General features: G+C 74.9%; 60 protein-coding genes, 2 tRNA genes, 1 pseudogene and 1 riboswitch (1 of these 64 running past the window's edge). Of the genes and pseudogenes, 34 read left to right on the plus strand and 29 right to left on the minus strand.

Annotated elements, in window-relative coordinates:
* Window positions 1–513 (plus strand): annotated as a pseudogene (locus tag E4P43_RS04720) (precorrin-3B synthase); the annotation flags it as partial.
* Window positions 514–517: 4 nt separating this feature from the next.
* On the opposite strand, the gene E4P43_RS04725 reads toward E4P43_RS04720, so the two are convergent.
* Window positions 518–1,162 (minus strand): dihydrofolate reductase family protein, encoded by a 645-nt coding sequence (locus E4P43_RS04725; protein WP_135144268.1) that lies wholly within the window; start codon window positions 1,160–1,162, stop codon window positions 518–520.
* Window positions 1,163–1,253: 91 nt separating this feature from the next.
* On the opposite strand from E4P43_RS04725, the gene E4P43_RS04730 reads away from it, so the two are divergent.
* Together E4P43_RS04730 and E4P43_RS04735 are read left to right on the plus strand one after the other, a co-directional pair.
* Window positions 1,254–1,886 carry a precorrin-8X methylmutase gene (locus E4P43_RS04730; RefSeq protein ID WP_135144269.1) on the plus strand — a complete coding sequence of 211 codons (633 nt, stop codon included), beginning with the start codon at window positions 1,254–1,256 and terminating at the stop codon, window positions 1,884–1,886.
* Entirely contained in the window at window positions 1,883–3,418 is a 1,536-nt protein-coding gene (locus E4P43_RS04735; RefSeq protein ID WP_280790928.1) for a precorrin-2 C(20)-methyltransferase, read from the plus strand. The genes E4P43_RS04730 and E4P43_RS04735 overlap by 4 nt, the downstream gene beginning before the upstream one ends.
* Before the next feature lie 9 nt (window positions 3,419–3,427).
* On the opposite strand, the gene E4P43_RS04740 is transcribed toward E4P43_RS04735, so the two are convergent.
* Complete coding sequence (locus E4P43_RS04740; protein WP_135144270.1) at window positions 3,428–4,045, minus strand: NAD(P)H-dependent oxidoreductase; 618 nt, start codon at window positions 4,043–4,045, stop codon at window positions 3,428–3,430.
* A 30-nt stretch (window positions 4,046–4,075) separates the two neighbouring features.
* Window positions 4,076–4,816 (minus strand): cobalt-precorrin-6A reductase, encoded by a 741-nt coding sequence (locus E4P43_RS04745; RefSeq protein WP_245158934.1) that lies wholly within the window; start codon window positions 4,814–4,816, stop codon window positions 4,076–4,078.
* A gap of 20 nt (window positions 4,817–4,836) precedes the next feature.
* Here E4P43_RS04745 and E4P43_RS04750 point away from each other — a divergent pair, with 20 nt between their 5' ends.
* Entirely contained in the window at window positions 4,837–5,919 is a 1,083-nt protein-coding gene (locus E4P43_RS04750; protein ID WP_135144271.1) for a cobalt-precorrin-5B (C(1))-methyltransferase, read from the plus strand.
* Here E4P43_RS04750 and cobM read toward each other — a convergent pair.
* Both cobM and cbiE read right to left on the minus strand, forming a co-directional pair.
* Window positions 5,916–6,659, minus strand: coding sequence for a precorrin-4 C(11)-methyltransferase (gene cobM, locus E4P43_RS04755; protein ID WP_135144272.1), 744 nt, complete (start codon window positions 6,657–6,659; stop codon window positions 5,916–5,918). The two genes, E4P43_RS04750 and cobM, sit on opposite strands and share 4 nt — an antisense overlap.
* 4 nt (window positions 6,660–6,663) lie before the next feature.
* Entirely contained in the window at window positions 6,664–7,893 is a 1,230-nt protein-coding gene (gene cbiE, locus E4P43_RS04760) for a precorrin-6y C5,15-methyltransferase (decarboxylating) subunit CbiE (protein WP_135144273.1), read from the minus strand.
* A 53-nt stretch (window positions 7,894–7,946) separates the two neighbouring features.
* On the opposite strand from cbiE, the gene E4P43_RS04765 reads away from it, so the two are divergent.
* The 12 genes from E4P43_RS04765 to cobA all read left to right on the plus strand — a co-directional run bounded on the left by E4P43_RS04765 (window position 7,947) and on the right by cobA (window position 19,752).
* Window positions 7,947–8,885, plus strand: coding sequence for a cobalamin biosynthesis protein (locus E4P43_RS04765; RefSeq protein ID WP_135144274.1), 939 nt, complete (start codon window positions 7,947–7,949; stop codon window positions 8,883–8,885).
* Complete coding sequence (locus tag E4P43_RS04770) at window positions 8,882–10,396, plus strand: cobyric acid synthase (protein ID WP_135144275.1); 1,515 nt, start codon at window positions 8,882–8,884, stop codon at window positions 10,394–10,396. The genes E4P43_RS04765 and E4P43_RS04770 overlap by 4 nt, the downstream gene beginning before the upstream one ends.
* A gap of 24 nt (window positions 10,397–10,420) precedes the next feature.
* Window positions 10,421–10,552, plus strand: a riboswitch (cobalamin riboswitch).
* Between the two features lie 54 nt (window positions 10,553–10,606).
* A complete protein-coding gene (locus E4P43_RS04775; protein WP_135144276.1) occupies window positions 10,607–12,652 on the plus strand; it encodes a putative cobaltochelatase in 2,046 nt (681 codons plus the stop codon).
* Window positions 12,652–13,266: a cob(I)yrinic acid a,c-diamide adenosyltransferase gene (gene cobO, locus E4P43_RS04780; protein ID WP_135144277.1), complete on the plus strand. Its 615-nt coding sequence runs from the start codon at window positions 12,652–12,654 to the stop codon at window positions 13,264–13,266. Before E4P43_RS04775 ends, cobO begins: the two co-directional genes overlap by 1 nt.
* Window positions 13,263–14,651, plus strand: a complete 1,389-nt coding sequence (locus E4P43_RS04785; RefSeq protein WP_135144278.1) for a cobyrinate a,c-diamide synthase — start codon at window positions 13,263–13,265, stop codon at window positions 14,649–14,651. Before cobO ends, E4P43_RS04785 begins: the two co-directional genes overlap by 4 nt.
* Window positions 14,638–15,330, plus strand: coding sequence for an energy-coupling factor ABC transporter permease (locus tag E4P43_RS04790; protein ID WP_135144279.1), 693 nt, complete (start codon window positions 14,638–14,640; stop codon window positions 15,328–15,330). The genes E4P43_RS04785 and E4P43_RS04790 overlap by 14 nt, the downstream gene beginning before the upstream one ends.
* Window positions 15,327–15,635 carry an energy-coupling factor ABC transporter substrate-binding protein gene (locus tag E4P43_RS04795; protein ID WP_135144280.1) on the plus strand — a complete coding sequence of 103 codons (309 nt, stop codon included), beginning with the start codon at window positions 15,327–15,329 and terminating at the stop codon, window positions 15,633–15,635. Before E4P43_RS04790 ends, E4P43_RS04795 begins: the two co-directional genes overlap by 4 nt.
* Entirely contained in the window at window positions 15,632–16,369 is a 738-nt protein-coding gene (gene cbiQ, locus E4P43_RS04800; protein WP_135144281.1) for a cobalt ECF transporter T component CbiQ, read from the plus strand. Before E4P43_RS04795 ends, cbiQ begins: the two co-directional genes overlap by 4 nt.
* Window positions 16,366–17,211 carry an ATP-binding cassette domain-containing protein gene (locus E4P43_RS04805; protein WP_135144282.1) on the plus strand — a complete coding sequence of 282 codons (846 nt, stop codon included), beginning with the start codon at window positions 16,366–16,368 and terminating at the stop codon, window positions 17,209–17,211. The genes cbiQ and E4P43_RS04805 overlap by 4 nt, the downstream gene beginning before the upstream one ends.
* Window positions 17,208–17,558 (plus strand): cobalamin biosynthesis protein, encoded by a 351-nt coding sequence (locus E4P43_RS04810; RefSeq protein WP_135144283.1) that lies wholly within the window; start codon window positions 17,208–17,210, stop codon window positions 17,556–17,558. The genes E4P43_RS04805 and E4P43_RS04810 overlap by 4 nt, the downstream gene beginning before the upstream one ends.
* Entirely contained in the window at window positions 17,555–18,598 is a 1,044-nt protein-coding gene (gene cobC / locus E4P43_RS04815) for an Rv2231c family pyridoxal phosphate-dependent protein CobC (protein WP_135144284.1), read from the plus strand. Before E4P43_RS04810 ends, cobC begins: the two co-directional genes overlap by 4 nt.
* Complete coding sequence (cobA, locus tag E4P43_RS04820; protein ID WP_135144285.1) at window positions 18,595–19,752, plus strand: uroporphyrinogen-III C-methyltransferase; 1,158 nt, start codon at window positions 18,595–18,597, stop codon at window positions 19,750–19,752. Before cobC ends, cobA begins: the two co-directional genes overlap by 4 nt.
* A 24-nt stretch (window positions 19,753–19,776) precedes the next feature.
* Here cobA and E4P43_RS20415 read toward each other — a convergent pair whose 3' ends face one another.
* Window positions 19,777–19,956 carry an ANTAR domain-containing protein gene (locus E4P43_RS20415; RefSeq protein WP_245158935.1) on the minus strand — a complete coding sequence of 60 codons (180 nt, stop codon included), beginning with the start codon at window positions 19,954–19,956 and terminating at the stop codon, window positions 19,777–19,779.
* A gap of 344 nt (window positions 19,957–20,300) precedes the next feature.
* Between E4P43_RS20415 and E4P43_RS04830 the strand changes: the two genes are divergently transcribed.
* Window positions 20,301–20,489 carry a hypothetical protein gene (locus E4P43_RS04830; protein ID WP_135144287.1) on the plus strand — a complete coding sequence of 63 codons (189 nt, stop codon included), beginning with the start codon at window positions 20,301–20,303 and terminating at the stop codon, window positions 20,487–20,489.
* Between the two features lie 6 nt (window positions 20,490–20,495).
* Here the strand turns inward: E4P43_RS04830 and E4P43_RS04835 are convergent, their stop codons facing one another.
* A complete protein-coding gene (locus E4P43_RS04835; protein WP_135144288.1) occupies window positions 20,496–21,218 on the minus strand; it encodes a GAF and ANTAR domain-containing protein in 723 nt (240 codons plus the stop codon).
* A 91-nt stretch (window positions 21,219–21,309) separates the two neighbouring features.
* Between E4P43_RS04835 and E4P43_RS04840 the strand changes: the two genes are divergently transcribed.
* The 3 genes from E4P43_RS04840 to chrA are packed head-to-tail and all read left to right on the plus strand — an operon-like array spanning window position 21,310 to window position 23,621.
* A complete protein-coding gene (locus E4P43_RS04840) occupies window positions 21,310–21,798 on the plus strand; it encodes a Chromate resistance protein ChrB (protein WP_135144289.1) in 489 nt (162 codons plus the stop codon).
* Entirely contained in the window at window positions 21,795–22,226 is a 432-nt protein-coding gene (locus E4P43_RS04845; protein WP_135144290.1) for a chromate resistance protein ChrB domain-containing protein, read from the plus strand. The genes E4P43_RS04840 and E4P43_RS04845 overlap by 4 nt, the downstream gene beginning before the upstream one ends.
* Before the next feature lie 18 nt (window positions 22,227–22,244).
* Window positions 22,245–23,621, plus strand: a complete 1,377-nt coding sequence (chrA, locus tag E4P43_RS04850) for a chromate efflux transporter (RefSeq protein WP_135144291.1) — start codon at window positions 22,245–22,247, stop codon at window positions 23,619–23,621.
* Window positions 23,622–23,662: 41 nt separating this feature from the next.
* Here the strand turns inward: chrA and E4P43_RS04855 are convergent, their stop codons facing one another.
* The 6 genes from E4P43_RS04855 to E4P43_RS04880 are packed head-to-tail and all read right to left on the minus strand — an operon-like array spanning window position 23,663 to window position 31,229.
* Entirely contained in the window at window positions 23,663–24,982 is a 1,320-nt protein-coding gene (locus E4P43_RS04855; protein WP_135144292.1) for a methyl-accepting chemotaxis protein, read from the minus strand.
* A 52-nt stretch (window positions 24,983–25,034) separates the two neighbouring features.
* On the minus strand, window positions 25,035–26,753 hold the full coding sequence (locus E4P43_RS04860) for a GMC family oxidoreductase (protein WP_135144293.1): 1,719 nt from the start codon (window positions 26,751–26,753) through the stop codon (window positions 25,035–25,037).
* Window positions 26,740–28,224, minus strand: a complete 1,485-nt coding sequence (locus tag E4P43_RS04865) for an NAD(P)/FAD-dependent oxidoreductase (RefSeq protein WP_167759065.1) — start codon at window positions 28,222–28,224, stop codon at window positions 26,740–26,742. Before E4P43_RS04865 ends, E4P43_RS04860 begins: the two co-directional genes overlap by 14 nt.
* Window positions 28,225–28,267: 43 nt before the next feature.
* Window positions 28,268–29,065 (minus strand): crotonase/enoyl-CoA hydratase family protein, encoded by a 798-nt coding sequence (locus E4P43_RS04870; RefSeq protein ID WP_135144295.1) that lies wholly within the window; start codon window positions 29,063–29,065, stop codon window positions 28,268–28,270.
* The gene (locus tag E4P43_RS04875; RefSeq protein WP_135144296.1) at window positions 29,062–30,600 is read right to left on the minus strand and encodes an acetyl-CoA acetyltransferase; all 1,539 of its coding nucleotides are present in this window, start codon (window positions 30,598–30,600) and stop codon (window positions 29,062–29,064) included. The genes E4P43_RS04870 and E4P43_RS04875 overlap by 4 nt, the downstream gene beginning before the upstream one ends.
* A 17-nt stretch (window positions 30,601–30,617) precedes the next feature.
* Complete coding sequence (locus E4P43_RS04880; RefSeq protein ID WP_135144297.1) at window positions 30,618–31,229, minus strand: TetR/AcrR family transcriptional regulator; 612 nt, start codon at window positions 31,227–31,229, stop codon at window positions 30,618–30,620.
* 132 nt (window positions 31,230–31,361) lie between these two features.
* Here E4P43_RS04880 and E4P43_RS04885 point away from each other — a divergent pair, with 132 nt between their 5' ends.
* Window positions 31,362–32,501 (plus strand): acyl-CoA dehydrogenase family protein, encoded by a 1,140-nt coding sequence (locus tag E4P43_RS04885; RefSeq protein ID WP_209313733.1) that lies wholly within the window; start codon window positions 31,362–31,364, stop codon window positions 32,499–32,501.
* Window positions 32,502–32,566: 65 nt separating this feature from the next.
* Here E4P43_RS04885 and E4P43_RS19790 read toward each other — a convergent pair whose 3' ends face one another.
* From E4P43_RS19790 to E4P43_RS04905, 4 genes are read right to left on the minus strand one after another with little or no spacing between them, the layout of a single operon-like run.
* Window positions 32,567–33,193 carry a TetR family transcriptional regulator gene (locus E4P43_RS19790; protein ID WP_280790933.1) on the minus strand — a complete coding sequence of 209 codons (627 nt, stop codon included), beginning with the start codon at window positions 33,191–33,193 and terminating at the stop codon, window positions 32,567–32,569.
* On the minus strand, window positions 33,190–35,352 hold the full coding sequence (locus E4P43_RS04895) for a 3-hydroxyacyl-CoA dehydrogenase NAD-binding domain-containing protein (RefSeq protein WP_135144299.1): 2,163 nt from the start codon (window positions 35,350–35,352) through the stop codon (window positions 33,190–33,192). Before E4P43_RS04895 ends, E4P43_RS19790 begins: the two co-directional genes overlap by 4 nt.
* Before the next feature lie 10 nt (window positions 35,353–35,362).
* A complete protein-coding gene (locus tag E4P43_RS04900; RefSeq protein WP_135144300.1) occupies window positions 35,363–36,577 on the minus strand; it encodes an acetyl-CoA C-acetyltransferase in 1,215 nt (404 codons plus the stop codon).
* Between the two features lie 55 nt (window positions 36,578–36,632).
* Entirely contained in the window at window positions 36,633–37,775 is a 1,143-nt protein-coding gene (locus E4P43_RS04905) for an acyl-CoA dehydrogenase family protein (RefSeq protein ID WP_135144301.1), read from the minus strand.
* 135 nt (window positions 37,776–37,910) lie between these two features.
* Between E4P43_RS04905 and E4P43_RS04910 the strand changes: the two genes are divergently transcribed.
* The 4 genes from E4P43_RS04910 to E4P43_RS04925 all read left to right on the plus strand — a co-directional run bounded on the left by E4P43_RS04910 (window position 37,911) and on the right by E4P43_RS04925 (window position 40,855).
* Window positions 37,911–39,701: an AMP-dependent synthetase/ligase gene (locus tag E4P43_RS04910; RefSeq protein WP_135144302.1), complete on the plus strand. Its 1,791-nt coding sequence runs from the start codon at window positions 37,911–37,913 to the stop codon at window positions 39,699–39,701.
* A gap of 48 nt (window positions 39,702–39,749) precedes the next feature.
* On the plus strand, window positions 39,750–40,199 hold the full coding sequence (locus tag E4P43_RS04915) for a hypothetical protein (protein ID WP_135144303.1): 450 nt from the start codon (window positions 39,750–39,752) through the stop codon (window positions 40,197–40,199).
* Window positions 40,196–40,498: a transcriptional regulator gene (locus E4P43_RS04920; RefSeq protein WP_209313734.1), complete on the plus strand. Its 303-nt coding sequence runs from the start codon at window positions 40,196–40,198 to the stop codon at window positions 40,496–40,498. The genes E4P43_RS04915 and E4P43_RS04920 overlap by 4 nt, the downstream gene beginning before the upstream one ends.
* 114 nt (window positions 40,499–40,612) lie before the next feature.
* A complete protein-coding gene (locus E4P43_RS04925) occupies window positions 40,613–40,855 on the plus strand; it encodes a hypothetical protein (protein ID WP_135144304.1) in 243 nt (80 codons plus the stop codon).
* A gap of 1 nt (window position 40,856) precedes the next feature.
* On the opposite strand, the gene E4P43_RS04930 is transcribed toward E4P43_RS04925, so the two are convergent.
* The 4 genes from E4P43_RS04930 to E4P43_RS04945 form a co-directional block, all read right to left on the minus strand.
* The gene (locus E4P43_RS04930; RefSeq protein WP_135144305.1) at window positions 40,857–41,138 is read right to left on the minus strand and encodes a ubiquitin-like small modifier protein 1; all 282 of its coding nucleotides are present in this window, start codon (window positions 41,136–41,138) and stop codon (window positions 40,857–40,859) included.
* On the minus strand, window positions 41,135–42,214 hold the full coding sequence (locus E4P43_RS04935) for a sialidase family protein (RefSeq protein WP_135144306.1): 1,080 nt from the start codon (window positions 42,212–42,214) through the stop codon (window positions 41,135–41,137). Before E4P43_RS04935 ends, E4P43_RS04930 begins: the two co-directional genes overlap by 4 nt.
* A gap of 55 nt (window positions 42,215–42,269) precedes the next feature.
* Window positions 42,270–42,680: a hypothetical protein gene (locus E4P43_RS04940; RefSeq protein ID WP_135144307.1), complete on the minus strand. Its 411-nt coding sequence runs from the start codon at window positions 42,678–42,680 to the stop codon at window positions 42,270–42,272.
* A 75-nt stretch (window positions 42,681–42,755) separates the two neighbouring features.
* Window positions 42,756–43,970: an Ig-like domain-containing protein gene (locus tag E4P43_RS04945; RefSeq protein ID WP_245158936.1), complete on the minus strand. Its 1,215-nt coding sequence runs from the start codon at window positions 43,968–43,970 to the stop codon at window positions 42,756–42,758.
* A 182-nt stretch (window positions 43,971–44,152) separates the two neighbouring features.
* Between E4P43_RS04945 and E4P43_RS04950 the strand changes: the two genes are divergently transcribed.
* The 3 genes from E4P43_RS04950 to E4P43_RS04960 all read left to right on the plus strand — a co-directional run bounded on the left by E4P43_RS04950 (window position 44,153) and on the right by E4P43_RS04960 (window position 46,042).
* Window positions 44,153–44,228, plus strand: a tRNA-Lys gene (locus E4P43_RS04950).
* Window positions 44,229–44,879: 651 nt separating this feature from the next.
* Complete coding sequence (locus E4P43_RS19795) at window positions 44,880–45,131, plus strand: hypothetical protein (protein WP_167759068.1); 252 nt, start codon at window positions 44,880–44,882, stop codon at window positions 45,129–45,131.
* The gene (locus tag E4P43_RS04960) at window positions 45,128–46,042 is read left to right on the plus strand and encodes an AAA family ATPase (RefSeq protein ID WP_167759069.1); all 915 of its coding nucleotides are present in this window, start codon (window positions 45,128–45,130) and stop codon (window positions 46,040–46,042) included. Before E4P43_RS19795 ends, E4P43_RS04960 begins: the two co-directional genes overlap by 4 nt.
* 398 nt (window positions 46,043–46,440) lie before the next feature.
* Here E4P43_RS04960 and E4P43_RS04965 read toward each other — a convergent pair whose 3' ends face one another.
* Window positions 46,441–46,728 carry a hypothetical protein gene (locus tag E4P43_RS04965; RefSeq protein ID WP_135144309.1) on the minus strand — a complete coding sequence of 96 codons (288 nt, stop codon included), beginning with the start codon at window positions 46,726–46,728 and terminating at the stop codon, window positions 46,441–46,443.
* Between the two features lie 101 nt (window positions 46,729–46,829).
* Between E4P43_RS04965 and E4P43_RS04970 the strand changes: the two genes are divergently transcribed.
* Entirely contained in the window at window positions 46,830–47,012 is a 183-nt protein-coding gene (locus E4P43_RS04970; RefSeq protein ID WP_135144310.1) for a hypothetical protein, read from the plus strand.
* A 128-nt stretch (window positions 47,013–47,140) separates the two neighbouring features.
* On the opposite strand, the gene E4P43_RS19800 is transcribed toward E4P43_RS04970, so the two are convergent.
* Window positions 47,141–47,317 (minus strand): hypothetical protein, encoded by a 177-nt coding sequence (locus E4P43_RS19800; RefSeq protein WP_167759070.1) that lies wholly within the window; start codon window positions 47,315–47,317, stop codon window positions 47,141–47,143.
* A gap of 149 nt (window positions 47,318–47,466) precedes the next feature.
* On the opposite strand from E4P43_RS19800, the gene E4P43_RS04975 reads away from it, so the two are divergent.
* From E4P43_RS04975 to E4P43_RS04980, 3 genes are all read left to right on the plus strand, one after another.
* Window positions 47,467–48,588 (plus strand): hypothetical protein, encoded by a 1,122-nt coding sequence (locus E4P43_RS04975; RefSeq protein WP_135144311.1) that lies wholly within the window; start codon window positions 47,467–47,469, stop codon window positions 48,586–48,588.
* 65 nt (window positions 48,589–48,653) lie between these two features.
* Window positions 48,654–48,782 (plus strand): hypothetical protein, encoded by a 129-nt coding sequence (locus tag E4P43_RS20765; RefSeq protein WP_280790929.1) that lies wholly within the window; start codon window positions 48,654–48,656, stop codon window positions 48,780–48,782.
* Between the two features lie 584 nt (window positions 48,783–49,366).
* A complete protein-coding gene (locus tag E4P43_RS04980; protein ID WP_135144312.1) occupies window positions 49,367–49,783 on the plus strand; it encodes a hypothetical protein in 417 nt (138 codons plus the stop codon).
* 133 nt (window positions 49,784–49,916) lie between these two features.
* On the opposite strand, the gene E4P43_RS04985 is transcribed toward E4P43_RS04980, so the two are convergent.
* The 4 genes from E4P43_RS04985 to E4P43_RS05000 form a co-directional block, all read right to left on the minus strand.
* Window positions 49,917–50,180: a hypothetical protein gene (locus E4P43_RS04985; RefSeq protein ID WP_135144313.1), complete on the minus strand. Its 264-nt coding sequence runs from the start codon at window positions 50,178–50,180 to the stop codon at window positions 49,917–49,919.
* 70 nt (window positions 50,181–50,250) lie between these two features.
* A complete protein-coding gene (locus E4P43_RS04990; RefSeq protein ID WP_135144314.1) occupies window positions 50,251–50,517 on the minus strand; it encodes a helix-turn-helix domain-containing protein in 267 nt (88 codons plus the stop codon).
* Between the two features lie 36 nt (window positions 50,518–50,553).
* Entirely contained in the window at window positions 50,554–51,003 is a 450-nt protein-coding gene (locus E4P43_RS04995) for a hypothetical protein (RefSeq protein WP_135144315.1), read from the minus strand.
* 72 nt (window positions 51,004–51,075) lie between these two features.
* Window positions 51,076–51,354 carry a hypothetical protein gene (locus E4P43_RS05000; protein WP_135144316.1) on the minus strand — a complete coding sequence of 93 codons (279 nt, stop codon included), beginning with the start codon at window positions 51,352–51,354 and terminating at the stop codon, window positions 51,076–51,078.
* Between the two features lie 115 nt (window positions 51,355–51,469).
* On the opposite strand from E4P43_RS05000, the gene E4P43_RS19805 reads away from it, so the two are divergent.
* Window positions 51,470–51,554, plus strand: a tRNA-Ser gene (locus E4P43_RS19805).
* A gap of 457 nt (window positions 51,555–52,011) precedes the next feature.
* Here the strand turns inward: E4P43_RS19805 and E4P43_RS05005 are convergent.
* Window positions 52,012–52,509 carry a DUF4396 domain-containing protein gene (locus E4P43_RS05005; protein ID WP_135144317.1) on the minus strand — a complete coding sequence of 166 codons (498 nt, stop codon included), beginning with the start codon at window positions 52,507–52,509 and terminating at the stop codon, window positions 52,012–52,014.
* Window positions 52,510–52,569: 60 nt separating this feature from the next.
* Complete coding sequence (locus E4P43_RS05010; protein ID WP_135144318.1) at window positions 52,570–53,823, minus strand: ATP-grasp domain-containing protein; 1,254 nt, start codon at window positions 53,821–53,823, stop codon at window positions 52,570–52,572.
* A 220-nt stretch (window positions 53,824–54,043) separates the two neighbouring features.
* On the opposite strand from E4P43_RS05010, the gene E4P43_RS05015 reads away from it, so the two are divergent.
* On the plus strand, window positions 54,044–54,152 hold the 5' end (the start) of the coding sequence (locus E4P43_RS05015) for an NAD(P)-binding domain-containing protein (protein ID WP_209313735.1). 1,001 nt of this gene lie beyond the right edge of the window; the window shows 109 of its 1,110 coding nt (coding positions 1–109); the start codon lies at window positions 54,044–54,046; its stop codon lies off the right edge, out of view.

Raw genomic sequence — 54,152 nt, forward strand, 5'->3', positions numbered from 1 at the left:
GATCTCCGGTCCGGCGACCCGGTCGTGGCGGGGACGACCGCCGTCGTCCCCGCGCCGGACGGCGCCGGACCCCCGCCCGCCGGGCCGGCCGGCGCGGTCGCCCAGGACGACGGCCGCACCGCGCTGGTCGCCGTCGTCCCGCTCGGCCGGCTGACCGCCGGGCAGGCCGAGCTGCTGGCCGGCACCGCGGCCCGGGACCTGCAGCTGACCCCGTGGCGCAGCGTCGTCGTCCCGGACCTGCCGGACGCGTCCGCGGCGGAGGGGCTCTCGGCTGCCGGGCTCGTGCTCGACCCCGGCAGCGCCTGGCTCCGCGTCACCGCGTGCGCGGGCCTCCCCGGCTGCCGGAAGTCGCTGGCCGACGTGCGGGCCGACGCCACCGCCGCGGTGCGCGCCGGAACGCTCCCGGCCGACGGGGCGAGGCAGCACTGGGTCGGCTGCGAGCGCCGGTGCGGCCGGCCGTCCGGGGACGTCGTGGACGTGGTCGCGACGCCGAGCGGCTACCGGGTCGGCTGAGCGCTCACCTCCGCCAGAACAGGTGGTGGGTCACGCCGCTCGGGCTGGGGACGACGTCGCAGTGGAAGCGGTCGCGCAGCTCGTCGGGTGACTCCCACAGCCGGGTACCGGACCCGAGCTCCAGCGGTGCGACGGCCACGTGCAGCGTGTCGACGAGGTCGGCGTCGAGGAACTGGCGGATCACCGTCGCCCCACCACCGAGCCGGACGTCCTTCCGCCCGGCCGCCTCCCGTGCCCGGTCCAGCACCGTGGCCGGGTCGCCGCCGACGAAGTGGAAGGTGGTGTCCGACAGCGTGAACGACGGCCGCTCGTGGTGGGTCATGACGAACACCGGGGTGTGGAACGGCGGCTCGTCGCCCCACCAGCCCTGCCACTGGTGGTCCTCCCACGGGCCGCGCTGGGGGCCGAACTTGTTGCGGCCCATGATCTCGGCGCCGATGCCGTGGCCGAAGTCCCGCGTGAAGCAGTCGTCGAGGCCGCGGCTGCCCCCGGGGGCCGTGCGGTTGGGGAAGCTCGCGGTGGCGACGGCCCAGGACATCAGGGCCATCGGGTCGGCGTGGCCGAACGGCCGTTCCAGGCTCTGGCCCTCGCCGGCGCCGAAGCCGTCTCTCGACACGGTGAAGTTCTGGACTCTGAGCAGCTGTTCCACGGGCTGGCCTCCGGTGGCGGGTGGTCGACGAGGGGTGGACCGCCGCGGGCAGCCGAAGTCATCGGCGGTGCGGGACGTAGCCTCCTCGCCGATGTCCGAGCAGAGGTACGAGTACGAGAAGGACGGCGCCGAGATCTACCGGCAGTCGTTCGCGACCATCCGCGCCGAGGCCGACCTCGGCGGCATGCCCGAGGACGTCGCCCGGGTGGCGGTGCGCATGATCCACGCCTGCGGGCAGGTGGACCTGGTCGAGGACGTGGCGTACTCCCCCGCCGTGGTCCGGCGCGCCCGGGCGGCCCTCGACGCCGGTGCGCCCGTGCTCTGCGACGTGCAGATGGTGGCCTCCGGGGTCACCCGGCGCCGGCTGCCGAAGGACAACGACGTCGTCTGCACGCTGAACGACCCGCGCACCCCCGCGCTCGCCGTGGAGCTCGGCACCACCCGCACCGCGGCCGCGCTGGAGCTGTGGCGGGACCGGCTCGAGGGCGCCGTGGTGGCCATCGGCAACGCCCCCACCGCGCTGTTCCACCTGCTGGAGATGGTGGCCGCGGGCGGGCCCCGGCCGGCGGCCGTCCTGGGCATCCCGGTCGGCTTCATCGGGGCCGCCGAGTCCAAGGACGCCCTCGCCGCCTCCGACCTGGACTTCCTCGTGGTCCGCGGTCGCCGGGGCGGCAGCGCCATCACCGCGGCCGCGGTCAACGCGATCGCGAGCGACGTCGAATGAGGGGCCGGAATGGCTGTTCCGGCCCTGGGGAGGGGCGCCTGACCGGGCGGCTGTACGGGGTGGGGCTGGGCCCCGGCGACCCGGAGCTGGTGTCGGTGAAGGCCGCCCGGCTGATCGGCGCGGCCGACGTCGTGGCCTTCCACGCCGCCCGGCACGGCCGGTCGGTCGCCCGCGGTATCGCCGCGCCCTACCTGCGCGAGGGGCAGGTCGAGGAGCTGCTGGTCTACCCCGTCACCACCGAGACCACCGACCACCCGGGTGGCTACCAGGGCGCGATCGACGAGTTCTACGAGGCCGCCGCGGCGCGCCTGGCCGCCCACCTCGACGCGGGGCGCGACGTCGTCGTGCTCGCCGAGGGCGACCCGTTCTTCTACGGCTCGTACATGCACATGCACAAGCGCCTCGCGCACCGGTACCCGACCGAGGTCGTGCCGGGCGTGACCAGCGTCGCCGGTGCCGCCGCGGCGGTCGGCCGGCCGCTCGTGGAGCGGGACGAGGTGCTCACCGTGCTGCCCGGCACCCTGCCGGCCGAGGAGCTGGCCGAGTGGCTGGCGACCACCGACTCGGCCGCGGTGATGAAGCTCGGCCGCACGTTCCCGCAGGTCCGCGAGGCTTTCGACCGCGCCGGCGTCCTGGACCGGGCGCTCTACGTCGAGCGGGCGACCTCCGAGGGGCAGCGCACGCTGCCACTGGCCGACGTCGACCCGGCGAGCGTCCCGTACTTCTCCCTCGCCCTCCTGCCCAGCCCGCTGACCGGCGAGCTGCCGGTGGCGGAACGGGCCGCCGAGGACGGAGCGCCCGCCGGCGAGGTGGTCGTCGTGGGCCTCGGCCCCGGCGCGCGCTACTGGACGACGCCCGAGGCGGCCGACGCGCTGGCCACCGCCGAGGTGCTCATCGGCTACGGCCCGTACCTGGACCGCGTGCCGGCCAACCCGCGCCAGGAGCGGTTCCCGACCGACAACCGGGTGGAGGCCGAGCGGGCCGCCCACGCGCTGGAGCTGGCCCGGTCCGGACGGCGGGTCGCGGTGGTGTCCAGCGGTGACCCCGGCGTCTTCGCCATGGCCGCCGCGGTGCTCGAGGTCGCCGGCCGGCCGGAGTTCGAGGGCGTCCCGGTGCGGGTCGTCCCGGGGCTGACCGCTGCGCAGGCGGTGGCCTCACGGGCCGGCGCCCCGCTGGGGCACGACTTCTGCGTGCTCTCGCTCTCCGACGTCCTCAAGCCGTGGGAGGTCGTGCTCGACCGCCTCCGGCACGCCGCGGCAGCGGACCTGGTGATCGCCCTCTACAACCCCCGGTCCAAGCACCGCCCGCACCAGCTGGGCGAAGCTCGGGCGGCGCTCCTGGAGGTCCGGTCGCCGGACACCGTGGTCGTGGTCGGCCGCGACGTCGGCGGCCCGGAGGAGCGGCTCACCGTGAGCACCCTCGGCGAGCTCGACCCGGAGACCGTCGACATGCGCTGCCTGCTGATCATCGGCTCGTCGCGCACCCGGACCACCCCGTCCGGTGCCGTCCTCACACCGCGGACCTACCCCTAGGGCAGGCGCTCACCGCCCCGGGTACGGGGCGGCCCTGAGCGCCCGGGCGAGGTGGGCGGCGTTCTCGGCCATGGTCGCGGTCGTGGAGGCCACCGCCTCGGGCGTCTCGTCCAGCTCCAGGTAGTCGGTGCCGCCCATGGCCTGGTCGTTCCAGTAGGTCGAGCCCTGGGCCGGGATGGTGAAGCCGATGTCGCCCAGCCCCTGGAACGCGTCGGCGATGATCTTGTGCGCGCCGTCCTCGTTGCCGACGACGGCGACGACGGCGACCTTCCCGGTCACGAGCGGGCGCCCGCTGTCGTCGGTCTCGCTGAGCTCGCCGTCGAGCCGCTCGAGCACCCGCTGGGCCACGCTGCTCATGTGCCCGACCCAGGTCGGGGTCGCGAGGACCAGGATGTCGGCGGCCATCATCCGCTCGCGGATCGCCGGCCACGCGTCGCCCTCGCCCATGTCCACCTCGACGCCCGGCTTGACGTCGTGGTCGACCACGCGGACGACGTCGCCGGTGACGCCGTGCTTCCCCAGCTCGTCGAGGACCTGGCGGGCCATCAGGTCGCTGCTGGAGGGCGCGGGGGTGGGCTTGAGGCTGCACACGAGGGCAAGGGCGCGCAGGGGCGCGGACTCGGTCATGCCGGGCACCTGCCCATCCGACCTGGGCGTTCACACATGTCCGGCGACCCAGGCCAGCGCCTCCTCGACCGTCGCCGCGGTCGCCACCCCCGGAGGGAGCGGCGGGCGGCGGACGAGCACGACCGGGATCTCGAGCTGCCGGGCAGCGGTCAGCTTGGCCTCGGTCAGGTGGCCGCCGGAGTCCTTGGTGACGACGACCTCGACGGCGTGCTCCCGCATGAGCGCCAGCTCCGCCCCCACGGTGAACGGGCCGCGGGCCAAGACGACGGTGGTGCGCGCGGGCAGCGGCGGCTCCGGCGGGTCGACGGAGCGGACCAGGCAGCGGCCGGGGAGGTCGGCGAAGGCGCGCAGCCCCTGGCGCCCCGTCGTGAGGAACACCGACCCGAACCCGGCGACGGCGTCGGCGGCCTCCCGCAGCGACCCCACCCAGCGCCAGTCGTCGCCCGGCTGAGGGGTCCAGCCGGGGCGCTGCAGGCGAAGCAGCGGCGTGCCGGTCGCCTCCGCCGCACGGGCCGCCGAGGCGGTCATGACCGCCGCGAACGGGTGCGTCGCGTCGACCACCGCCCGCACCGGGTGGGCCCGCAGCCAGTCCCCGAGCCCCTCGGCCCCGCCGAAGCCACCGACGCGCACCTCCCCCGCCGGCAGCACCGGGTCGGCCACCCGCCCGGCGAGCGAGGTGAGCACGTCGACCCCGTCGTCGACCAGCGCGGCGGCCAGCCGGCGGGCCTCGCCGGTGCCGCCCAGGACCAGCACCCGGCTAGTCACGCGCACCGCCCAGGCATGCTGGTCGCGTGAGCAGGGACGGCGCCACGGGGCTGCGGTACGGGTGGACGACGGGCGCCTGCGCCACCGCCGCCACCACGGCCGCCTACACCGCGCTGCTCACCGGCGAGTTCCCCGACCCGGTGACCATCGACCTCCCGAACGACAAGCACCCCTCGTTCGCCCTGGCCACGGAGGCGCTGGTGGAGGGTGCCGCGACCGTCGGCGTGGTCAAGGACGCCGGGGACGACCCGGACGTCACGCACGGGGCGCTCGTCTCGGCCCGGGTGACGCACGGCGGGCCCGGCACCGGGGTCGTCTTCCGCGCCGGCGAGGGCGTCGGCACCGTCACCAAGCCGGGCCTCCCGCTGCCCGTCGGCGAGCCGGCGATCAACCCGATGCCCCGGCAGTTCATGCGCGAGCACGTGGCGGCGGTCGCCGCCCGGCACGGCGGCACCGGCGACGTCGTCGTCGAGATCTCCGTCGAGCACGGCGAGGAGCTGGCGCGGAGGACCTGGAACCCGCGGCTGGGCATCCTCGGCGGGCTGTCGATCCTGGGCACCACCGGCGTCGTCGTCCCGTACTCCTGCTCGTCGTGGATCGACTCGATCCGCCGCGGCATCGACGTGGCGCGGGCGGCGGGTCACCAGCACGTGGCCGGCTGCACCGGCTCGACCAGCGAGCGGGTGGTCACCGGGCTGTACGGGCTGCCCGAGGACGCGCTGCTGGACATGGGGGACTTCGCCGGCGCGGTGCTCAAGTACCTCCGCCGGCACCCGGTCCCGCGCCTGACCGTCGCCGGCGGCATCGGCAAGCTGGCGAAGCTGGCCGACGGGCACCTGGACCTGCACTCGGGCCGCTCCCAGGTGTCGACGGAGTCGCTGGCCGCCATGGTCCGTGACGCCGGCGGCCCGCCGGAGCTGGTCGAGGGCGTCCGGGCGGCGAACACCGCGCTCGACGCGCTGCAGCAGTGCCAGGCGGCCGGGCTGCCGCTCGGCGACCTGGTCGCCGCCGGCGCGCGGGAGACCGCGCTCGGCGTCCTCCGCGGCGCGCCGGTGGAGGTCGACGTCGTGGTCATCGACCGCGGCGGCACCGTCGTCGGTCGGGCCTAGCTGCGGCATCTCGTCGTCGAGTACAGGTGGCTGTCGGGGAACTCGCCGGCGGTCAGCACCGCACCGACGACCACCACAGCGGTCCGCCGCACCCCGGCGGCCTCGACCTGCCCCGCGATGTCGGCGAGCGTGCCCCGCAGGACCAGCTCGTCGTCCCGGCTCGCCCGCGCCACGACGGCGACCGGGCAGTCGGCGCCGTAGTGCGGCACCAGCTCGGGCACCAGCTCGGCGATCCGCTGCACGGCCAGGTGCAGCACCATCGTCGCCCGCGAGGCCCCGAGCGTGGCGAGGTCCTCGCCCTCGGGCATGGGCGTCGAGCGGGCCGACGTGCGCGTGAGGATGACCGTCTGGCCCACCCCGGGCACCGTCAGCTCGCGCTTGAGCGAGGCCGCCGCGGCGGCGAACGCCGGCACCCCCGGGACGACGTCGTAGGGCACGCCGAGCGCGTCGAGCCGGCGCATCTGCTCGGCCATCGCGCTGTAGACCGACGGGTCGCCGGAGTGCAGCCGGGCCACGTCGTGCCCGGCCTCGTGGGCGGCCAGCAGCTCCGCGGTGATCTGGTCGAGGTCGAGGTCGGCGGTGTCGACCAGCCGGGCGCCGGGCGGGGCGGTGTCCAGCAGCTCGCGCGGCACCAGGGCGCCGGCGTACAGGCAGACCGGGGCGGTGGCGATCAGGCGGCCGGCCCGGACGGTGACCAGGTCCGCCGCACCCGGGCCGGCCCCGATGAAGTGCACGGTCATGGCGCTACCGAACCACGGAGAAGATCGTGACCGGCATCGCCGCCTTCCATCCGGTGTAGGCGCCCACCGGCTGCGCGCGCTGGACGGCGACCCGGACCAGCTCGCCCCCGACCCGCGCGAACCAGCCGGCCAGCACCGCCTCGCTCTCCACGGTGACGGCGTTGGCCACGAGCCGGCCACCGGGAGGCAGCGCCGCCCAGCAGGTCTCGAGCAGCTCGGGGGTCGTGGCCCCGCCGCCGACGAAGACGGCGTCGGGGGCCGGCAGCCCGGCCAGCACCTCGGGCGCCCGGCCCTCGACGACCTGCAGGCCCGGCACGCCGAGCCGCGCCGCGTTGCGCGCGATGCGCGCGGCCCGGTCGGGGTGCGACTCGACCGCGACCGCCCGGCAGGAGGGGTGCGCGCGCATCCACTCGATGCCGACCGACCCCGCGCCCGCGCCGACGTCCCACAGCAGCCGCCCGGGCAGCGGCGCGAGCTGGGCGAGGGTGACGGCGCGGACCTCGCGCTTGGTCAGCTGGCCGTCGTCCTCGAAGGCGGCGTCGGGCAGCCCCGGGACCGTCGGCAGCGGCACCGTGCCGGCGTCGGCGACGGCCTCGACGGCGGTCACGACCAGCGGGTCGACGACGCCGTGCGGCCAGCCCGCGGCCGACCCGGTGAGCGCGTGCTCGCCGGGCCCGCCGAGCTGGGCGAGGGCGGTGACCCGGCTCGCGCCGTAGCCGAGCCGGGCGCACAGCGCGGCGACCTCGGCCGGGGTGCCGCCGTCGGAGCCGAGCACGAGCAGCCGCCGCCCGGGCGTCACGTGCGGTGCCACCAGCTCGAGGGCGCGACCGACGACGGTCACGACGGCGGTCTCCTCGACCGCCCACCCCAGCCGGGCGCAGGCCAGGCTGACCGAGGAGGGGTGCGGGAGCACGCGCACCGCGTCGGCGCCGTGCAGCCGCACCAGGGAGGTGCCGACACCAGAGAGCATCGGGTCCCCGCTGGCCAGCACCACCACCCGCCGGCCGGGGTGCGCGTCGAGCAGCCCCGCCAAGGCCGGCGCCATCGGCGAGGGCCAGGGCACGCGCTCGGCCACCACCCCGGCCGGGACGAGCGCCAGCTGCCGGGCGCTGCCGCGCAGCACCTCGGCGGCCCCGACCGCCCGCCGGGCCGCCGGCGCGAGGCCGTCCCAGCCGTCGGCGCCGATGCCCACGACGGTCACCGGCGCGGGCCCGTCCCGCTCGTCAGCACGCACGACGGGCGATCCTAGGCACCGGCCCGTCGGAGGCGGTTGACACGATGGGGCCGATGGACACCCCGATCGCGGCCGGCCTGGCGCTGGGCGCCGCCGCCGACCTGCTGCTCGCCGACCCCCGGCGCGCCCATCCGGTGGCCGGGTTCGGCACGGTCGCCGGCGCCGTCGAGCGGGCGGTCTGGCGCGACTCCCGGGCGGTCGGCAGCGGCTACGCCGTCGGGCTCGTCGCGGCGGCCACCGGGCTCGGCGTCCTGGCCGACCGGGGAACGCGGCGCCACCCGGTCGCCCGGTCGCTCGCCACCGCCGCGGCCACCTGGGCGGTGCTCGGCGGCACCTCCCTGGGCCGGGCGGCCGGTCGCATGCGAGCCGCGCTGGAGGCCGGCGACCTCGCGGCTGGCCGGGCTGCCCTGCCGGCGCTGGCCGGCCGCGACCCGAGCGTGCTGGAGGCCGACGGGCTGGCCCGGGCGACCGTCGAGTCGGTCGCGGAGAACACCTCCGACGCGGCGGTCGCCCCGCTGTTCTGGGGCGCGGTCGCCGGGCTGCCGGGGCTGCTGGGCTACCGGGCGGTGAACACCCTCGACGCGATGGTCGGGTACCGCTCCGCGCGGTACGAGCGGTTCGGCTGGGCCGCCGCCCGCCTCGACGACGTCGCCAACTGGGTGCCGGCCCGGCTCACCGCGGCGCTGACCGTGCTCTGCGCGCCGCTCACCGGCGGCTCGGCCGGCGGGGCGCTGCGCACCTGGCTCCGCGACGGTGCGGCCCACCCCAGCCCCAACTCCGGCCGGTGCGAGGCCGCGGCGGCCGGCGCGCTCGGCGTGACGCTGGGCGGGCGCAACGTGTACGGGTCGCGGGTGGAGGTCCGGCCGGCGCTGGGCGACGGCCGCGCGCCCGGGCCGGCCGACATCGGCCCGGCCGTCCGGCTCTCGCGGGCGGTGTGGGTCAGCGCCGCCCTGCTCGCCGCGACCGCGCGGCTGCTGCGGGCGCGCTCGTGAGCGGGGCGCTGCTGGTCGCCGGCACCACGTCGGACGCCGGCAAGTCGGTGGTCACCGCGGGCATCTGCCGGTGGCTGGTGCGCCAGGGCGTCTCGGTCGCGCCGTTCAAGGCGCAGAACATGAGCAACAACTCGATGGTCACCCTGGACGGGGCCGAGATCGGCCGCGCCCAGGTGATGCAGGCCGCGGCGGCCCGGGTGGAGCCGGAGGCGGCGATGAACCCGGTGCTGCTCAAGCCCGGCGGCGGCAACTCCAGCCAGGTCGTGGTGCTCGGCCGGGCGGTCGCCGACGTCACCGCGCTGTCCTACCGGCCGATGAAGGCGGCGCTGCTGGAGCAGGTCCTGGCCAGCCTGGCCGACCTGCGCTCCCGCTTCGACGTCGTGGTCTGCGAGGGCGCGGGCTCCCCCACCGAGATCAACCTGCGCGCCGACGACATCGCCAACATGGGGCTGGCGACCGCCGCGCAGCTGCCCGTCCTGGTCGTCGGCGACATCGACCGCGGCGGGCTGTTCCCTGCGCTCTACGGCACGGTCGCCCTGATGCCGCCGGCCGACCAGCGGCTGGTCGCCGGGTTCCTGGTCAACAAGTTCCGCGGCGACGCCCGCCTGCTCGAGCCCGGCCTGGTCGAGCTGGAGCGGCTCACCGGCCGCCCGACCCTGGGCGTGCTGCCCTGGCTCGGCGGCCTGGAGCTCGACGTCGAGGACTCGCTCGGCATCCCGGTGGGCGGCGCCCTGGCCGCGCCGCCGCACGGCGAGGACGTGCTGCGGGTCGCGGTCGCCCGGCTGCCCCGGCTCTCCAACTTCACCGACCTCGACGCCCTGGCCGCCGAGCCGGGCGTGCTCGTCCGGTACGTGACCCGCCCCGAGGAGCTCGCCGACGCCGACCTGGTGGTGCTGCCCGGCACCCGGTCGACCGTCGCGGACCTGGCCTGGCTGCGGTCGACCGGCCTGGCCGACGCGGTCGCCCGGCACGCCGCCGCGGGCGGTCCCGTCCTCGGCATCTGCGGCGGGCACCAGATGCTGGCGCGCTCCATCACCGACGACGTGGAGTCCCGCGCCGGCACCGTCGAGGGGCTCGGGCTGCTGCCCACCGAGGTGCGCTTCGCCCCGGAGAAGACGCTGGGCCGCCCCTCCGGCTCGGCGCTCGGCCACCCGGTCCACGGGTACGAGATCCACCACGGCGTGGTCACCGTCGACTGGGACTCCGGCACCCCGGCCGCCGAGCCGTTCCTCGACGGCGCCCGCGCCGGGTCGGTGTCCGGCACCACGTGGCACGGGGCGCTGGAGAACGACGGCTTCCGCCGCGCCTTCCTCGCCGAGGTCGCGCGGACCACCGGCCGCCGGTTCGTGCCCGCCCCGGACACCGACTTCGCCGCCGTCCGCGAGGCCCGGCTGGACCGGCTCGGGGACCTCGTCACCGAGCACGCCGACACCGCGGCGCTGTGGCGGCTGGTCGAGACCGGTCCCCCGCCCGGCCTGCCGCTGCTCCCGCCGGGCTCGGCCGCCGGCTGACCCCGGGGCTGTCGGCCGGGGCGCCGGTTGTGGTTCCATGACGCCACCACACGCGACGGCAGTGGAGGAAGCCCGGTGAGATTCCGGCGCGGTCCCGCCACTGTGAGCCGGTTCTCCGGTTAGTCAGGAACTCCCGCCGTCGCGCTCCTGCCACCTCCGGGCGTGGACACCCGGGGAGAGGACGCGTGTTCCTGTGCGCCGTGTTCGCGCATGACCTACCCCTTCAGCGCCGTCGTCGGCATGGACGACATGCGGCTGGCCCTGCTGCTCAACGCCGTCTCCCCCGCCGTCGGCGGGGTCCTGGTGCGCGGTGAGAAGGGCACGGCGAAGTCGACGACGGTCCGCGCCCTGGCCGCCGTGCTGCCGCCGGTCGCCGTCGTGCCCGGCTGCCGCTTCGCCTGCGACCCCGCGGCCCCGGACCCCGGGTGCCCGGACGGCCCGCACGAGCCCGCGGCGGCCCGTCCCGCCCACCCGGCCCGCCCGGCGCGGCTGGTCGAGCTGCCGGTCGGCGCGTCCGAGGACCGAGTCGTCGGCTCCCTGGACCTGGAGCGCGCGCTCACCGAGGGCGTGAAGGCGTTCGAGCCCGGCCTGCTGGCCGCCGCCCACCGGGGCGTGCTCTACGTCGACGAGGTCAACCTGCTGCACGACCACCTGGTCGACCTGCTGCTGGACGCCGCCGCGATGGGCACCGCCTACGTCGAGCGCGAGGGCGTGTCCGTCCGGCACGCCGCCCGGTTCCTGCTGGTCGGGACGATGAACCCCGAGGAGGGCGAGCTCCGGCCGCAGCTGCTCGACCGGTTCGGCCTGACCGTCGAGGTGGCCGCGCCCCGCGACCCGGCCGAGCGCGCCGAGGTGGTGCGCCGCCGGTTCGCCTCCGACGCCGACCCGGCCGGCTTCGCCGCCGCGTGGTCGGGCGAGGAGACCGCGCTCGCCGAGCGCATCGCCGCCGCGCGTGCCCGACTGCCGCACGTCGTCCTCTCCGACGCCGCCCTGCAGCAGGTGACCGCGGTCTGCGCCGCCTTCGACGTCGACGGCCTGCGCGCCGACCTGGTCACCGCCCGCGCCGCCATCGCGCACGCCGCCTGGTGCGGCCGCGACGAGGTGACCGAGGACGACGTCCGCGTGGCCGCCCGCCTCGCCCTGCCCCACCGCCGCCGCCGCAACCCCTTCGACGCCCCCGGCCTCGACGAGGACACCCTCGACCAGGCGCTGTCCGACAGCCGCCCCGACGACGGCGGCCCCGACGACGACGGCCCCCAGAACGACGGCCCCCAGAGCGACGGCCCCGAGGACGGGGGCAGCCCGCCTCCCCCGCCGCCGTCCGGACCTCCCGAGGGCCAAGATGGCCATTCCGGCCCTGAGGGCGGGCCCGCCACCGCGCCGCGCGGTGAGGGCGGTGGCTCGACGTCGGCCGCCCCGGCTCCCGAGCGGGCCGCCGTCGCGCCGTCGGACCCGTTCCGCGCACGGCGGCTCGAGGTCCCCGGCATCGGCGCGGGCGCGTCCGGCCGCCGGTCGCGAGCCCGCTCGGAGCGCGGCCGGGTCGTCGGCTCCACCCGCCCGGCGGGCACCGTCACGAAGCTGCACCTGGCCGACACGGTGCTGGCCGCCGCTCCGCACCAGAAGGCACGCGGCCGCACCGGCCCGGGCCTGCGGATCGCCCGCGAGGACCTGCGCCAGGCCACCCTCGAGGGGCGCGAGGGCAACCTCGTCCTCTTCGTCGTGGACGCCAGCGGCTCGATGGGCTCGCGGGCGCGGATGGGCGCGGTCAAGGGTGCGGTCCTGTCGCTGCTGCTCGACGCCTACCAGCGCCGCGACAAGGTCGGCATGGTCACCTTCCGCGGGTCCGGGGCCGAGGTCGCGCTCCCGCCCACCTGGTCGGTGGAGGCAGCCGCCGCACGGCTGACCGAGCTCCCCACCGGCGGGCGGACGCCGCTGGCCGCGGGGCTGCTCGCGGCGCACGACGTCCTCCGGGTGGAGCGGATCCGCGACCCGCAGCGCCGCCCGCTGCTCGTCGTCGTCACCGACGGGCGGGCCACCGGGGCGCGCGGCGGGGCCTCGCTCGCCGAGGCCCACGCCGCGGCGGCGCTCGTCGCGGCGTCCGGAGCCGCGAGCGTGGTCGTCGACTGCGAGTCCGGGCCGGTCCGGCTCGGCCTCGCGGCCACACTGGGTGCCCACCTCGGGGCGCAGACGCTCCGGCTGGAGCAGCTGGCCGCCGACGCGCTCGCCGCCACCGTCCGCACCGCCCGGGCCGCCTGATGCCCCGGGGCCAGGTCGCGGTCGAGCCGCAGGACGGGCTCACCACGAGGCAGCGCCGCAACCGGCCGCTGCTCGTGGTGCACACCGGCGAGATGAAGGGGAAGTCCACCGCCGCCTTCGGCATGGCGATGCGCGCGTGGAACCAGGGCTGGTCGGTCGCGGTCTACCAGTTCGTCAAGAGCGCCAAGTGGAAGGTCGGCGAGGAGAACGCGCTGACCGCGCTCGGCCGGCTGCACGAGCAGACCGGCGAGGGCGGCCCGGTGGTCTGGCACAAGATGGGCAGCGGCTGGAGCTGGTCGCGGCGGCAGGGCACCGAGACCGACCACGCCGCCGACGCCGCCGAGGGCTGGGCGCAGATCAAGCGGGACCTCGCCGCCGAGGCCCACCGGTTCTACGTGCTGGACGAGTTCACCTACCCGATGAAGTGGGGCTGGGTCGACGTCGACGACGTCGTCGAGACGCTGACCACCCGGCCGGGCAGCCAGCACGTGGTCATCACCGGGCGCGACGCCCACCCCGCGCTCGTCGAGGCAGCGGACCTGGTCGTCGAGATGACGAAGGTCAAGCACCCGATGGACGCGGGCCAGAAGGGCCAGCGAGGGATCGAGTGGTGACCTCCGTGCCCCGGGTCGTCGTGGCCGCGCCGAGCAGCAACGCGGGCAAGACGTCGGTGGCCACCGGGCTGATCGCCGCGCTCACCGCCCGCGGCCTCACCGTCTCGCCGCACAAGGTGGGCCCGGACTACATCGACCCCGGCTACCACGGTCTGGCGGCCGGCCGGCCGGGCCGCAACCTCGACCCCTGGCTGGTCGGCGAGGAGCGGGTCGCGCCCCTGTTCCTGCGCGGGGCCCTGCACCCGCGCCCGGCCGACGTCGCGGTCGTCGAGGGCGTCATGGGGCTGTTCGACGGCGCCGTGCACCCGTCCGTCGAGCCCGGCTTCGCGTCCACCGCGCACGTCGCCGGGCTGCTGCGGGCGCCGGTCGTCCTCGTGGTGGACGGCTCCTCCCAGGCCCGGTCCGTGGCGGCGCTCGTGCACGGCTTCGCGACCTTCGACCCGGGCGTCCGGCTCGGCGGCGTCGTCCTCAACCGGGTGGGCAGCGACCGGCACGAGGCGATCCTCCGCGAGGCGCTGGCCGCCGCCGGGGTCCCGGTGCTCGGCGCCGTGCGGCGCATGGAGCTGCTGCACACCCCCTCCCGGCACCTGGGCCTGATCCCGGCGGCCGAGCGCTCGGAGGCCGCGCTGGCCACGGTCCGCCGGCTGGGCGAGGTGGTGGCCTCCTCCGTCGACCTCGACGCCGTGCTGGCGCTGGCGCGGTCCGCTCCCCCGCTGCCCGCCCGCCCCTGGGACCCGGCTGCGGAGGTGGCCCCCGCACCGGGCCGGCCCCGCATCGCGGTCGCCGGCGGGCCGGCCTTCACCTTCGGCTACACGGAGAACACCGAGCTGCTCGAGGCCGCCGGCGCGGAGGTCGTCACCCTCGACCCGCTGCGCGACGAGGCCCTGCCGGCCGGCACATCCGGTCTCGTCGTCGGCGGCGGCTTCCCCGAGGTGCACGCGGCGGAGCTCTCGGCCAACGAGCGGCTCCGTGCCGACGTCGCCGCGCTCGCCGAGCGCGGCGCCCCGGTGGCCGCCGAGTGCGCGGGGCTGCTCTACCTCGCCCGCGAGCTCGACGGGATCCCCATGTGCGGGGTCCTGGACGTGGCGACGGCGATGTCGCCGCGGCTCACCCTCGGCTACCGGTCGGCCGTCGCCGTCGGCGACTCGGTGCTCGCGCCGGCCGGCACCCGGGTGCGCGGCCACGAGTTCCACCGCACGCACGCCGACCCGCCGGCCGGGGCCCTCGGCGCGTGGCGGTGGTCGGCGGACCACCCCGAGGGGTTCGTGGCCGGCAGCGTCCACGCCTCCTACCTCCACCTCCACTGGGCCGGCAGCCCCCAGCTCGCCCAGCGCTTCGTCACCACCTGCGCCCGTCGATCGGAGAGCGTCCGTGCACATCGCTGAAGGTTTCCTGCCCGCGGGGCACGCGGTCGGCTGGACCGTCGCGGCCGCGCCGTTCGTCGTCCACGGCGCCCGCGCGGTGGTCAAGGAGGTCCGGGAGAACCCGGAGACGACGCTGCTGCTCGGCGCGGCCGGCGCGTTCACGTTCGTGCTGAGCGCCATCAAGCTGCCCTCGGTCACGGGCAGCTCCAGCCACCCGACCGGCACCGGCCCGGGCGCGATCCTGTTCCGGCCACCGGTCATGGCGCTGCTGGGCACCGTCGTCCTGCTCTTCCAGGCGCTGCTCCTCGCCCACGGCGGGCTGACCACGCTCGGGGCGAACGCCTTCGCCTTCGCCGTGGTCGGCCCGTGGGCCGGCTACGGCGCCTACCGGCTCGCCCGGGCGGCGGGCGCGGGCCTGCTCCCGGCCGTCTTCGCCGGTGTCGCGCTGGCCGACCTCGCCACCTACGTCACCACGTCGCTTCAGCTCGCGCTGGCCTTCCCCGACGCGGGGAGCGGCCTGGCCGGCGCCCTGGCCAAGTTCCTCGGCGTCTTCGCCGTCACGCAGGTCCCCCTGGCCATCGGCGAGGGGCTGCTGGGCGTCCTGCTGTTCCGGGTGCTGACCGTCAACGCCCGGCCGGAGCTCGAGCGGCTCGGCATCCTCCGGCCCGCTCCCGTCGTCCCCGCCGGAGGTGCCGCATGAGCCGCCGCAGACTCGTCGACGCGCTGCTCGTCCTCGCCGTCGTCGCCCTCTTCGCCGTGCCGCTGCTGCTCGACGGCGGCACCTCCGAGTACGGCGGCACCGACGCCGCGGTCACCGAGGAGCTCGAGGCCGACGGCCACACCCCGTGGTTCGACTCGCTGTTCAGCCCGGCCGGCGAGGTCGAGTCGGGCCTGTTCGCGCTGCAGGCGGCGCTGGGCGGCGGCGTGCTCGGCTACGTGCTCGGCCGGCTGCGCGGCCGCCGGTCCGCGACCCCGGTGAGCGCCCCGGGAGCCGGCGAGCGGTGACCGGTCTGGCCGTCGACGACGCGGCGTGGGGCAGCGCCTGGCGCTGCCGCGCGCCCGGCGACAAGCTGCTGCTCTGCGGCGGGCTGGTCGTCGTCGCCCTCGTGCTGCCGGCCTGGCCGGGCAGCGTGCTGGTGGGCGCCGTCGCGGTCGGGCTCGCCCTCGGCCCCGCCCGGGTGCCCGCCCGCACCTTCGCCCGCGCCGTGCGCTGGCCGCTGGCGTTCGTCGCCGTCGGCGCGGTCACCGCGGTGGTGGAGGTCGGCAGCGGGGGGCCGGGCTGGGCGCCGGACGCCGCGGCCCGCGCCGGCTCCCTCGTCGGCCACGCGCTGGCCGGGAGCGCCGCGGTGCTGCTGCTGGCGACGACGACACCGGTGTCGGACCTGCTGCCCGCGCTGCGGCGCGCGGGGGTGCCGGCTGCCGTCGTCGAGGTGGCCTCGGTGGTCTACCGGCTGCTGTTCGTGCTGCTGGACAGCCTGCGCACCATCCGCGAGGCGCAGGCCGCACGCATGGGCTACTCCTCGCTGCGCCGCTCCTACCGCTCCTCCGGCGCGCTGGCCGGCGCCGTCCTGCTCCGATCGTGGGAGCGGGCCCGCAGGATGCAGGAGGGGCTCGCCGGCCGCGGGCTGGAGACGGGCCTGCGGGTGCTGCCCGAGACGCTTCCGTCGTCCGCCACCTTCCTCGTCGCGACGACGGCGGGGCTCGCCGGGATCGTCGGGACCTCGCTGGTGCTCGCATGAGCCACCGCACCCTGGCCGCCGAGGGACTGGTCGTCGGCTACGGGCCGGGCAGCCGCGTGCTCGACGGCGCCTCGCTGACCGTGCCCGCCGGGCGGCGGCTCGCCCTGCTCGGTGCGAACGGCTCGGGCAAGACCACGCTGCTGCGCTGCCTGTCCGGGGCGCTGCGCCCGGCGGCGGGCCGCGTCACCGTCGACGGCGGCGCGGTGGCGTACTCCCGGAGCGGGCTGCGCGCGCACCGCCAGACCGTCCAGCTGGTGCTGCAGGACCCCGACGACCAGCTGTTCAGCGCCTCCGTCGCGCAGGACGTCTCGTTCGGCCCGCTCAACCTGGGGCTGGACGAGGGGACCGTGCGCGCCCGGGTGGCCGAGGCGCTGCACCTGCTCGCCCTCGACCCCCTGTCGGCGCGGCCGGTCCACCAGCTGTCCTACGGCGAGCGGAAGCGCGTGGCGATCGCCGGGGCGGTGGCCATGCGCCCGTGCGTGCTGCTGCTCGACGAGCCCACCGCCGGCCTCGACCCCTCGGCCGTGTCGGAGACGCTGGCCGCGCTCGCCCGGCTCCAGGAGCACGACTCCACCGTGGTCATGAGCACCCACGACGTCGACCTCGCGCTGCGGTGGGCCGACGAGGTCGCGGTCGTGGTGGACCGGACCGTCGTCCAGGGGTGCCCCGCGGAGGTCCTCGCCGACACGCAGCTCCTCGGGCGGGCGCGGCTGGACCAGCCGTGGACGCTGACCGTCGGGGCGCGGCTGCGCGAGCTCGGCCTGCTGCCGCCCGGTGCCCTCCCCCGCACCGCCGGCGACCTGCTGGCCGCCCTCCCCGCGGCACCGGTGGGGCGCCCGTGATCACCGTGGGCGTGGGCGCGTCGACGGGGGTGAGCGCCGCCGAGGTGCTGGCCGCCGTGGACGCGGTGCTGCCACCCGCCGCCTCCGCCGTGCGGCTGGCCACCCTCGACACCCGCGCGCACGAGCCCGGGCTGCGGGAGGCGGCGGCCCGGCGGGGGTGGCCGCTGGTCGGCCACCCGGCCGCCGTGCTGGCCCGCGTCCGGGTGCCGTCCCCGTCGCCGCGGGTGGCGGCGGCCGTCGGCACCGCGTCGGTGGCCGAGGCCGCGGCCCTGCTGGAGGGCGGCGCCCTCGCGGTGCCCAAGACCGTGCACGGCCGCGTCACGGTCGCGGTGGGGACGAGCGGATGACCGACCTCCACCACCACGGTGACGCCGAGCTGGCACCCGGCCTGGTCGACCTGGCGGTCAACGTGCGCCTCCCCGCGCCGCCGGAGTGGCTGCGCGCCGTCCTGCACGCGTCGATCGACGCCGCAGCCGCGTACCCGGACCTCGGCCCCGCCCGGACGGCGGTCGCCGCCGCGCACGGGCGTCCCGACGACGAGGTCCTGCTCACCGCCGGCGCCGCCGAGGCGTTCGTCCTCGTCGCGCGGGCGGTGCGGCCTCGCCTGGCCGCGGTCCTCCACCCGTCCTTCACCGAGCCGGAGGCGGCGCTGCGGGCGGCCGGCCACCCGGTCACCCGGGTGGTCCTCGACGCCGGCGACGGCTGGCGGCTCGACCCGGCAGCTGTGCCGGAGGACGCCGACCTCGTCGTCCTGGGCAACCCGACGAACCCGACGTCAGTGCTCCACCCGGCGGCCGACGTCGCCGCCCTCGCCCGCCCGGGGCGCGTGCTGCTGGTCGACGAGGCCTTCGCCGACACCGTCCCCGGGGAGCCGGAGTCGCTCGCCGCCCGCCGGGACCTGCCCGGGCTGGTGGTCGTGCGCAGCCTGACCAAGACCTGGGGGCTGGCCGGCCTGCGGGTCGGCTACGCCCTCGGCCCGGCGCCCCTGGTCGCCCGGCTGGCGGAGCAGCAACCGCACTGGCCGGTGTCCACGCCCGCGCTCGCGGCACTGGCCGCCTGCAGCACCCCGGCCGCCCGCGCCGAGGCCGAGGCCGCTGCGCTCGACCTCGAGGGCCGGCGTGCCGCCCTCCTGGCGGCGCTGCCGCCGTCGGTGACCGTCGAGGGCTCCCCGCGCTCGTCCTTCGTCCTGCTCCGCGTGCCCGACGGCGAACGGGTCCGGGCGGAGCTCCGGCGGAGGGGCTGGGCGGTGCGCCGGGGAGACACGTTCCCCGGCCTGACCACCGACCACCTGCGGGTGGCCGTGCGCGAGCCGGCGGTCTCCCGAGCGTTCGCCGCAGCCCTCACCGACGTACTCGCACCCGCTCCCGACCCCGAGGAGATGCCGTGAGCACCCCTTCGCCGCTCCGGCCACCGGCCCCCCTCCACCCGGTCGGCCTGCGCCTGCAGGGCCGGCAGGTCGTCGTCGTGGGAGGCGGACCGCCCGCCTACCGGGCGGCGGCCGGGCTGCTCGACGCCGGTGCGGTGGTCACCGTCGTCGGCCCCACCGTCGTCCCGGCCCTCGAGGCGCTGGCCGGCTCGGGCGCCCTGACGTGGCACCGCCGTCCCTACTCGTCCGGGGACCTCCAGGACGCCTGGTACGCCGTGGCGGCCACCGGGGAGCCCGGGCTCGACGAGCGCGTCGCGCACGACGCCGAGCGCTGCCGTGTCTTCTGCACCACCGCCGGCGACCCCGGCACCTCCACGGCGCTGCCCGACCACCCGGCCCCGCACGAGCACCCGGCTCCGCAGCGGGGCGGTCCCGGCCGGGTCGTCCTGGTCGGGGGCGGCCCGGGCGACCCGGGGCTGATCACCGTCCGCGGCCAGCAGGCACTGGCGGTGGCCGACGTGGTCGTCGTCGACCATCTGGCGCCCCGGACGCTCGTGGCCGGGCTCCGCCCCGACGTCGAGCTGGTGGACGCCTCGAAGCTGCCCCGGGGGCGCGCCATGCCCCAGGAGGAGATCAACGCGCTGCTGGTGTCGCACGCGCGCGCGGGCAAGCACGTCGTGCGGCTCAAGGGCGGGGACCCGTTCGTGTTCGGCCGCGGCATGGAGGAGGTGCTCGCCTGCGCGGCCGCCGACGTCCCGGTCGAGGTGGTGCCCGGCGTCACCAGCGCCGTCGGCGTGCCCGGCACCGCCGGCATCCCGGTGACCCACCGCGGGCTCACCCACGAGTTCGTCGTCGTCTCCGGGCACGTGCCGCCGGGGCACCCGCAGTCGCTGGTCGACTGGTCGGCCATCGGCCGGCTGCGGGGCACCGTCGTGGTCCTCATGGGCGTGGACACCGCACCGGCCATCGCGGCCTCGCTCGTCGAGCACGGCCGCAAGCCGGGCACACCGGTCGCCGTCGTGACCGAGGGGACGACGTCGGGCCAGCGCACGTTCCGGACGACCCTCGACGAGCTCGCGGACACCATCCGGCGCGAGGACGTGCGGCCCCCGGCCGTGTGGGTCGTCGGTGACGTGGTCGACCTGGCGGCGGAGGCGCACCGGGGCGACGCCTGAGCGGCCGGGGCGCCGCGGACCAGCTCACCGCCGGGCGCGCGCGTCCTTTTCGTGCCCGGCGACCATCCGCGCCGCGACCTCCCGCAGCTTCTCGTTGCCGCGCTGGCTGGCGACCCTGAGCATGTCGAAGGCCGCCTCGGCGGTGCAGCGCCGCTGCGCCATCAGCAGGCCGACGGCCTGGCCGATCACCTGCCGGGTGACCATCCGGCCGCAGACAGTATGCCGCCGCCGTCGACGCCACCGGAGCACCCGTCGTGTCCTGCCCCACATCTGCCAGCCCGCGGTTCGACGGGGCGGAGCCGGGGCACCACCGGGGCAGCGCGGGCACGGGTGAGCAGCCACCCCGGCCCGCCCCATCTCCCCGAGGGTTCCCTCCGATGACGCCTGCCCCCACCCGGGCACCTGCCACCGCCGTCCCCCTGACCGACCGGACCCTGTCCGAGCTCCCGCCCGACGTTTCCCTGCCAGGCGACGCGAGCCGGCGTGCACGGCGTGGCGGCCCGACCCCCTCCCGTAGGCGCGGGACGGGCCTCGCCTACGGTTCCAGCATGACGCTGGTCTACCACTGGGGCGGGCCGCGCCACGGCCAGACCGACGAGCTCCCCGCCGAGGCGCTCGCCTCCACGGTCCTGGTCTACGACGGGCCGAAGTGGTTCGGGGTCTACGAGCAGTTCCGGCCGGTACGGACGCAGGACACCGCCAGCGGGCCCGCCGAGGTGTGGGTCGTCCGCGAGTGACCCGGCTCAGCCGGGCCGGCGGTCGCGGGGCACGACGCCGGTCTCGCTGACCTCCCGCGCCACCTCCACCAGCTTGCGGTTCAGCTCCTGCGACACCCGGGCGAGCACGCCGAAGGCCTGGTCGGCGGTCAGCTTGTGCCGCTCCATCAGGATGCCCTTGGCCTGACCGATGAGGTCGCGGCTGTCCACGGCCACCCGTAGGTGCCTCTCGTGCTCCGCGCCCGCCATGGCGACGGCGGCGTGCGCGGCCAGCATGCGCCCCAGGTGCTCGCTCTCTTCGTCGAACGCGTCCGGCGTGCGCGCGTAGAGGTTGAGGGCACCCATCCGGGTCCCCTCCACGAAGAGCTGGAAGCAGACCATGCTCCCCACGCCCATGGCCGCGGCCTCCCGCCCGAACAGCGGCCAGCGGCCGTCACCGGCCACGTCGTCGACCCGCACGACCTCCTGCTGCCACGTCGCGTCCAGGCAGGGCCCCTGCCGAACCCGCTCCTGCAGCGCGTCGACCTCCTCGGGCAGGGCGCTGGTCGACGCGCGGGGCTGGATCTTCTGGCGACCGATCACGTAGCTGATGCTGGCGTCCTCCGCCTGCGGCACCACCGCGACGGCCGCCGAGGTGATGGCCTGGAGGGTCCGCTCGATGTCGCCGTGCTCCTCCTGCAGCCGTCGGGCCGTCCGGCTCATCGCCTCGGCGAGGTCTTGCATCCCGCTCTGGGCCCGCTCGGAGGTCATGGCTGGCAACGTACCGCGCAGACCGCGGCGCGTGGCGTAGTCACCGATCCTCGGCTCGACAACGACGATGCAACCGTGGTTGCATCAGCGCGTGCCGACGACGTCCCCCGGGGAGTGGGTGCTGCTCTCCTACCGGCTCCCCCGCGAGCCCTCCGGGCCCCGCACCACCCTCTGGCGCCGGCTGAAGCGCCTCGGCGTCGCCCAGCTGGCCGACGGCCTGGTCGCGCTGCCGGCCGACGCCCGGACCCGGGAGCAGCTGGAGTGGCTGGCCGGTGACGTCACCGAGGCCGGTGGCACGGCCGGCATCTGGCTGGCCCGGCCGACGACCGCCGCCCAGGAGCGGGAGCTCGCCACGACCATGGCCACCGCCCGCGCCGAGGAGTACCGGGCGCTCGCCGAGCAGTGCCGCGCCGCGGCCGACGCCGACCCGGCCGAGCGGGCCCGCGCGCTGCGCCGGCTGCGCGGTGAGCTGCGGGCCATCGGCCGGCGTGACTTCTTCCCGCCGCCGGAGCGCGACGCGGCGGCCGCCGCGCTGCGGGACCTGGCCGCCGCGGACCGGACGGAGGCGGTGGCCCGATGAGGTGGGCGACCCGGGCCGGCATCCACATCGACCGGGCGGCCTGCGCCTGGCTGATCCGCCGCTTCCTCGACCCGGCCGCGGAGTTCGTCCTCGTCGCCGACCCCTCCGAGGTCCCCGACGACGCCACCCCCTTCGACATGCGCGGCGTCGACCTCGGCCACCACGGCGGTGACTGCTCCTTCGAGACGATCCTGCGCCGCTACCAGCTCACCGACCCGGTGCTCTGGCGGATCGCGGAGATCGTGCACGAGGCAGACCTCGACGACGAGCGCTTCGACGCCCCGGAGGCGCCGGGACTGGACGTGGTCCTGCGCGGGCTGTCGATGACCGGCGACGACGAGCGCACCCTCGCCGTCTCCGGCCCCGTCTTCGACGGGCTCTACGAGTTCCACCGCCGGCGGCTGCTGCTCGGCCGCGAGCCGGCCTGACCACCCGACGAGGACGTGATGACGAGCAACGCCGCCCCCTCCCACGAGCAGACCGGAGTGCCCTTCCGCACCGCCGTCCGCGCCTGGTTCCTGATCTCCCTGCAGACGTTCGGCGGCCCGGCCGGGCAGATCGCGGTCATGCAGCGCACGCTCGTCGACGAGAAGCGGTGGATCGGCCAGCGCCGGTTCCTGCACGCGATGAACTACTGCATGCTGCTGCCCGGGCCCGAGGCTCAGCAGCTGGCCACCTACGTCGGCTGGCTGCTGCACGGCACCCGGGGCGGCCTCGTCGCCGGCGGGCTGTTCGTCCTCCCCGGCGTCGTGGCGCTCCTGGCCCTCTCGGCGGTCTACGTCGCCTTCGGGACGACGACCGCCGTGCTGGCGCTGTTCGCCGGGCTGGCGCCGGCCGTGCTCGCGATCGTGGCGCAGGCCGTCGTCCGGGTGGCCAGGAAGGCGCTGGACCGCCCGGAGCTGGTCGCGCTGGCCGTCGGCGCCTTCCTCGCCCTGGCCCTGTTCGGCGTCCCCTTCCCGGTGGTCGTGGCGGTGGCCGGCCTGGCGGGCTGGGCGCTGGGCCGGTGGCGGCCCGCGGCACCGAGGACGAAGGCCGAGGACGCCGACGCCGGCCCCCCGCCGGTCATCTCCGACGACGTGCTGCACACCGAGGCGCCCACGACCCGGCGCACCCTGCGGGTGCTGCTCGTCGGGCTGCTCGTGTGGGGCGTGCCCATCGCGGTCGTCGCGGCGCTCACCGGCGCGCACAGCACCCTCACCGAGCAGGGCCTGTTCTTCTCCGGCACCGCCGTCGTCACCTTCGGCGGGGCGTACGCAGTGCTGGCCTACGTGGCCCAGCAGGCGGTCGCCACCTACGGCTGGCTGTCACCGGGCGAGATGGTGCGCGGCCTGGCCCTGGCCGAGACGACGCCCGGCCCGCTGATCATGGTGGTGCAGTTCGTCGCGTTCCTCGGCGCCTACCGCGCGCCGGGCGACCTCGACCCGTGGGTGGCGGCGGTCCTGGCCTCGCTGCTCGTCACCTGGGTGACCTTCGTGCCCAGCTTCCTCTTCGTGCTGCTCGGCGCCCCCTACATGGAGCGGCTGCGCGGCAACCGGTCGCTGTCGTCGGCGCTGACCGGCATCACGGCCGCCGTCGTCGGCGTCATCGCCAACCTGGGCGTGTACTTCGCGGTGCACACGCTGTTCGCCGGCTCGCGCGCCGTCGACGCCGGGCCGCTGCACCTGGAGGTGCCCGACCTCGCCTCGCTGCGGCCGCTCGCGCTGGTCATCGCCCTGGTCGCCGCGGTGCTGCTGTTCCGGCTGAAGTGGTCGGTGCTGCGCACCCTCGGCGTCTGCGCGGCGCTCGGCCTCGCCGCCGGGCTCGCCGGGCTGCCGGTCACCTGAGCACGCGGCGGGGGCCGGCCGGGGCCCCCGCCGCGCACGGCTCACATGCCGGCGACGATGCTCCTCAGGTCCTCCGCCACGCGGGTGGCCTCGCGCGAGGCGCCGACGATCGCGTCCTGCGCCTGCGCGGTGGACGCGTTCTGCTCCTCGACGGCGGCGGCGATCGTCGTCTGCGCCTCCACGACGCCCTGGATGACCTCCTGCACGTTCTCCAGGGCGGCGCCGGCCGCGTCGACGTCCTCGCGCACGCTCTCGACCACCCCGCGGATGCGCTCGGTCGCCCGGGCCGTCTCCGACGCGAGGTCCTTCACCTCACCGGCGACGACGGCGAAGCCCTTGCCGGCCTCACCGGCGCGGGCGGACTCGATCGTCGCGTTGAGCGCCAGCAGGTTGGTCTGGTCGGCGATCGAGGAGATGCTGCCGGCGATCTGGTCGATCTCGGCCATGGTCGCGGCCAGCCGCTGGATCACCTCGGCGCTGCGGCGCGAGCCGTCGCTGGCCTGGTTCGCGGTGGTGGTGGCGTGGCTGGCGGCCGCCGAGATGTCGGCGATCGCCGCTCGCAGGCCGGTCATGACGTCGGTCGCGGTGCCCACGTTCTCGTCCAGCCGGCGCCCGGCCTCCGAGAGCCCGGCCAGCCGCTCCTCCAGCCCGGCCGCACGCCGCTCCTGCTCGCTGAGCCGGCACGCGGCCTCCTCGGCGGTGCGGGCCCGCTCGGCGGCCAGCTCGGCCTGCGCCTGCGCCTGGGCCTGCGCCTGCGCCTCGGCCCGCCGGGCCTCCGCGCGGCGGCCGCGGTCGGACTCCTCGGTGAACTTCCACGAGTAGGCCAGGAAGAAGGCCTCGGCCAGCAGGAAGACCGCGTGCAGCAGGGCGAACAGCAGCGGGTTGTCCTGTGCCTGCTGGGTGGAGTAGACCGCCTCGGGGGCGATGAGGCTGGTCAGCGCGTGGTGGACGGCGACGAACACGACGGCCAGCAGGAACGGCGTCCACATCTGGTACAGCGCGACCAGCGCGAGCAGCGCGTAGAACCAGATGTGCAGGTCGGTGAGGCCGCCCCCGACGTGCACGAGCAGGTCCGCGCCGAACATCAGGCCCACGCTCGCCGCCGACGCCCGCGGCAGCATGCCGCGCAGCACCAGGGCCGCGACGAGCAGGGTGACCAGCGCGGCCATCTGCCCCCACAGCGCCAGCCCGTCGTGGTGCCCGTCGCGCACCAGCGCGATGGCCACGAGGACCGGTGGGTGGAGGGCCAGGACCACGCAGATGATGCGGTGCCGGCGGCGGAAGCCCTCCTCGTCCAGCCGCGCACCACGAGGGATGGCAGCCAGGAAACCGCTGCGCGAAGGGGAGCCAGGAGTCGTCACCCGCTGCCTTTCGGCATCCGGGGCCATGCATTGAGCACAACCGAAATCTTGGTCAGGTTCCGCTCGTCGGTGGAGTCACGACAGTCAAAGGTAGCCGAAGACCGCCCGGAGCCGAAACGGGGACCAGCGGCGACCTGGGCGGCACCGGGGCCACGCGCACGTACGGCTCCCCGGCGGCCGGCCGCGGGTCGCGCTCCCCCTTGTTCGGCCACAGGGCCATCGCCCGCTCGGCCTGGGCGGTGATCGTGAGGGACGGGTTGACGCCCAGGTTGGCCGACACCGCCGAGCCGTCGACCACCGACAGGCCCGGGTAGCCGTGCACCCGGTGGTAGGGGTCGACGACGCCGGCCTCCGCCGTCGCGCCGATCGGGCAGCCGCCGAGGAAGTGCGCGGTCATCGGGATGTTCACCAGCTCGGTCATCGCCCCGCCGGGGTCGCCGCCGATCTTCGCGGCGATCCGCCGGACCGCCTCGTGCCCACCCGGGATCCACGTCGGGCTCGGCTCGCCCGGCCCCGGCCGGCTGGTCAGCCGCCGCCCCAGCCGGGAGCGGCGCCCAGACACCACGATGCTGTTGTCGCGGCTCTGCATGACCAGCGCGATCACCGTGCGCTCCGACCACCCCCGCACCGACAGCAGCCGCACGAACGCCGCCGGGTCCCGCGCGATCACCCCGAGCGCCCGGAGCCAGCGCGGCACCCGTCCGCCGCCGTCGACCAGCACCGTCTGCAGCAGGCCGATGGCGTTGCTGCCCTTGCCGTAGCGCACCGGCTCGAGGTGCGTGTGCTCGTCGAGGTGGAACGACGACGTGATCGCCACCCCGCGGCTGTAGTCCACCGGCCCCCCGCGCCGGCCGGTCGCCGCCAGCACCGCCTCGGAGTTCGTGCGGGTCTGGTGGCCGAGCTTCGGCGACAGCGCCGGCAGCGTGCCGCCGTCCCGCATGGCGTGCAGCAGCCGCTGGGTGCCGTAGGTGCCGGCGGCGAGCACCACCTGGTCGCAGGTCCACCGGCGCACCGTCCGCCTGCGCCGCCAGGCCCCGCTGCGGACGGCCTCGACCTCCCAGCCACCGCCGGGGCGCGGACGCACGCCGGTCACCGTCGTCAGCGGGTGGACGACGGCGCCGGCCCGCTCGGCGAGGAACAGGTAGTTCTTCATCAGCGTGTTCTTGCCGCCGACGCGGCAGCCGGTCATGCACGAGCCGCACTCGGTGCACCCCGTGCGCTCCGGGCCCACCCCGCCGAAGTACGGGTCGGGGACCGTGACCCCGGGCTCGCCGTAGAACACCCCGACCGGCGTCGAGACGAAGGAGTCGGCGACCCCCATCTCCTCGGCGACCTCGCGCAGGACCTCGTCGGCCGGCGTCATGCTCGGGTTGGTCGTCACGCCGAGCATCCGGCTCGCCTGGTCGTAGTACGGGGCGAGCTCGGTCTCCCAGTCGGTGATGCCGGCCCACTGCGGGTCGCGGAAGTAGGCGCTCGGCGGCTTGTAGAGCGTGTTGGCGTAGTTCAGCGACCCGCCGCCCACCCCGGCGCCGGCCATGACCAGCACGTCGGGCAGCAGGTGGATGCGCTGCACGCCGTAGCAGCCCAGCTGGGGTGCCCACAGGTACCGGCGCAGGTCCCACGAGGTGGCCGGCAGGTCGTCGTCGCTGAACCTCCGACCGGCCTCCAGGACCGCGACGCGGTAGCCCTTCTCCGACAGCCGCAGCGCCGCGGTGCTGCCCCCGAACCCGCTGCCGACGACGACGACGTCGACGTGCTCAGCGCGCGGCACGGCCGGCTCCCTCCGGGACGGCGGCCGGGGCCGGGGCGAAGTCCTCCGGGCGCAGCCGGTGCAGCCGGCGCCGGAAGGTGATGGTGGACGCTGGCCAGTTCTGCGTGTTGCGGCCGCTCTCGGTCAGGTACCAGCTGCGGCAGCCGCCGGCGAAGACGGTGCCGCGCACCCGGCGCTGGACCCAGGCGTCGAAGGCCTCGGCCACGTCCCGCCGGACCTCCAGCCACCTGACCCGCCCCCGCTCCAGGTGGCGCACGGCCTGCACGACCCAGCGCACCTGGGCCTCCAGCATGAAGATGATCGAGTTGTGGCCGAGGTTGGTGTTGGGCCCGTAGAGCACGAAGAAGTTGGGGAAGCCGGGCACCACGGTGCCGAGGTAGGCGCTGGCGCCGTCGGCCCACTGCTCGTGCAGGACGCGGCCGCCGCGGCCGGTGATGCGGATCGGCGCCAGGAACTCGGTGGCCGCGAAGCCCGTGCCCAGGACGATCGTGTCGACCTCGCGCTCGGTGCCGTCGGCGGTGACGATCGAGTGCGGCCGCACCTCGGTGACCCGGTCGGTGACCACCTCGACGTCGGGCCGCTGCAGCGCCGCGTACCAGTCGTTGGACATCAGGATCCGCTTGCAGCCCATCGGGTCGGTGGGCGTGAGCTTCTCCCGCAGCACCGGGTCGGCGACCGACCTCGCCAGGTACTTCCGGTAGGCGGCACGGTGGGCGAACAGCAGCCGCGGCTCGGTGTTGAAGCCGAGCGAGCGCAGCTCGTTGGAGACGTAGTTGGCCTCCCGCGAGAGGCGCAGCAGTCCCGGCACCCGGGCGAAGGCCTTCTTTGCCCGCTCCCGGTAGGCGCGGTCGGGCTTGGGCAGCACGTAGGGCGCCGACCGCTGGAAGACGGTCAGGTGCGCGGTGCGCGGGGCGATCGCCGGCACGAACTGGACGGCGCTCGCCCCGGTCCCCAGGACGGCGACCCGCTCACCGGTCAGGTCGTGCCCGTGGTCCCACGTCGCCGAGTGGAAGAGGGTGCCCTCGAAGGTGTCCAGCCCGGGGACGTCGGGGCGGCTGGGGCGGCTCAGCTGCCCGGTGGCGGTGACCAGGACGTCGGCCTCGTGCTCGCCGCCGCCGGAGAGGGTGAGCCGCCACCGCGCCCGGCCCTCGTCGAAGCGGGCGGACAGCACCTCGCTGCCGAAGCGGATGTGCGGCAGCACGCCGAAGTCGCGGGCGACGTCGCGGAGGTACTGGTGGATCTCCGCCTGCGGGGCGAACCGGCGCGACCAGTCCGCCTTGGGCGCGAAGGACAGCGAGTACAGGTGGGAGGGCACGTCGCAGGCCGCCCCGGGGTAGGTGTTCTCCCGCCACACGCCGCCGACGTCGGAGCTCTTCTCGAACAGCACGAGGTCGGTGACCCCGGCCTCCTTGAGCCGCACCGCCGCCGCGATGCCCCCGAACCCGCTGCCGATGATGGCGACGCTCGTCACAGCCGGGACCCTACGAGAGCGGTGGCGCGGCAGGGAGCGGCCATCAGCCGGCCCGCCAGTGCGGCGCACGGCCCTCGATGAAGGCGGCGATGCCCTCCATCGCGTCGGCGCTCGCCCCGACCGCCCGGATCTCGGCGTCGTTGCGCTCCCAGGCCGCGGCCTCATGCGGGAGGTCACCGTCGACCATGCCCAGCGCCAGCCGCTTGCTGGCCCGGACCGCGAGGGGCGCGTTGGCGGCGATCCGCTCGGCCAGCCGCAGCGCCGTCGGCAGCACCTCGTCGGCCGGCACGACCTCGTTGACCAGGCCCCACCGCAGCGCCTCCTGGGCGCTCATCGGGTCCCCGGTGAGGATCATCCGCATCGCGACCTTGCGCGGTAGCTGCTCGGGCAGGCGGAACACCCCGCCGGCCGCGGCGAAGATCCCCCGCGCGGTCTCCGGGAGCCCGAAGGTCGCCGTCTCGACGGCGACGGCGAGGTCGCTGGCGAGCACCAGCTCGGTACCGCCGCCCAGCGCCGCCCCGTTGACCGCGGCGATCACCGGCGTGCTGACCGCGTGCCGCACGAAGCCGGCGAACCCGTAGTGCTCCCGCCCGGGTGCCAGCGGCGTCTCGCCCCGCCCGAGCGCCTTGAGGTCGGCGCCGGCGCAGAAGGCCTTGTCGCCGGCACCGGTCAGGACGACGCAGCGGATGTCGGGGTCGTGGTCGGCCGACTCCAGGGCGTCGGCCAGCCGGGAGGCGACGTCGGCGTCGACGGCGTTGCGCGCCCGCGGCCGGTTGAGGGTGACCACCAGCGTGTGGTCGGTCCGCTCGGCGAGGACGCCGGGCTGCTCGTCGGAGGTCATGCGGTGCTCCCGGGAGATCGGAGGGTGATGACGGGGGCGCCGTCGCGCAGCTCGACCCGCACCGGCCGCCCCACCTGGGTGGTGGCGCCGGCGGGGAGGTTCGACAGCGAGAGCGCGGCGGCGGTGGCGGTGTCCCCCGGCGCCGTGGCGGCGGCGACGCGGGCGCCGTCGGCGGCGCGGCCGACCACGAACGCCTGCTCCGGCCCGCCGCCGCGGCCGTGCTCCACGGTGGCCGTCTCGACGACCAGGTCGACGCCGTCGCACCGGGCCGCGGGCAGCAGCGGCGGGGCGTCGGGATGGGTGACCGCCCCCGGCTCCGGGTCCCCGGCGTAGCCCCCGGGGTGCGGCCGGCCGGTCAGCACGACGGCGTGCTGCTTGGTCAGGAAGCCCCCGTTCGCGTGCACCAGCCCGGTGCCGCCGGTGCCGCGGAGCCGCTCGGCCACGGAGGCGACGGCGTGCAGCGAGTAGGTGTTGAGCGGGCCGCCGAAGGACGAGTGACCGCCCGCGACGGTGAGCACGGCCTCGGTCCGCAGGTGCAGGCCGGCGAGCTTGGGCACCACCGGGAAGCAGCTGTAGACGTCGACCAGGTCCAGCTCGTCGGCGGTCACGGCGGCTCGGGCGAGGGCCCGGTCCAGCGTCCCGGCGAGCGCCTCGGACCGGCCCAGGTCCGCGCGCCGGAGCGGGTCGACGTCGTCGGCGCCGGCGCCGCCCCGGACGTGCACGACGCGGTCCTCCGGCACCCCGGCCGCACGGGCCGCGGCCAGGGACGTGACGACGACCGCGACGGCCTGGTCGACCTGCGGCATCGCGTTGACCGCCAGCGGGTAGGGCTCGCACACCATGCGGTTGCCGGGACCGACGGTGGCGATCTCCGCCGCGGTGCGCCGCTCGGGGTTCCAGGCGACCGGGTGCCGGGCCGCGACCTCGCTGTAGTCGGCGTACAGCCGGGCCGACCACTGCGCGTTGGCGTGCGGCGTCAGCCCCAGGTCGGCCTGCAGCCGGTTCTCGAACAGCGGGTAGACGCGGGTGGGCAGGAAGAGCCCCGCCGCCAGCATCTCCTCCGACCCCAGGTCGTCGAGGTCCAGCGGTGGCGGCCCGCCCGGGTCGGCGCTCCAGCCCCGCCCCGCCACCGGGTCGACACCGGCCCGGGCGAGCGCCTGCACCGAGGCCTGCGCCTCCCCGCCCACGACCAGCTCGACCTGCGTCTCCCCCGCCGCGATCCGCGCGGCCACCTGGTCCAGCAGCCGGGCCGGGAGGTGCCCGCCCAGCCCGGTGTTGGTCGACAGCCGCGGTCGCACGCCCACCCGGCCCGCGACCGCGGCGGCCAGGTCGGCGTAGGCCCAGCTGGCCACCCGGATCGCGTGCAGCGCGTCGGCCTGCTGCAGCAGGCCCGGGGCACCGGCGTCGGCGGCGGCCAGCCGGAGCGCCTCGACGACCAGCTCCAGCGGCTCCCGGGCGCCGGCGGCCGACCGCTCGCGGTTGGCCCGCAGCTGGCCGACCCCCGCGACGACGGGCGTGCGGGACTCGTCGGGCACGGCGGCTCCTCGGGTGGTCACAGCCGTGCGGCCGCGGTGTAGAGCGCGGTGAGGTGGTCCAGCAGCGGGTCGAGGTCGGCGACGGGGCCCGGCACGCCGGCACCGGCGATGACCAGCTCGACCAGCCCTCCGGTGAGGGCTGCCGCGCTGAGCCGGAGGCGGCGCTCGTCGGGCTCCCCCGCGCTCAGGGGGCGCATGAGCCGGGCGGTCAGCGCACTGAACGACCCCAGCAGGTCGTGCCGCTGCTGCCGGAACTCCTCGGTGGCCAGGGACTCCATGAGCGCGACCCGGGCGGTGCGGGGGTCGGCGGTGAAGTACTGGGCCAGCGCCCCGAGGACCGCGCGCGCCCGGGCCTGCGGGCCGCGGTCCTCGGCGTCGACCGCGGCGCGGACGGTGCGGCGGATGTCCTCGCCGATCCGCTCGCAGATGGCGCGGAAGAGGTCCTCCCGGCTGCCGAAGAGCTCGTAGAAGTAGCGCGGGCTCAGCCCCGCGGCGCGGCACACGTCCTGCACGGTGCTCGCCGCCCACCCGCGCTCGGAGAACACCTCCAGCCCGCCCTCGAGGAACTGCTCGAAGCGCCGGGTGGAGCGCTCCTCGGCGCTCATCCCCGCGTACAGCCGCTGGACCACGGCGACCTCCTACCCGGCCTCGACGTCCAAGTGGAGTGGCACTTTACAAGATGAAAGCTCGTGGACAAGATGTTGCTGCCGCCACATCCGCCGGACGTCGCACCCTCGCCGTCCGCACCGCCGAGGAGAGCCGTGAGCAGCTGGGACACCGACGAGCGCAGGGCGCTGCGGGCCTCGGTCCGCCGCTTCGCCGAGGCCGAGGTGGTGCCGAACATGGCCGCCTGGGAGGAGGCCGGGGCGCTCCCGCGGGAGCTGCACCGCCGGGCCGCCGAGGTCGGGCTGCTCGGGGTCGGATACCCCGAGGAGCTCGGCGGCAGCGGCGGGGCGCCGGGCGACACGCTGCTCATCACCGAGGAGCTGATCCAGGCCGGTGGCAGCAGCGGCCTGGTGGCGGGCCTCTTCACGCACGGCATCGGGCTGCCGCACCTCGTGGCCGCCGGCGACCCGGCGCTCCTGGAGCGCGTCGCCCGCCCCGTCCTGGCCGGGGAGAAGATCATCTCGCTGGCCGTGACCGAGCCCGAGGGCGGTTCCGACGTCGCCGGGCTCACCACCCGCGCCGTCCGGGACGGCGACGAGTACGTGGTGAACGGAGCCAAGACCTACATCACCTCGGGGACCCGCGCCGACTTCGTCACCGTCGCCGTGCGCACCGGGGAGGCCGGCGCCGGGGGCGTCTCGCTGCTGCTCCTGGAGCGCGGCATGCCGGGGTTCACGGTCTCGGCACCGCTGAGGAAGATGGGCTGGCTCTGCTCCGACACCGCCGAGCTGTCGTTCACCGACGTCCGGGTCCCGGTAGGCAACCTGGTCGGGCGGGAGAACGAGGGCTTCTACGCGATCATGGGCCAGTTCGCGGCCGAGCGGCTGAGCCTGGCCGTGCAGGCCTACGCGACCGCCCAGCGCTGCCTGGACCTCACGCTGGCGTGGGTGAAGGAGCGGCACACCTTCGGCAAGCCGCTGGCCCGCCGGCAGGTGGTGCAGCACCGCGTCGCGGAGATGGCCCGGCAGACCGACGTCGCCCGCGTCTACACGCGGGCCGTGGTCGACCGGTGGCTGGCCGGGGAGGACGTGCTGACCGAGGTGGCGATGGCCAAGAACACGGCGGTGGCCGCGTGCGACCGCGTCGTCGACGACGCCGTCCAGCTCTTCGGCGGGCTGGGCTACATGCGCGAGTCGGAGGTCGAGCGGCACTACCGCGACAGCCGGATCCTCGGCATCGGCGGCGGCACCAACGAGATCATGACCGAGATCGTGGCCAAGCTCCTGCTCGCCTAGCCCGGCGAGATCTGCACACTCGCCCCCGTCAGCCGGCCGATGGGGGCGAGTGTGCAGATCTCGGCCTAGGCGGTGAAGGCCTCGACGATGGTCGCCCAGTGCTGCAGGTGCGGGCCGGTGCGCGGCGCGTCGGGCTGCAGCGCGTAGGTGAGCGCCTGCCCCCGCATCGAGGTGAGCAGCACCTGGTACACCGCCTCGGACTTCGGGTGCCCGGCCACCCGCTCGCCGAAGACCTCCATCGACAGCTCGCGCAGCTGCACGTTGAGCCGGCGCTCGTAGGGCAGCAGCGCCGCCCGCAGCTCCGGGTCGGTGCGGGCCGCACCCCACAGCTCCATCGCGGCGACGAACAGCGGCCCGTGGAACCGCTCCCAGATGACCTCGACGCCGAGCCGGATGCGCAGCGTCGAGTCGGCGGGCAGGTCCGCCGCGGCCTGCCGGACCGAGGCGCTGAACTCCTCGTAGAGGTGGTCGACGGCGGCCAGCAGCAGCTCGGCCTTCGAGGTGAACTGGTGGGTGAGCGCGCCCCGGGAGACCCCGGCGCGGCGCTGCACCTCCTGCGTGGTGGTGCGGGCGTAGCCGAGCTCGACCAGCGACTCGACGGTCGCCCGGACCAGTGCCTCGCGGGTCGCCGCCCGCCGCTCCGCCTGGGTGCGGCGCAGCGGCGGGCGGGCGGAGGTCGCGATGGCGGTCAGCCTGCCACCGCTGCCCGGAGGCTGCCGGCGGGAACGGCACGCTCGAGCAGGATCGCCGGCGGGCGGAACCGCTCGCCGTAGGCGTCGGCCAGCTCGTCGGCGCGCGCGACGAAGCCCGCGACGCCGCCCGGGTACTGGTCGACGTACTGCAGCACGCCGCCGTAGAGCGGCGGGAAGCCGATGCCCATGATCGAGCCGATGTTGGCGTCCTCGACCGAGCTGAGCACCTTCTCCTCCACGCAGCGGGCCGTCTCGACCGCCATGACGAACAGCAGCCGCTCCTGCGCGTCCCGGAACGGGACGGCGTCGGACGCCGGGAACAGCTCGGCCAGGCCCGGCCACACCCGCTTCTCCGGCTGCCAGTCGAAGAAGCCCTTGCCGGCGGACTTCCCGGTGCGGCCCTGCTCGACCAGCGCGCGGAGGACCGCGATGCCCGGGTGCTCCTGGGTCGCCCCGGCCTTGGCCGCCTCCTCGTTGATCTTCAACGGCAGGGTCAGGGTCACCTCGTCGAGCAGGGTGAGCGGCCCGGCCGGGAAGCCGGCCTGCAGCGCGGCCCGCTCGACGCTCATCGGCGCCAGCCCCTCGGCGAGCAGCGCGGCGCCCTCGAGGACGAGGGTGCCGAACACGCGGCTGGTGAAGAAGCCGCGGCTGTCGGAGACGACGATCGGCGTCTTGCCGATCTGCCGGACGACGTCGTAGGCGCGGGCCAGCGCCTCGTCGGAGGTCCGCTCCCCCACGATCAGCTCGACCAGCGGCATCTTGTCCACCGGCGAGAAGAAGTGCATGCCCACGACGTCGGCCGGTCGCTGCACGCCCTCGGCGAGGCCGGTGATCGGCAGGGTGGAGGTGTTGGACGCCAGCAGCGCCGGTCCTCCCCCGCCCACCCCCGCGTTGGCCTCGGCCTCGCTGAGCACCCGGTGCTTGAGCGCCTGGTCCTCGAACACCGCCTCGACGACGACGTCGCAGCCGGCGAGGTCGGCGGCGTCGCCGGTCGGGGTGATCCGGGCGAGGAAGGCGTCGGCCTTCTCCTGCGTCATGCGCCCGCGCGCCACCTGCTTGCCGACCAGACCGGCGACGTGCGCCTTGCCCTTCTCGGCCGCCTCGGTGCTCACGTCCTTGAGCACGACGTCGACGCCGACCTTGGCGAAGGCGTGCGCGATCCCGGCGCCCATCATCCCGGCACCGAGCACGCCGACCTTGGCCGCCGTGTACCTCTCCGGGCCCGACGGGCGCGAGGCGCCGCCGTTGATGGCGTTGAGGTCGAACCACAGCGCCTGGATCATGTTCGTCGAGACCTGGCCGGTGACCAGGTCGACGAAGTAGCGGCCCTCGACGGTGAACGCGGTGTCCACGTCGACCTGCAGGCTCTCCACCGCGGCGGAGAGGATCGCGTACGGCGCCGGGTAGGGCGCGCCCTTGAGCTGCTTGGTCAGGTTGGCCGGGAACGCGGGCAGGGTCGAGGCCAGCGACGGCGACGACGGCGTCCCGCCCGGGACCTTGTAGCCCTTGGTGTCCCACGGCTGGGCAGCGTCGGGGTTGGCGAGCACCCAGGCGCGGGCCTTGGCCACCAGCTCGTCGCGGTCGGCGGCCAGCTCGTGCACCAGCCCCAGCTCCAGCGCCTTCGACGGGCGCAGCTGCTGGCCCTGCAGGAGCAGCTCGAGCAGCGCCGTCGTCAGGCCGAGCAGCCGCACGGTGCGGACGACGCCGCCACCACCGGGCAGCAGGCCGAGGGTGACCTCGGGCAGGCCGATCTTCACCTTCGGGTCGTCGAGGGCGACGCGGTGGTGGCAGGCCAGCGCGATCTCCAGCCCGCCGCCGAGCGCCGCGCCGTTGACCGCCGCGGCGACCGGGATGCCGAGGGTCTCCAGCCGGCGCAGCTGTGCCTTCACCAGGGTCACCTGGGCGAGCACGGCGTCGGTGGTGTCCGGTGTGGCCTGGATCAGGCTGCCGAGGTTGCCGCCGGCGAAGAAGGTCCTCTTCGCGCTGGTCACGACGACGCCGCGGACCGACTCCTTCTCGGCCTCGAGCCGGTCGAGGGTCTCGCCCATCGACCGCACGTACGCGTCGTTCATGGTGTTCGCCGACGACGAGGGGTCGTCGAGGGTGAGGACGACGACGCCGTCGGCGTCCTGCTCCCAGCGGATGGTGCTGTCGCTCATGGGGGTCTCCTCAGACTCGCTCGATGACGGTGGCGATGCCCATGCCGCCGCCGACGCACAGGGTGGCCAGGCCGCGGCGGAGGTCGCGGCGCTCGAGCTCGTCGACGAGCGAGCCCAGGATCATCGCGCCGGTGGCGCCCAGCGGGTGCCCCATGGAGATGGCGCCGCCGTTGACGTTGACCTGCTCGTGGGCGAAGCCGGTGTCGGCCATGAACCGCAGCACGACGGCGGCGAACGCCTCGTTCATCTCGACGAGGTCGATGTCGTCGACGGTCAGGCCGGCCCGGTCCAGCGCCTTGAAGGTGGCCGGCGCGGGGCCGGTCAGCATGATGACCGGGTCGGCTCCGGAGACGGCGGTGCTCACGATCCGCGCCCGCGGGGTCAGCCCGTTGCGGCGTCCCGCCTCCTCGGTGCCGATGACCGTCAGCGCGGCGCCGTCGACGATGCCGCTGGAGTTGCCGGCGGTGTGCACGTGGTCGATGCGCTCGACCGAGTGGTACTTGTTCAGCGCGACCGCGTCGAAGCCGCCCATGTCGCCGATGCCGGCGAAGGCCGAGGGCAGGCCGGCGAGCGACTCCACGGTGGTGCCGGGGCGGACCAGCTCGTCGGTGTCGAGGACGACGGTGCCGTTCCTGTCGGTCACCGGCACGACCGAGCGGTCGAAGTAGCCGTTGGACCAGGCCTTGGCGGCGCGGGCGTGGGACTCGGCGGCGTAGGCGTCGACGTCCTCGCGGGTCCAGCCGGCCAGGGTGGCGATCAGGTCGGCGCCGATCCCCTGCGGCACGAAGGCGGTGCGCGCGGCGGTCTCGGGGTCCATGGCCCACGCTCCGCCGTCGGAGCCCATGGGCACCCGCGACATCGACTCGACGCCGCCGGCGAGGACCAGGTCCTCGAAGCCGGAGGCCACCTTCTGCGCGGCCAGGTTGACCGCCTCCAGGCCGCTGGCGCAGAACCGGTTGATCTGCACGCCGGCGACGGTCTCGGGCAGCCCGGCGGCCAGCGCCGCGGTGCGCGCGATGACCGAGCCCTGCTCGCCGACCGGGGAGACGACGCCCAGGACGATGTCGTCCACGAGCGCCGGGTCCAGGCCGGGGTTGCGACGGCGGACCTCGTCGATCAGGCCGGTGGTCAGGCTGATGGGCTTGACCGAGTGCAGCGCCCCGGTCTTCTTGCCCTTGCCGCGCGGGGTGCGCACGGCGTCGTAGATGAACGCCTCGGTGGGCATGCTCGTCCTCTCGGAGGTGTGGGGGCCGACATGGCCATGAAGGCCCTGCGTGGGGTCAGACGCCGAGGGAACGGCCGACGATCTCCTTCATGATCTCGGTCGTCCCGCCGTAGATGGTCTGGATGCGCGAGTCGAGGTAGGCCCGGGCGACGGGGTACTCGAGCATGTAGCCGTAGCCGCCGTGCAGCTGCAGGCACCGGTCGATCACGCGCTTCTGCAGCTCGGTCGTCCACCACTTCGCCATGGCGGCGTCCTCGGCGGTGAACCGGCGGGCGTTGTGCTCGAGGATCGCCTTCTCCAGGTAGGTCTCGGCGATCGAGACCTCCGTGTGCATCTCGGCCAGCTCGAAGCGGGTGTTCTGGAACTTCCCGATCGGCTTGCCGAACGCGGTCCGCTCCTTGCAGTACTCGACGGTCAGGTCGAGCACGATCCGGGCGGAGGCGACCGCGCCGGCGGCGATCGACAGCCGCTCCTGGGGCAGGTTCTCCATGAGGTGGAAGAAGCCGTGCCCCTCGGTGCCCAGCAGGTTGGCCGAGGGCACCCGGACGTCCTCGAAGAACAGCTCGGCGGTGTCCTGCGCCTTGAGGCCGACCTTGTCCAGGTTCCGGCCGCGCTCGAACCCGGGCATGCCCCGCTCGACCACCAGCAGCGAGAAGCCCCGCGCCCCGGCCTCGGGGTCGGTGCGCGCGACGACGATGACGATGTCGGCGTTGATGCCGTTGGTGATGAAGGTCTTCGAGCCGTTGAGCACCCAGTCGTCGCCGTCGCGGCGGGCCGTCGTCCGCAGGCCCTGCAGGTCGGAGCCGGCGTGCGGCTCGGTCATGGCGATCGCGGTGATGATCTCGCCGCTGACCAGCCCGGGCAGCCAGCGCTGCTTCTGCTCCTCGGTGGCCAGGCCGGTCAGGTAGGGCGCGACGACGTCGTTCTGCAGCGTGAAGCCCAGGCCGCTGGCGCCGGCGCGGCTGACCTCGGCGGAGAGGATCGCGTTGTAGCGGAAGTCGGTGATGCCGCCGCCGCCGTACTCCTCGGGCACGTCCATGCCGAGCAGGCCCTGCTCGCCGGCCCGCAGCCACACGGACCGGTCGACGACGCCGGCAGCCTCCCACGCCGCCTGGTGCGGGACGGCCTCCTTGGCCAGGAAGTCGCGGACCATCGCGCGGAACGCCTCGTGCTCGGCCTCGTACAGGACTGACTGCACAGGTACCTCCGGGGAGTCGTGGAGATCCGGCGGTCACCGCGCCGGAAACCCGAACATACAGACCACTTGTTCTGTATCTTCGCGATCCACGTCACAACGTCGTGTCGTGCAGCCGGCCGCCGAGGAGCCCACCCGATGCAGGAGTACTCCAGCCCCACCGCCTTCGAGATCCCCCACCACGCCGCCCTCCCCGACGCGGTCAGCACCCACGCGGCGGAGAGCCCGGACCGGGTCGCGCTGAGCCGCAACGTCGGCGGCAGCTGGGTGCCGGTCACCAGCCGCGACTTCGCCCAGCAGGTGGAGGCGCTCGCCCGCGGGATGGTCGCGGCGGGGGTGGGCCCGGGCGACCGGGTCGGGATCCTGAGCAAGACCCGCTACGAGTGGACGCTGGCCGACTACGCGATCTGGACCGCCGGCGGGGTGGCCGTGCCGATCTACGAGACGTCGTCGGCGGAGCAGGCGCAGTGGATCCTCTCGGACTCCGGCGCGGTCGCGGTCGTCGTGGAGACCGCCGCCCACCAGGCCCTGGTCGAGTCGGTCCGCGACGACATCCCGGGCCTGCGCGAGGTGTGGCAGATCGAGTCCGGCGACCTCGACGCCGTCGCCGCGCGAGCGGGTGAGGCCCCGGCGAACGCGCTGGCCGAGCGGCGCGCGACCCTGGACGGCGACACCCTGGCCACGATCATCTACACCTCCGGGACCACCGGGCGGCCCAAGGGCTGCGAGCTCACCCACGGCAACCTGCTCTACGTCGCCGAGCTGGCACCGGCGGTCATCCCGGCGATGAAGGCGGAGGACGCGAGCTCGCTGCTCTTCCTCCCGCTGGCGCACGTCTTCGCCCGGATCATCGAGGTCAGCTGCATCCAGAACGGGGCCCGCCTGGGCCACACCGGCGACCTCGCCTCGCTGCTGGCCGACCTCGGCACCTTCCAGCCGACGTTCCTCGTCGCCGTCCCGCGCGTGTTCGAGAAGGTCTACAACGGCGCCCGGCAGAAGGCGCACGCCGGCGGCAAGGGGGCGATCTTCGACCGGGCGGAGCGGGTCGCCGTCGCCTGGTCCAAGGCGCAGGACACCGGCGGCGCGGGCCTGGGCCTGAGCCTGCAGCACAAGCTCTTCGACACCCTCGTCTACGGCAAGCTCCGGGCGGCCATGGGCGGCAAGGTCGAGTACGCACTCTCCGGCGGCGCCCCCCTCGGCGAGCGGCTGGGCCACTTCTTCCGCGGCATCGGGGTCACGATCCTCGAGGGCTACGGCCTGACCGAGACCACCGGGCCGGCCACGGTCAGCGGCCCGGACACGCTCAAGGTGGGCACGGTCGGGCGGGCGGCACCCGGGTCGGCGGTGCGCATCGACGACCTCGGCGAGATCCTCGTGCGCGGCCCGCAGGTCTTCCGCGGCTACTGGAACAACCCGGCGGCGACGGCGGAGACCATGCGCGACGGCTGGTTCGCCACCGGCGACATCGGCGTCCTCGACAGCGAGGGCTACGTGACGATCACCGGGCGGATCAAGGAGATCCTGGTGACCTCCGGCGGCAAGAACGTCTCCCCCGCCGTCCTGGAGGACAAGATCCGGGCGCACCCGCTGGTCAGCCAGTGCATCGTCGTCGGCGACAACCGGCCGTTCATCGGGTGCCTGATCACCCTGGACGCCGAGGCGCTTCCCGGCTGGCTGGAGTCCAAGGGGCGGCCGACGAGCACGCCGCTGGCCGAGCTGGTCGACGACCCCGAGGTCGTGGCGGAGGTCCAGGCGGCGGTGGACCGGGCGAACGCCCAGGTGTCGCGGGCGGAGTCGATCCGCTCCTTCGCGATCCTGCCGGTCGAGTGGACGGTGGAGGGCGGGCAGCTGACGCCGTCGCTGAAGCTCAAGCGGTCGGTGGTCATGAAGGAGTTCGCCTCCGAGGTGGAGAAGATCTACGCGAGCTGACCCGATGGAGTGTTGCCATGCAGGAAACTCGGCTCTAGAGTTTCCTGCATGGCAACTCCCTTCGAGGACCGCCCGTCCGCGGACGAGGCGCGCGAGACGCTCCGGCAGCTGGCCGCCGACGAGGACGCCGTCCGCTACCCGCCCATCCCGGCCTGGTTCTTCCTCGTGCAGGCCGCCGCGACCGCCGGGGTGTTCCTGGTGCGGCTGCTGCCGGAGTCCGACGGCGGCCGCTACACCCAGCTCCTCGCCATCCTGGCCATCGCGCTGGCCGCCGGCGGCCTCGGGCAGAAGTACTGGCTGAACCGCGACGGCGTCTCCTGGGCCACCGCCCGGCCCCGCGACCTGCTGCCCTTCCTCGTCGGCATCGTGGGCACCTACGCGCTCTGCTGGGTGGTCGCCGAGACCACCGGCGCCCGGTGGGCGTGGCTCGTCGGCGCGGTCGTCGCGGCCACCATCGTGCTGGCCACGGGGCGCTCCTACCGGCGGGAGTTCGGGTGACCAGCGGCGCCCCGGCCTTCGACGAGGTGATCCACGCCCCGCAGCGGCTGCGGATCTGCGCGATGCTCAGCGCCGCGCAGAGCGTGGAGTTCGGCGTCCTGCAGGACCGCCTCGGCCTGTCGAAGTCCGCGCTCAGCAAGCAGCTGTCCCACCTGGTCGAGGCCGGCTACGTCAGCCAGGAGCGCGCCGTCCGGGAGTCCCGCAGCCGGCTGTGGCTCTCGCTCACCCGCGAGGGGGCGCGCGCCTACGCGGGGCACGTGCAGGCGCTGCAGGAGATCGTCCGCGCCGGCGAGGCCTGACGGATACCACGACGCGGACGCGACGGGGTGCGGGCGTGGCGGGTGTGGCAGGTGCGCCGAACACGCACCCGGCGGTACTGGCCTCGGGCGGGGCGGCCTCGGACCCTGGGTCCCATGACCACCGTTTACGCGTACGGCACAGCACACGCGGTCGTGATGGTCGGCTCCTTCGGCGCGGAGGGCCTCAAGCCCCGTCAGATCGGCCCGGCGCACGCCACCATCGGCCGGATCAACGGGCAGAGCCGCAAGGCCCTGTGCGGCGCCTACGTCTCCATCGACGAGCAGCTCCCCTGGCCGCCCGAGGGCTACGACGAGCAGCAGCTGTGCGCCAGCTGCGCGGAGCTCGCCGCCCTCTGAGTCACCCGCCGGCCACCGACGGGAGCACCTGCACCTCGGCCCCGTCGCGCACCGTCGTCGCCAGCCCGCCGGAGAAGCGCACGTCGTCGCCGTCGACGTAGACGTTGACGAAGCGGCGCACCCGGCCGGTCTCGTCGCGGATCCGCCGGCCCAGCTGCGGGTGCCGTGCCGCGAGCTGGTCGAGCAGGTCGGCCAGGGTCCGCCCGTCCGGGTCCAGCTCGAGGTGCTTGGACCCGCCGGCCAGGTCGGCGAGCACCCCGGGCAGGACGACCTGGACGCTCACGGCAGGCGCACCGCGCGGACGGCGAGCACGTCGGGCAGGTGGTCGGCGACCAGGGTGAACGAGTCGCCCTCGTCGGCGCTGGCGTAGACGCAGCCGTCCCGGGTGCCGACGTACACGCCGGTCGGGTCGTCCTCGTCGACGCAGAACGCATCGCGCATGACCGCGGTCCACGCGCCGTCCGGCAGCCCGTCCGCGGACTCCGTCCAGGTCGCCCCGCCGTCCCGGGTGCGGTGCACCCGGAGCCGCCCGGCGGGCGGGACCCGCTGCATGTCGGCGACCAGGGGCACCACCCACGCCGTCCCGGGCACCGACGGCGAAGCGGCGATGGGGAACCCGAAGTCGGCGGGCAGCCCGTCGGCGATCGAGGACCAGTGGCGGCCGGCGTCCTCGGTCCGGAAGACCCCGAAGTGGTTCTGCGCCACCATCGTGTCCGGGTCCGCCGCGTCGACGGCGACCTTGTGCACGCACTGGCCGTACTCCGGTGGCTCCGGCAGGAACGGGGCGGTGATCCCGAGGTTGCGCGGCTCCCACCGCTGCCCGCCGTCCTCGCTGACGTAGACGCCGCCGGTGCTCATCGCGATCGTCACCCGGTCCGACGCCGGGTCCGGCAGGATCGTGTGCACCGCTCCCCCGCCACCGCCGGGCTCCCACGTGGGCCGGTGCGGGTGGTCCCAGTGGCCCCGCACGAGCGAGAAGCTGCAGCCGCCGTCGGTGCTGCGCCACAGCGAGTGCGGCTCGCAGCCGGCCCACACGACGTCGGGCCGGTCGGCCGAGTCCGGCCGCAGCTGCCAGACCCGCTCCAGGGCCGCCCCGGCGTCCTCCGGGAAGCGGATCGCGCCGGACTCGGTCTCCTGCCAGCTGGCCCCGAGGTCGTCGGACCACATCACGGTCGGGCCCCAGTGGCCGTACTGGATGCCCGCCAGGATGCGCGGGCGCGACCGGCGGGTGTCCACGCAGACGGCGGCGACCTCCTGGGCGAGCAGGTGCGGCTCGCCCAGCTCCCAGGTCCGCCGCCCGTCCTCGCTGCGGGCCAGCCACAGCCCCTTGCGCGTCCCGATGGCCAGCAGATCGGTCATGACACCCCTCCGAGTCGACGGTCCTGGGAGGTAGGACCGGAGGGGGACGCAGAACTCAGCGGCGGGTGGCGCCGCCCTCGGTGGTGCCGTGCTGCGGGTGCTGCCCGTCCGGGGTCAGGCCGGGGGCGAGCCGCTGCGCCTCGGCGCGCAGCTTCTCGGCGGCCGTGCGGTCCTCGTCGGCGCGGGCCGCCCGCTCACGGGCCTGCTGCTCGGCGAGGGCGGCGCGCTCCTGGACCTCCGCCATCTCCCGACGGGCGGCCGCGGCCTGCTCCTCCGCGAGGGCCTGCTCCTTGTCCGCGCGCGCGGCGCGGACCTGCGCCTCGTGCAGGCTCTCCCGCGCCTGCTCGCGGTGCTGGGCCTCACGGCGCACACGGGCGACCCGGGCCCGCTTACCGAGGGCCAGCGCCAGCAGTGCCAGCAGCACCAGCACGACGACGACGATGAGCACGATCTGCCAGGTCTCCACGGCAACCCCTCCTCCGAAGTCGCCTCGTGGGTGCCCGAGGTCACCTGCGGGGAAACGCCTCCGGAAGCCCGGTGATCACTTCAGCGCGCTGCCGGCCTGCCACTCGTCCCACGGGATCGCCCAGTCGTAGATGTCGCCGTCGGCGGCCGACAGGGTGGGCCCGATGGAGCCCTTGATCTCCACGACGTCGCCGGGCTGGGAGAAGTTGTAGAACCAGGCCGCCCGGTCCGTGGAGAGGTTGATGCAGCCGTGGGACACGTTCTCGCGGCCCTGCTGGGCCACCGACCACGGAGCCGCGTGCACGAACTCACCGTTGTTGGAGAGGCGGACCGCGTACTCCACCGGCGTGCGGTACCCGTTCGGGCTGTCGACCGGGGTGCCGTAGGTGCTCGAGTCCATGATCCGGTTCCGGTTCAGCTCCGTCACCACGTGCGGCCCGTTGCGGCTCGGGAAGTCCGGCCCGCCCGCGCTCATCGGGAAGGTCTGCACCAGCTGGTCGCCGTCGTAGACCTCCATGGTGTGGGTGCTCGCGTCCGCGACCGACACGTGCCGGTCGCCCACGGAGAAGCTGACCGAGCGGTTCTTCTCGCCCCACACGCCCTCGCCGAAGTCGACGCCGTAGAGGTTGGCGTCGAGGGTGACCTCGATGTTCGCCGGCCAGTACTGGGACGGGCGGAAGTGCACCTCGGAGTCGTCGAGCCAGCTCCAGACGCCGTCGGTGGGCGTGGAGCTGGTGACCAGCAGGTGGCTCTCGACGGCGGCCTTGTCGGCGACCGGCTCCTCGAAGTAGACGCGGATCGGCATGCCGACGCCGACCTCCATGCCGTCGAGCGGGCCGATCGAGGGGGTGGTGACGCTCTCGGGGGTGACCGTCGTGAAGGTCGCCGTCTCCGTGGTCTCCTGGTCGTCCTCGTTCACCGCGGTGGCCGTGAGCGTGTAGCTGGTGCCGTAGGCCAGCGGGGTCTCCGGGACCCAGACCTGGGCCGGGGCGCCGTCCTCGGCCGGCTCGTCGGCGACCGGCTCCGCGTCCTGCGTCGCCGGGCCCAGGCTGCCGGGCACCGGGGCGCCGGCCCCGTCGGTCACGGTGACCTCGCCGAGCTCGCCGCCGTCGACGGCGATCTCGAGCGGGACGACGGGCGAGACGTCGGCCGCCCCGTCCTCGACGGCCAGCTCGACGGTCGCCGGCGCGGCCTCGGCGGCGGGCTGGCCGGACTTCCCGGCATCGTCCCCGCTGCACCCGGCCAGGAGGACCAGCGTCCCCGCGGCGATCATCGCGGCTGTCCGTCGCACCTGCACCGACTCCTCTTCCCCCGCCTCGCCCCACCCGGGGCGAGCCTCGTCCTCATCAGTGTCCACGGAGATGCGACACCGTGGTGGCCACCACGTGTGGCGAAGCCCTCCCCGGGCGCTGTCATGTCCGCGGCACCACGCTGGTATCGTTCTCTCTCGTTGCCCGGCCAGCCGGTGCACACGCGCCATTAGCTCAATTGGCAGAGCAGCTGACTCTTAATCAGCGGGTTCGGGGTTCGAGTCCCTGATGGCGCACCAGGATCGACCAGCGGCTTCTCCCTCCCGGGAGGAGCCGCTTCGTCGTTCACGAGGCTCTGTGGGCGCATTGTGGGCGCATCCGGTGCCGGAGTGGTCGCACGCGGGCGCACCATCGCCTCCGCTGCGTCCGCCGCTCCGCGGCCGACGCCGTCCAGCAGGTGGCTGTACGTGTCGACCGTCAGCCGCACCGACGAGTGGCCCATCCGCTTCGACACGACCGCGACGTCGACGCCGCCGGCGAGCATCAGCGAGGCTGCCCCGTGCCGCAGGTCGTGCAGGCGCACCTGCCGCAGCCCGGCGGCCTCGGAGAGGCGCAGAAACGTCTTGGTGACCTGCCCCGGGGAGAGGTCGGTGCCGTTCTCGCGGGCGAACACCCGGTCGTTGTCGGTGTAGCCACTTCCCCACTGCTGCCGCTCGGCGTCCTGGGCGAAGCGGTGGGCCATGAGCGCGCCGACCGTGCGGCCGGCGCGACCCCTTTCAGCCTGTCCCCCAGGGCGAACCGACGAACGTCGGAGAGCTCGACTCCTGGGGCCACGCCCTCGCGCACCTGCAGAGCGTCGGCCTGGCCGGGCTGCCGCCGGCGCCGGCGCGCCGGGCCCTGGCCGCCTTCCCGGAGCGGTACGGCTCGGTCCTGCCCCGGCGGCCCGCCGCATGACCTGGACCCCCACTCTCTTCGACGAGCCCACGACCCGGGCCACGGTCTCCGTCGACGTCGGACCGCGCTCCGCATGGCTCACCGGCTACGGCCTCAACGGCTACCTCGACGAACTCGACTGCCCGCGCATGTGGTGCCCCGTCCGGAAGCGACTCACCATCCCGGTCGACCGGGTCGGCGACCTCCTCGCCCTGCTCGAGCACCGCGACCACCGCGTCGTCGAGCTCCGATCCGTGGCCGAAGCATGAGCGCGCCCCGCCTCGTCGAAGCAGACGACCCATGGAACCTCGCCGACCCGTACTCGGACGTCCCTCCACCCAGCCACCCGCCCGAAGAGACGCCCGCCCCGCGCGCGAAACCGCCGCTCCGGGACCGGGTCCTCACCCGCGGCGCCCTCGCCCAGCTTCCCGAACCCGAGCCGCTGATCGACCGCACCATCGACCGACGCACTGTCGCCGTCATCGCCGGCCACTTCGGCTCCCTCAAGAGCTTCGTGCTGCAGGACTGGGCCGCCAGCATCGCCACCGGCCGGAAGTGGATGAGTCGACCCGTCCACCAAGGCCCCGTCCTCTACGTCGCCGCCGAAGGCGCCCACGGCCTTCACTCACGCTTTACCGCCTGGGAGTACGGGTGGCACCGCAACATCCCCGACGACCATCTGACCGTCCTCCTCGAGCCCGTCAACCTCCTCGACGCCCAGGCCGTCACCGAGCTCTGCCACCTCGCAGCCGGCCGCGCCCTCGTCGTCATCGACACCCTCGCCCGCTGCATGGTCGCCGCAGACGAGAACAGCGCCAAGGACATGGGCATCGCCGTCGACGCCCTCTACCGCCTCCGCGACGCCACCAACGGCGGCACCATCGCCGTCACCCACCACACCGGCAAGGACCGCTCCACCATCCGCGGGTCCTCCGCCATCGAAGCCGGCGTCGACACCGTCTACACCACCGAAGGCGACGCCCACCTGGTCCACCTCAAGCGCACCAAGCGCAAGGACGGACCACGCGAAGACCAACTCCAGATCAAGCTCAGCGCCGTCCTCGACAGCGGCGTCATCGTGTCCGCGCTCGCCGCGGACATGAAGCCCAACGCCCGCGACCTTATGTCCGTGTTCGTGTCCGCATTCGGCTCCACCGGAGCCAGCAAAGCTGACCTCTGAGCAGTCGCGAACCTCTCCCCCTCCAGCTTTCACCGCTCCCTAAACGGGCTGGTCGAAGCCGGAATCCTCGTCAACCACGGCAGCGACGCCCGCCCCTTCTACCGAGCCGGAGACGACCAGTGATGTCCGCATGTCCGCGACTGTCCGCACCGCACGGGCATGTCCGTCCGTTCGCTCCTCCCTTAGGGAGCGGACACGGACAGCGAAGCCAGCCCAGGCGCGACCGGCGGGTCGCCGGCAGCCTGGTTGTCTGCGCAGACGCCGCGCGCGTGGCTGGACGATGGTTCGGTCCGCGTCGGGGCCTGGTGAACGCCTCGGCGAGGATCGTCGACCGCGCGCCCACGTTGCGCCCACAGCGTGCGTCGGCGCTGATCAGTAGCGCGTCCGCTGACAACGGATCAGGTGGGCTGCAGGCCGAGCAGGTTGCCTGCGGTGCCCAGCAGCACACCGGCCACGAGGAGGGTGACCGCCCATCCGCGTCTGGCCTGGCTGCCCAGCACGTGCTCGATGACGTCGTTCAGCAGCATCTGCTGGCCGTAGGAGCCTTCCGGGTTGTTGCGGGGGTTGGCGGCGCGCCATCGCTGCAGGCTCCGGGTCGCGCGCTTCCCCTCCCTCACCAGCAGGGCGATGCCGACCAGTTCAGCAGCAAGGGCGAGCAGGGTGCAGGTCACGGCCGCTGCGGTCATGGCCGGCAGTGTGCCGGGCGGTGTGCGGCGTGAGCGGCATGACCACTCTCATTGCACCTTCTGACCCGCGATACGTCGACCCGGCGGAGTGGCGTCAGGCCGTGGCCGCCTGGCGTGCGGGTGGGCTGCTCAACGCGCTCGAGGAGCTGTCGAAGCGGTCGGGTGACAGCACTCCCCTGGCCGTGCTGGACGCCGGGATGGCGCTGCACCGGCTGCTGGTCGATGTGGGCCTGGCAGACGGGCGCGCCCCGCTGGCTGCTGACGCGTGGCGGGAGGAGCCGTGAAGTGGGCGCAGACGATGGGAAGTGGGGGCGAGCCGCACGCGAGGGGCCGTGTCCCCGGTGAAGCGCGGCTGCCCGCGCAGAAGGTGTGCTGGACGCACCGCACACCTTCTGCGCGGGCACGGCGCGCCCTAGCCCTTCTCGACCACCGTCGAGCCCGGTTGCGCGCCGCCCTTGGCCAGGCGGAACGCGATGGCGGCGTCCTTGACGATCTGGCTGTAATCCGTGCCGCCGTAGCTCTTGGCGTGCTCCAGGACCTCCACCACCGCGGTGTAGATCGCTGCACGTGCGTCGGACTCGTTGGCCATGTGTTGTCCCCTCGTCTTCACCAGGACCCGGGTGGTCTCGGTTCTCCGCTGAACGTAGCGGCGGGGGGTGACGGCCGTGGGTGAGTCGCAGGACTGGACGCCGGCGTTCCCGGGTCAGCGGCCCCGTTAACGAGGCCGAGGGCGCTTCCTTGGTCCTGGCGTCGGCGCAGCGGGAGCTGGAGCGCCAAGCGGCCGCGACCGAGTTCGCGATCAGCGGCGTCACATCAGCGATGGTCGAACAGGCAGCTCAGGCGCTCTCCGCCATCGACTCTGGCTTCGCCTACCGCAAGTCGGTCAACGACCTCGAGGACGCGCAGGCAGATCTCGCCGACGCCATCCGGAACCGCACCAGCGCGGACGAGGGCCTGCGAACGTCGCAGGAAGACGTCGAGCGGGCGCAGCTCGCGTTGGAGGTGCAGACCCTCCGCACTGCCGAGGCTTTCGGTCGGCAGCAGGCGGACCTGTCCGGGCTGTCGACGGACTCGCTGACGTACCAGCGCATCGTCAAGGAGCAGATGCTGGCCGAGCTGTACCGCCTGCAGTCGGCCGCCGGCCCCGAGATGGCGGCCGCGATCGGGCAGCAGATCGCCGCGCTCGAGCAGTCCGAGGTGTCGCTGATGGGCACCAGCCAGTCGGCGGGGTTGACGGCGCAGCGGATGCGCGACCTCGGCCTGTCAGTCACACAGATCCCCGGCAACAAGACCGTCTTCATCGACGCGCCGACGGCCGAGCAGAAGGCCCGGCTGGAGGCCCTGGGGTTCGCGGTGCGCACCTTGCCCGACGGCCGGATCTACGTGACGCTGCCGAACGCCGGAGCCGTGGAAGGGCAGCTCGCCGCGTTGGCGCGTGACCGCCGGGCGACGGTGTGGGTCGACCAGCGCACGGGGATCAACTACCGGCCGCCGATGGGGGGGGGCGGGCACATCTCGGAGCGCGCCGCTGGCGGTCCGGTGTTCGGTCCTGGCACGGAGACGTCGGACGACATCCCGGCGCTCCTGTCCAACGACGAGCACGTCTGGACTGCACGCGAGGTGCGGGCGGCCGGCGGGCACGGGGCGGTCGAGCAGATCCGGCAGGCCGTGCTGGCCGGCCGCGGGTTCGCATCCGGCGGCCCGGTGACCACCGGTGCCCGGGCCGCGACCGCTACGGCCCCCGCGCAGCTCCGCGAGGGGCCGCTCCTGCAGGTGGACACCGTCAACCTGGTCGAGGGCACCCCCGACGACGTCGCCCGGAGGCTGTCCATCGAAGCGCGAACCCGGGGATGGGGCTGATGGGTCCCACCGCGGTGACGTGGCGCAGAGCTGCTCCAGCTCCGGCATGGTGGTTGAGTCCCCGCATGGGGCTCAGGTTCCAGGGGGAGGCGGAAGACGGGACACAGCTGCACGAGCTTCGCGCGGCACACGTCACCGAGGTGCTGCAGGTCATCACCGAGGACGTGCGGCGGCGCTACTTCAAGGCGCCCTAACCGTGCCGGAGCGCGGACGGGTGGCCAATCGTGGCGCGCCGTGACTCAGCGGACGCGTGCATCACTTCGGGTGACGGCGCGCTGCCGCACTGGTTTCTAGAGTTGACACTGTGACTTCTGGGATGCCGAACCCGGCGGTTCCCGTTAGGAAGACACCACAGCACTGCCGATGGACGAGCCGTACATCCTTCGCGCGAAAGGAGCGAGCCTGTGGCGTTGATGCACCATGACGACTCTCCTCAGTCGCGAACAACGCGCCTGCGGAGGAGCAGCCGCCCTGACGCAGATGTACTGGTCCATGATGCGGTTCGCCGTGCAGCTGCCCGCGAGCGGGTGCTGGTTCGGTATCGAGGGTTCTACGCCGGCATCACCCTGCTCGCTGTGGCGGGTCTGGCTCTAGGCCTGGCATCGCTCGTCTTCGACCTGCCCTCTGCGTGGGCCCCTGTCGCGGCCCTCGTGATCGGTCTGGGGAGCGCCTCAATCGGAGCCCTCATCGGCAGTCGCCTGGAGTACCAGCGACGCGCCGAGCGAGCGCAGCTGCTACGTCAGCTGCGGGAGGCCGAGGTTCGCAGCCGCCCGCGGGCATGACCGATCCCAAGCCCGCGAACGTTGGAGAGCCGGCTACGACCAAGGTGGCGGCCCCTGCCGACGAGACCATCGCGTTCTCTGAATCGGCCGTCGACGCGTTTGACGCAGCGGCGGACCAGTATGTGGTTGACCTGACCGATGTCAGTGCAATGCTGATGCGACGGCAGAACATGGACGCCGTTTCGGCGGCACACGTAGAGACTGCTGCGTCGCTCCTAGCCACAAGGTCGGGTCGTCGATCAGCGAAAGCGTTGAGCGCCTTCGGAGGTGTGCTGCTCGGTGCTGGGCTGGGTGTGTTCACGTCGGTCATGGCCTCAGAGGCGCCGCGGTGGACGAGCTTCTCCGTGGCTATCGCGCTGATCTTCTGCACCCTCGGTGGAGTCATGATGGCGGTCGGGCTGCTGCGGGAGTAGCCGTGACGCTTTCCCGACCGTCGACTTGCCCGTGGGTTGCCTTGTTCTACCCCGGGCCGGCGTCCACATCGCTACTACAGGCAGGTAGCCCGCACCGTTACGGCGGTGGGATCTTCTAACGCCGACGCCGTCACTACCCGACGAGTGAGTCGGCCCGCTCTTCGGCCGTCGCGGCGATGATGCCGAAGACGAAGCCGATCACGATGCTGGCGATAAGCAGGCCGAGCATGATCATGATCATCAGCCGCACCGACTTCAGATACCACTCGGTGCGCTGCATGGCCAGCGTCTGGGCGGCCACGTGCTCGGCGACGTAGCGACGGAAAGCGACCTCGTCAGTAACGTCGACCTCGGTGGGCGCAGTGAGGGGCTGTGCGGGCAGGGCCGGCATGGTCATGTTGCGGACCGTACCGGCTCGCAACCGGCCGTGGTCCCGCCCCGACGCGTGTCGGGGCGGGACCACGGTCTCAGTCGATCTCGGTGAGCAGGTCGAGAAACCAGGCCGGCGGCGCCTGCACCATGTGCCAGCCGCGGTCAGCGGTGAAGGCAATCGCGGCCCGCTCCAGGGCCACCTGTAGCGGTGCCGGCGGCGCGTCCGGGGCGACCCACAGCCGGGGCCGTAGCATCGCCACCTTCTGCTCGAGCAGCAGCCACCTCACCGTCGAGTGAGACACCCCCAGGTGCGCGGCCACCTGCCGCAGCGACCACCTCTCGGCCTCGTAGAGACGGCGCACCTCCCGACCACGGCCTGTCCCGCCGGCCCGCGGCCGTCACGACCGGCCCGCCGCGTCGTCGCAGCCGTTGTAGTCGGCCATCGCCCGCTGGAACAGCGCCCGCACCGGGGCGTCCTTCGGGAGGAAGGTCAGCACGGCCTCCACCTCGTCGACGGTCGCGTCCCAGGTGGGGCCGCTACGCCGGTCACGGTCGACGTAGAAGCGGGCCGGCGCGCCCACGTCGCCCTGGTGCCACCAGCCGCCGAGCTCGTCGCTGGCCTGGATCATGCGGCCGACGCACGGCGTCTCGTCCAGCTCGGCCCGCTCGTCCTCTGCCGCACGCCCGTGCTGCTTCGGGTCGCACCACGTCTCGTGCTTCCAGTACCGAGCGCGGCGCAGCTCAGTCAGGAACATCTCGACGGCATCTACCTCAGCGGCATCGAGCGACCAGTCGCGGCCGTTCAGCTGAAAAGTCTGTCGGTGGGTGCCGATAGCGTTCTTCGTCAAGGTCCTCATCCTCCTGAGGGTGGGGATCCAGGGCCCGTCCGGTGTTCCAGCACCTGGCGGGCCCGCCTTGTCTCAGCCGGTCGGCGGAGACGTGTCTGTGGAGGCGCGCTTCCGCGCCTGCTCTCGCTGGGCGCGGATGCGTTTGGCGAGCTCGTCGACGCTGCGGCCGCCGGGCACGTACGCCTCGCGGGCGGCGTCCATCACGGGCAGGGCGTCGCGGCGCGCGCGGCCGGTAGCGAAGACTCGCCCTGCTGCGGCGATGCACTCCTCGCGCGTGGGGCGCCGGTGCCCGGGCGGAATCGGATCGGGCCCCCAGTACGGGGTCAGGGCGTCGGTAATGCCGGGGACCATGTCGGACAGGTGTGACAGGTGGGCGCGTGGTGGGCGCGAACTCGCGAGGAAGTGCCCCGACGGGGCCACACGGTGAAGCACCCGCGCGGGCTGCTGACCAGCGAAAACAGCACGAGCGCTCACTCGGCACCACTCCCCCGCACATCCTTGCGCTGACTCTTAATCAGCGGGTTCGGGGTTCGAGTCCCTGAGGCGCACCAGTTCGACGAAGCGGCTTCGTCCTCCGGGACGGAGCCGCTTCGTCGTTCCGCTCGTCCGGCTACGGTCGCGGCCTGGGGCGACGGCCGAGGAGCGCGAAGCGCCCCGCCTGAGGACCGTGCTCCGCCGGTCCGTCGATGCGGGGGCCCAGCCTCGCCAGCACGCAGGTCGCAGCCCCGGGCCTCGCGGCTCAGCGGCGGCCGGTCACCGGTGCGTACGGCACCGGCGTCGTCGGGTCCTCGAACCGGGCCACGGTGCCGAACAGCATCAGGCCCGCGGTGGCGGCGACGACCACGACCGACTCCGCCACCTTGCGCCCTCGGCTCCTCCCCCGCACCGGGCCACCCTCGCCCGCGCCGGTGACCCCGTGTCATCGTCCTGGCGGCGCGGCACCCGGCCGGGGGACGGCGCCCGCCCGATCGGGGGACCGCCCTCTGACGGAGGGTGAGGACGCTCGGATCAGTGGTGCGCGTGCACGACCGCGTGCCCGCGCCCGCGGCTCATCAGCCACCGGTTCACCGGGAGCGTGACGACGAAGGCGAGCGCGAGCGCGCCGGCCAGGGCCACCCAGAAGACGGCGCTGCCGATCCCGGCGTCCATCGCTCCCGGGATGGCGAGCATCGCCCCGTTGTCCACCACCTCCATGACGGTGATGGACAGCGTGTCCGCGGCCAGCGCGACACCGAGGGCCTGCCGGAACGGCACCCCGGCGCGCAGCACGCCACGCATGGTGAGCGCATAGCCGAACAGGAAGGCGAGCGTGACCGACAGCGCCACGGTGGCGAGGTCGTGGAGCCCCGCCGAGGTGCCGATCACCATCCCCAGCACCTCGCCGATGGCGCAGCCGGTGAGGCAGTGCAGCGTCGCCTGCGCGGCCGAGGCCCAGCTGACGGCAGCGCTCGGGGCCGCCTCGTGGGCAGCGTGCGTGTGGTCCGGGTGCCCGGTGTGCGCGTTCACGGAGGTCTCCTCTCGACGACGCTCCGGTGATACCCCCTAGGGGTACCAAGCGCAAGGGCCTCACACCGGCTGCAGCAGCTCCACGTCCACGTGGATGCCGTCGAGCGCGTACGCCGCCCGCCGGCTGGCCTGCTGGGGCGTGGCGCCCACGGCGACGACGTGCCCGAGGTGGGCGGTCGGCGACCCGGGCGGCTCGGTCCGTCCGCCCACGGAGGTGAAGACCTCCGCCACCAGGAGCCCGGGGATGGCCCCGGCGTCGCGCACCCCCGAGACGCCGCGCACCCGCCCCGCCGTGTGCGACAGGAGCGAGACGCGGGTGCACGCGGGAGCCGCCCGGTCGGCCCGGACCTCGGGCAGGGGCTCCCCGAGGAGCAGCGCCACCGCCGCGTCCGCGGAGTCGACACCGCCGACCTGGTCCACGCACAGCTGCGCGCCCGGCTCGGCCGGCCGCGCGTGCAGCGCGGTCAGCACCGGTCCCGCGGGGCCGAGCACGAACTCCAGGTGGAACGGCCCCGAGTCGTAGCCGGCCGCGGCGAGGGCAGCGGCGACGAAGGCGGGGGCGTCCGCGAGCGGGGGCTGCCGGGTGGCCGTCGTCGCCAGCTCGGCCCACTCCGGCGGCGGGGTCATCACCTGGTCCGACCACGCCAGGACCACCGGCCGCCCGTCGGCGACGAGCCCGTCGGCGGCGAACCGCGGGCCGTGCACGTACTGCTCGACCAGGAGCCGGCCCTGCGGCTGCACGCCCGGCCCGAGCGAGGCGCGCGCGGCGTGCCGGGCGGCCAGCGCCCGGAGCTCGCCGTCGTCGGCGACCAGGGCGACGTCCCAGCGACGGCCACCGTCGACGGGCGCGACGACGCACGGGTAGCCGACGGCCGCGGTCAGCGCCGGGTCGCCGGCCGGGACCGACACCCACGGGGCGACCGGCACACCCGCCGCCGCGACCGCGGCCCGGAGGACCGTCTCGTCGTTCGCGAGGGCCGGAGAGCCGGGCGTGGGGCCCCGCAGGCCCAGGACGCGCGCCGCCACCGCGGCCGGCTCCAGGAACCCGTCGACGACGCTCGTCACGGCCACGGGCGCCCCCGCGAGGGCCTCGACCGCGGCGACGACGGCGCCGGCCTGCCGGGTGTCGCACTCGACCCACCGGTCCACCAGCCAGTCGACGTCCTCGCCGTAGGACGCCCGGTCGCAGGTGAGCACCGCGGTCCGGAGGCCCCGCGCGCGGGCCCGCTCGAGCTGGGCAGCGCCCGGCTCGTCCAGCCGGTCCCCCGCGCCGAGCTCCGGGCACCCTGCCGACGGGCGGTGCGGCAGCTCCACCGCGACGAACCAGCGGTCGGCTCCAGGGCACGTCTGGAGGACATCGGAACCGCTCGCACCCGACCCCGTCATGGGCCTTGCCCCCCGTCGCTCGCTGAGTTCGGCGAACCATACCGGTCGGTTGGTTTCACAGGGAAGGGATCTGTCGCGCCCTGTCACGAACGGGCGAACGCCGGTCCGCGAGGGGAAGGGGACGGCACCCCGGCGGGTTCCCCTGGGTGTGACCAGCGCACCCGCCCCCCGCGACGTGGACGTCGTGGTGGTCGGCGCCGGCCAGGCCGGGCTCTCCACGGCCTGGGGCCTCGCGCGGCAGGGGTTCGAGCGGGGCA

The organism is Blastococcus sp. TF02A-35 (assembly GCF_004571075.1).
Taxonomy (GTDB): Bacteria; Actinomycetota; Actinomycetes; order Mycobacteriales; family Geodermatophilaceae; genus Blastococcus.

Coding starts and splice junctions, on each gene's coding strand:
- E4P43_RS04730 (WP_135144269.1), top strand. CDS start 1,254: ATGTCCGAGCAGAGGTACGAGTACGAGAAGGACGGCGCCGAGATCTAC.
- E4P43_RS04735 (WP_280790928.1), top strand. CDS start 1,883: ATGAGGGGCCGGAATGGCTGTTCCGGCCCTGGGGAGGGGCGCCTGACC.
- E4P43_RS04740 (WP_135144270.1), bottom strand. CDS start 4,045: ATGACCGAGTCCGCGCCCCTGCGCGCCCTTGCCCTCGTGTGCAGCCTC.
- cobM (WP_135144272.1), bottom strand. CDS start 6,659: ATGACCGTGCACTTCATCGGGGCCGGCCCGGGTGCGGCGGACCTGGTC.
- E4P43_RS04765 (WP_135144274.1), top strand. CDS start 7,947: ATGGACACCCCGATCGCGGCCGGCCTGGCGCTGGGCGCCGCCGCCGAC.
- E4P43_RS04775 (WP_135144276.1), top strand. CDS start 10,607: ATGACCTACCCCTTCAGCGCCGTCGTCGGCATGGACGACATGCGGCTG.
- cobO (WP_135144277.1), top strand. CDS start 12,652: ATGCCCCGGGGCCAGGTCGCGGTCGAGCCGCAGGACGGGCTCACCACG.
- E4P43_RS04795 (WP_135144280.1), top strand. CDS start 15,327: ATGAGCCGCCGCAGACTCGTCGACGCGCTGCTCGTCCTCGCCGTCGTC.
- E4P43_RS04805 (WP_135144282.1), top strand. CDS start 16,366: ATGAGCCACCGCACCCTGGCCGCCGAGGGACTGGTCGTCGGCTACGGG.
- cobC (WP_135144284.1), top strand. CDS start 17,555: ATGACCGACCTCCACCACCACGGTGACGCCGAGCTGGCACCCGGCCTG.
- E4P43_RS20415 (WP_245158935.1), bottom strand. CDS start 19,956: ATGGTCACCCGGCAGGTGATCGGCCAGGCCGTCGGCCTGCTGATGGCG.
- E4P43_RS04830 (WP_135144287.1), top strand. CDS start 20,301: ATGACGCTGGTCTACCACTGGGGCGGGCCGCGCCACGGCCAGACCGAC.
- E4P43_RS04835 (WP_135144288.1), bottom strand. CDS start 21,218: ATGACCTCCGAGCGGGCCCAGAGCGGGATGCAAGACCTCGCCGAGGCG.
- E4P43_RS04845 (WP_135144290.1), top strand. CDS start 21,795: ATGAGGTGGGCGACCCGGGCCGGCATCCACATCGACCGGGCGGCCTGC.
- chrA (WP_135144291.1), top strand. CDS start 22,245: ATGACGAGCAACGCCGCCCCCTCCCACGAGCAGACCGGAGTGCCCTTC.
- E4P43_RS04870 (WP_135144295.1), bottom strand. CDS start 29,065: ATGACCTCCGACGAGCAGCCCGGCGTCCTCGCCGAGCGGACCGACCAC.
- E4P43_RS04895 (WP_135144299.1), bottom strand. CDS start 35,352: ATGAGCGACAGCACCATCCGCTGGGAGCAGGACGCCGACGGCGTCGTC.
- E4P43_RS04900 (WP_135144300.1), bottom strand. CDS start 36,577: ATGCCCACCGAGGCGTTCATCTACGACGCCGTGCGCACCCCGCGCGGC.
- E4P43_RS04910 (WP_135144302.1), top strand. CDS start 37,911: ATGCAGGAGTACTCCAGCCCCACCGCCTTCGAGATCCCCCACCACGCC.
- E4P43_RS04915 (WP_135144303.1), top strand. CDS start 39,750: ATGGCAACTCCCTTCGAGGACCGCCCGTCCGCGGACGAGGCGCGCGAG.
- E4P43_RS04925 (WP_135144304.1), top strand. CDS start 40,613: ATGACCACCGTTTACGCGTACGGCACAGCACACGCGGTCGTGATGGTC.
- E4P43_RS04935 (WP_135144306.1), bottom strand. CDS start 42,214: ATGACCGATCTGCTGGCCATCGGGACGCGCAAGGGGCTGTGGCTGGCC.
- E4P43_RS19795 (WP_167759068.1), top strand. CDS start 44,880: ATGACCTGGACCCCCACTCTCTTCGACGAGCCCACGACCCGGGCCACG.
- E4P43_RS04960 (WP_167759069.1), top strand. CDS start 45,128: ATGAGCGCGCCCCGCCTCGTCGAAGCAGACGACCCATGGAACCTCGCC.
- E4P43_RS04965 (WP_135144309.1), bottom strand. CDS start 46,728: ATGACCGCAGCGGCCGTGACCTGCACCCTGCTCGCCCTTGCTGCTGAA.
- E4P43_RS19800 (WP_167759070.1), bottom strand. CDS start 47,317: ATGGCCAACGAGTCCGACGCACGTGCAGCGATCTACACCGCGGTGGTG.
- E4P43_RS20765 (WP_280790929.1), top strand. CDS start 48,654: ATGGGGCTCAGGTTCCAGGGGGAGGCGGAAGACGGGACACAGCTGCAC.
- E4P43_RS04980 (WP_135144312.1), top strand. CDS start 49,367: ATGACCGATCCCAAGCCCGCGAACGTTGGAGAGCCGGCTACGACCAAG.
- E4P43_RS04985 (WP_135144313.1), bottom strand. CDS start 50,180: ATGACCATGCCGGCCCTGCCCGCACAGCCCCTCACTGCGCCCACCGAG.
- E4P43_RS05000 (WP_135144316.1), bottom strand. CDS start 51,354: ATGGTCCCCGGCATTACCGACGCCCTGACCCCGTACTGGGGGCCCGAT.